Origin of the sequence: Enterococcus gallinarum NBRC 100675, from assembly GCF_001544275.1 — a bacterium.
Classification (GTDB): Bacteria; Bacillota; Bacilli; order Lactobacillales; family Enterococcaceae; genus Enterococcus_D; species Enterococcus_D gallinarum.
This window is the reverse complement of record NZ_BCQE01000019.1, coordinates 1-57671: the sequence shown is the minus strand read 5'-3', so window position 1 is coordinate 57671 and position 57671 is coordinate 1. Positions and strand designations below refer to the sequence as shown.

Annotated in this window: 57 protein-coding genes, 1 pseudogene and 1 riboswitch (1 of these 59 running past the window's edge); of the genes and pseudogenes, 32 read left to right on the top strand and 26 right to left on the bottom strand. The window is 40.0% G+C overall.

Features of this window, described 5'->3' with window-relative positions; genetic code table 11:
- Both nrdF and EG2_RS12000 read left to right on the top strand, forming a co-directional pair.
- A protein-coding gene (gene nrdF / locus EG2_RS12005) for a class 1b ribonucleoside-diphosphate reductase subunit beta (protein WP_060814931.1) crosses the window boundary here: on the top strand, positions 1–414 show its 3' portion. Its footprint begins 534 nt before the window's first position; only the last 414 of its 948 coding nucleotides appear in the window; the start codon falls outside the window, past its left edge; the stop codon is at positions 412–414.
- Between the two features lie 314 nt (positions 415–728).
- Entirely contained in the window at positions 729–1085 is a 357-nt protein-coding gene (locus EG2_RS12000) for an MmcQ/YjbR family DNA-binding protein (protein ID WP_060814930.1), read from the top strand.
- A gap of 177 nt (positions 1086–1262) precedes the next feature.
- On the opposite strand, the gene EG2_RS11995 is transcribed toward EG2_RS12000, so the two are convergent.
- On the bottom strand, positions 1263–2774 hold the full coding sequence (locus tag EG2_RS11995) for a helix-turn-helix domain-containing protein (protein WP_060814929.1): 1512 nt from the start codon (positions 2772–2774) through the stop codon (positions 1263–1265).
- A gap of 227 nt (positions 2775–3001) precedes the next feature.
- Between EG2_RS11995 and EG2_RS11985 the strand changes: the two genes are divergently transcribed.
- Positions 3002–4129, top strand: coding sequence for a hypothetical protein (locus tag EG2_RS11985; protein ID WP_060814927.1), 1128 nt, complete (start codon positions 3002–3004; stop codon positions 4127–4129).
- A gap of 106 nt (positions 4130–4235) precedes the next feature.
- Here the strand turns inward: EG2_RS11985 and EG2_RS11980 are convergent, their stop codons facing one another.
- Complete coding sequence (locus EG2_RS11980; protein WP_060814926.1) at positions 4236–4775, bottom strand: hypothetical protein; 540 nt, start codon at positions 4773–4775, stop codon at positions 4236–4238.
- A gap of 236 nt (positions 4776–5011) precedes the next feature.
- Here EG2_RS11980 and EG2_RS11975 point away from each other — a divergent pair, with 236 nt between their 5' ends.
- On the top strand, positions 5012–5323 hold the full coding sequence (locus EG2_RS11975; protein ID WP_060814925.1) for a hypothetical protein: 312 nt from the start codon (positions 5012–5014) through the stop codon (positions 5321–5323).
- Between the two features lie 123 nt (positions 5324–5446).
- On the opposite strand, the gene EG2_RS11970 is transcribed toward EG2_RS11975, so the two are convergent.
- Positions 5447–6301, bottom strand: a complete 855-nt coding sequence (locus tag EG2_RS11970) for a LysR family transcriptional regulator (RefSeq protein ID WP_060814924.1) — start codon at positions 6299–6301, stop codon at positions 5447–5449.
- A gap of 116 nt (positions 6302–6417) precedes the next feature.
- On the opposite strand from EG2_RS11970, the gene EG2_RS11965 reads away from it, so the two are divergent.
- The 12 genes from EG2_RS11965 (at position 6418) to EG2_RS11910 (ending at position 18500) form a co-directional block, all read left to right on the top strand.
- A complete protein-coding gene (locus EG2_RS11965) occupies positions 6418–7329 on the top strand; it encodes an ACP S-malonyltransferase (protein WP_060814923.1) in 912 nt (303 codons plus the stop codon).
- 5 nt (positions 7330–7334) lie between these two features.
- Positions 7335–8981: a malonate decarboxylase subunit alpha gene (gene mdcA / locus EG2_RS11960; RefSeq protein ID WP_060814922.1), complete on the top strand. Its 1647-nt coding sequence runs from the start codon at positions 7335–7337 to the stop codon at positions 8979–8981.
- 16 nt (positions 8982–8997) lie between these two features.
- On the top strand, positions 8998–9297 hold the full coding sequence (locus tag EG2_RS11955) for a malonate decarboxylase subunit delta (protein ID WP_060814921.1): 300 nt from the start codon (positions 8998–9000) through the stop codon (positions 9295–9297).
- On the top strand, positions 9287–10963 hold the full coding sequence (gene mdcD, locus EG2_RS11950) for a biotin-independent malonate decarboxylase subunit beta (RefSeq protein ID WP_060814920.1): 1677 nt from the start codon (positions 9287–9289) through the stop codon (positions 10961–10963). The genes EG2_RS11955 and mdcD overlap by 11 nt, the downstream gene beginning before the upstream one ends.
- A 3-nt stretch (positions 10964–10966) precedes the next feature.
- Positions 10967–11560: a malonate decarboxylase holo-ACP synthase gene (locus tag EG2_RS11945; protein ID WP_060814919.1), complete on the top strand. Its 594-nt coding sequence runs from the start codon at positions 10967–10969 to the stop codon at positions 11558–11560.
- Between the two features lie 24 nt (positions 11561–11584).
- Positions 11585–12670 carry an acyltransferase family protein gene (locus EG2_RS11940; protein ID WP_060814918.1) on the top strand — a complete coding sequence of 362 codons (1086 nt, stop codon included), beginning with the start codon at positions 11585–11587 and terminating at the stop codon, positions 12668–12670.
- A 22-nt stretch (positions 12671–12692) separates the two neighbouring features.
- On the top strand, positions 12693–13553 hold the full coding sequence (locus EG2_RS11935) for a triphosphoribosyl-dephospho-CoA synthase MdcB (RefSeq protein WP_060814917.1): 861 nt from the start codon (positions 12693–12695) through the stop codon (positions 13551–13553).
- 306 nt (positions 13554–13859) lie between these two features.
- Positions 13860–13994: riboswitch (FMN riboswitch) on the top strand.
- Positions 13995–14115: 121 nt separating this feature from the next.
- Complete coding sequence (ribD, locus tag EG2_RS11930) at positions 14116–15216, top strand: bifunctional diaminohydroxyphosphoribosylaminopyrimidine deaminase/5-amino-6-(5-phosphoribosylamino)uracil reductase RibD (protein ID WP_060814916.1); 1101 nt, start codon at positions 14116–14118, stop codon at positions 15214–15216.
- Positions 15164–15784, top strand: a complete 621-nt coding sequence (locus tag EG2_RS11925) for a riboflavin synthase (RefSeq protein WP_060814915.1) — start codon at positions 15164–15166, stop codon at positions 15782–15784. The genes ribD and EG2_RS11925 overlap by 53 nt, the downstream gene beginning before the upstream one ends.
- Entirely contained in the window at positions 15777–16955 is a 1179-nt protein-coding gene (locus EG2_RS11920) for a bifunctional 3,4-dihydroxy-2-butanone-4-phosphate synthase/GTP cyclohydrolase II (protein WP_060814914.1), read from the top strand. Before EG2_RS11925 ends, EG2_RS11920 begins: the two co-directional genes overlap by 8 nt.
- Positions 16956–16974: 19 nt before the next feature.
- Positions 16975–17436, top strand: coding sequence for a 6,7-dimethyl-8-ribityllumazine synthase (gene ribH, locus EG2_RS11915; protein ID WP_060814913.1), 462 nt, complete (start codon positions 16975–16977; stop codon positions 17434–17436).
- Between the two features lie 113 nt (positions 17437–17549).
- A complete protein-coding gene (locus tag EG2_RS11910) occupies positions 17550–18500 on the top strand; it encodes an FAD:protein FMN transferase (RefSeq protein WP_060814912.1) in 951 nt (316 codons plus the stop codon).
- A gap of 247 nt (positions 18501–18747) precedes the next feature.
- Here EG2_RS11910 and EG2_RS11905 read toward each other — a convergent pair whose 3' ends face one another.
- The gene (locus tag EG2_RS11905) at positions 18748–19662 is read right to left on the bottom strand and encodes a LysR family transcriptional regulator (protein ID WP_041120131.1); all 915 of its coding nucleotides are present in this window, start codon (positions 19660–19662) and stop codon (positions 18748–18750) included.
- A gap of 299 nt (positions 19663–19961) precedes the next feature.
- Between EG2_RS11905 and EG2_RS11900 the strand changes: the two genes are divergently transcribed.
- The 3 genes from EG2_RS11900 (at position 19962) to EG2_RS11890 (ending at position 24359) form a co-directional block, all read left to right on the top strand.
- The gene (locus tag EG2_RS11900) at positions 19962–20567 is read left to right on the top strand and encodes an NADPH-dependent FMN reductase (RefSeq protein WP_060814911.1); all 606 of its coding nucleotides are present in this window, start codon (positions 19962–19964) and stop codon (positions 20565–20567) included.
- An 18-nt stretch (positions 20568–20585) separates the two neighbouring features.
- On the top strand, positions 20586–23009 hold the full coding sequence (locus EG2_RS11895) for a flavocytochrome c (protein WP_060814910.1): 2424 nt from the start codon (positions 20586–20588) through the stop codon (positions 23007–23009).
- A gap of 123 nt (positions 23010–23132) precedes the next feature.
- Positions 23133–24359 (top strand): L-lactate MFS transporter, encoded by a 1227-nt coding sequence (locus tag EG2_RS11890; RefSeq protein WP_060814909.1) that lies wholly within the window; start codon positions 23133–23135, stop codon positions 24357–24359.
- A 563-nt stretch (positions 24360–24922) separates the two neighbouring features.
- Here the strand turns inward: EG2_RS11890 and EG2_RS11885 are convergent.
- Complete coding sequence (locus EG2_RS11885) at positions 24923–25504, bottom strand: hypothetical protein (protein WP_060814908.1); 582 nt, start codon at positions 25502–25504, stop codon at positions 24923–24925.
- 170 nt (positions 25505–25674) lie between these two features.
- Between EG2_RS11885 and EG2_RS11880 the strand changes: the two genes are divergently transcribed.
- From EG2_RS11880 to EG2_RS11840, 9 genes are all read left to right on the top strand, one after another.
- Positions 25675–27210, top strand: a complete 1536-nt coding sequence (locus tag EG2_RS11880) for an ABC transporter permease/substrate-binding protein (RefSeq protein ID WP_060814907.1) — start codon at positions 25675–25677, stop codon at positions 27208–27210.
- Complete coding sequence (locus tag EG2_RS11875; protein ID WP_060814906.1) at positions 27211–28173, top strand: ABC transporter ATP-binding protein; 963 nt, start codon at positions 27211–27213, stop codon at positions 28171–28173.
- A complete protein-coding gene (locus tag EG2_RS11870; protein WP_060814905.1) occupies positions 28160–29488 on the top strand; it encodes a dihydrolipoyl dehydrogenase family protein in 1329 nt (442 codons plus the stop codon). The genes EG2_RS11875 and EG2_RS11870 overlap by 14 nt, the downstream gene beginning before the upstream one ends.
- A 222-nt stretch (positions 29489–29710) precedes the next feature.
- Positions 29711–31465, top strand: a complete 1755-nt coding sequence (locus EG2_RS11865; RefSeq protein WP_060814904.1) for a 1-deoxy-D-xylulose-5-phosphate synthase — start codon at positions 29711–29713, stop codon at positions 31463–31465.
- Between the two features lie 468 nt (positions 31466–31933).
- Positions 31934–32983, top strand: coding sequence for an AI-2E family transporter (locus EG2_RS11860; RefSeq protein WP_060814903.1), 1050 nt, complete (start codon positions 31934–31936; stop codon positions 32981–32983).
- A gap of 133 nt (positions 32984–33116) precedes the next feature.
- Positions 33117–33809 (top strand): response regulator transcription factor, encoded by a 693-nt coding sequence (locus EG2_RS11855; RefSeq protein WP_060814902.1) that lies wholly within the window; start codon positions 33117–33119, stop codon positions 33807–33809.
- Positions 33802–34785 (top strand): sensor histidine kinase, encoded by a 984-nt coding sequence (locus EG2_RS11850; RefSeq protein WP_060814901.1) that lies wholly within the window; start codon positions 33802–33804, stop codon positions 34783–34785. Before EG2_RS11855 ends, EG2_RS11850 begins: the two co-directional genes overlap by 8 nt.
- Before the next feature lie 94 nt (positions 34786–34879).
- Positions 34880–35638: an ABC transporter ATP-binding protein gene (locus EG2_RS11845; RefSeq protein ID WP_060814900.1), complete on the top strand. Its 759-nt coding sequence runs from the start codon at positions 34880–34882 to the stop codon at positions 35636–35638.
- Between the two features lie 3 nt (positions 35639–35641).
- The gene (locus tag EG2_RS11840) at positions 35642–37615 is read left to right on the top strand and encodes an ABC transporter permease (protein ID WP_060814899.1); all 1974 of its coding nucleotides are present in this window, start codon (positions 35642–35644) and stop codon (positions 37613–37615) included.
- A gap of 210 nt (positions 37616–37825) precedes the next feature.
- Here EG2_RS11840 and EG2_RS11835 read toward each other — a convergent pair whose 3' ends face one another.
- From EG2_RS11835 to EG2_RS11795, 9 genes and pseudogenes are all read right to left on the bottom strand, one after another.
- The gene (locus EG2_RS11835; RefSeq protein ID WP_060814898.1) at positions 37826–38068 is read right to left on the bottom strand and encodes a hypothetical protein; all 243 of its coding nucleotides are present in this window, start codon (positions 38066–38068) and stop codon (positions 37826–37828) included.
- A 34-nt stretch (positions 38069–38102) separates the two neighbouring features.
- Positions 38103–38285 carry a hypothetical protein gene (locus tag EG2_RS11830; RefSeq protein ID WP_003126552.1) on the bottom strand — a complete coding sequence of 61 codons (183 nt, stop codon included), beginning with the start codon at positions 38283–38285 and terminating at the stop codon, positions 38103–38105.
- Positions 38286–38369: 84 nt separating this feature from the next.
- Complete coding sequence (locus EG2_RS11825) at positions 38370–39020, bottom strand: hypothetical protein (RefSeq protein WP_060814897.1); 651 nt, start codon at positions 39018–39020, stop codon at positions 38370–38372.
- Between the two features lie 47 nt (positions 39021–39067).
- Entirely contained in the window at positions 39068–39850 is a 783-nt protein-coding gene (locus EG2_RS11820) for a PH domain-containing protein (RefSeq protein ID WP_060814896.1), read from the bottom strand.
- Positions 39840–40382, bottom strand: a complete 543-nt coding sequence (locus EG2_RS11815; RefSeq protein WP_060814895.1) for a sigma-70 family RNA polymerase sigma factor — start codon at positions 40380–40382, stop codon at positions 39840–39842. The genes EG2_RS11820 and EG2_RS11815 overlap by 11 nt, the downstream gene beginning before the upstream one ends.
- Before the next feature lie 99 nt (positions 40383–40481).
- A pseudogene (locus EG2_RS11810) lies at positions 40482–40944 on the bottom strand (HIT family protein).
- Positions 40945–40958: 14 nt separating this feature from the next.
- Positions 40959–41255: a hypothetical protein gene (locus tag EG2_RS11805; protein WP_231598686.1), complete on the bottom strand. Its 297-nt coding sequence runs from the start codon at positions 41253–41255 to the stop codon at positions 40959–40961.
- Between the two features lie 422 nt (positions 41256–41677).
- On the bottom strand, positions 41678–42157 hold the full coding sequence (locus EG2_RS11800) for a GNAT family N-acetyltransferase (protein ID WP_060814893.1): 480 nt from the start codon (positions 42155–42157) through the stop codon (positions 41678–41680).
- 49 nt (positions 42158–42206) lie between these two features.
- Positions 42207–42572, bottom strand: coding sequence for an HIT family protein (locus EG2_RS11795; RefSeq protein ID WP_060814892.1), 366 nt, complete (start codon positions 42570–42572; stop codon positions 42207–42209).
- A 172-nt stretch (positions 42573–42744) separates the two neighbouring features.
- Between EG2_RS11795 and EG2_RS11790 the strand changes: the two genes are divergently transcribed.
- Positions 42745–43767, top strand: a complete 1023-nt coding sequence (locus tag EG2_RS11790) for a Gfo/Idh/MocA family oxidoreductase (RefSeq protein ID WP_060814891.1) — start codon at positions 42745–42747, stop codon at positions 43765–43767.
- An 83-nt stretch (positions 43768–43850) separates the two neighbouring features.
- Here the strand turns inward: EG2_RS11790 and EG2_RS11785 are convergent, their stop codons facing one another.
- Positions 43851–44183, bottom strand: coding sequence for a helix-turn-helix domain-containing protein (locus EG2_RS11785; protein ID WP_060814890.1), 333 nt, complete (start codon positions 44181–44183; stop codon positions 43851–43853).
- Between the two features lie 194 nt (positions 44184–44377).
- On the opposite strand from EG2_RS11785, the gene EG2_RS11780 reads away from it, so the two are divergent.
- The gene (locus EG2_RS11780; RefSeq protein WP_060814889.1) at positions 44378–44635 is read left to right on the top strand and encodes a LexA family protein; all 258 of its coding nucleotides are present in this window, start codon (positions 44378–44380) and stop codon (positions 44633–44635) included.
- 52 nt (positions 44636–44687) lie between these two features.
- Here the strand turns inward: EG2_RS11780 and EG2_RS11775 are convergent, their stop codons facing one another.
- Positions 44688–45680 carry a DNA/RNA non-specific endonuclease gene (locus tag EG2_RS11775; RefSeq protein WP_060814888.1) on the bottom strand — a complete coding sequence of 331 codons (993 nt, stop codon included), beginning with the start codon at positions 45678–45680 and terminating at the stop codon, positions 44688–44690.
- 700 nt (positions 45681–46380) lie between these two features.
- Here EG2_RS11775 and rsgA point away from each other — a divergent pair.
- A complete protein-coding gene (gene rsgA / locus EG2_RS11770; RefSeq protein ID WP_060814887.1) occupies positions 46381–47334 on the top strand; it encodes a ribosome small subunit-dependent GTPase A in 954 nt (317 codons plus the stop codon).
- 258 nt (positions 47335–47592) lie between these two features.
- Here rsgA and EG2_RS11765 read toward each other — a convergent pair whose 3' ends face one another.
- The 4 genes from EG2_RS11765 to EG2_RS11750 all read right to left on the bottom strand — a co-directional run bounded on the left by EG2_RS11765 (position 47593) and on the right by EG2_RS11750 (position 49039).
- Positions 47593–47943: a DUF2200 domain-containing protein gene (locus EG2_RS11765; protein WP_060814886.1), complete on the bottom strand. Its 351-nt coding sequence runs from the start codon at positions 47941–47943 to the stop codon at positions 47593–47595.
- 89 nt (positions 47944–48032) lie between these two features.
- Entirely contained in the window at positions 48033–48317 is a 285-nt protein-coding gene (locus tag EG2_RS11760) for a hypothetical protein (protein ID WP_005473131.1), read from the bottom strand.
- Positions 48314–48592: a hypothetical protein gene (locus EG2_RS11755; protein ID WP_060814885.1), complete on the bottom strand. Its 279-nt coding sequence runs from the start codon at positions 48590–48592 to the stop codon at positions 48314–48316. Before EG2_RS11755 ends, EG2_RS11760 begins: the two co-directional genes overlap by 4 nt.
- Before the next feature lie 84 nt (positions 48593–48676).
- Positions 48677–49039, bottom strand: coding sequence for a hypothetical protein (locus EG2_RS11750; protein ID WP_060814884.1), 363 nt, complete (start codon positions 49037–49039; stop codon positions 48677–48679).
- Positions 49040–49412: 373 nt separating this feature from the next.
- Between EG2_RS11750 and EG2_RS11745 the strand changes: the two genes are divergently transcribed.
- Positions 49413–49649 carry a glutaredoxin domain-containing protein gene (locus tag EG2_RS11745; protein ID WP_060814883.1) on the top strand — a complete coding sequence of 79 codons (237 nt, stop codon included), beginning with the start codon at positions 49413–49415 and terminating at the stop codon, positions 49647–49649.
- Positions 49650–50457: 808 nt separating this feature from the next.
- Here the strand turns inward: EG2_RS11745 and EG2_RS11740 are convergent.
- From EG2_RS11740 to EG2_RS11715, 6 genes are all read right to left on the bottom strand, one after another.
- Positions 50458–51312 carry a sce7725 family protein gene (locus EG2_RS11740; RefSeq protein WP_060814882.1) on the bottom strand — a complete coding sequence of 285 codons (855 nt, stop codon included), beginning with the start codon at positions 51310–51312 and terminating at the stop codon, positions 50458–50460.
- Positions 51313–51316: 4 nt separating this feature from the next.
- The gene (locus EG2_RS11735) at positions 51317–51991 is read right to left on the bottom strand and encodes a hypothetical protein (RefSeq protein ID WP_060814881.1); all 675 of its coding nucleotides are present in this window, start codon (positions 51989–51991) and stop codon (positions 51317–51319) included.
- Between the two features lie 92 nt (positions 51992–52083).
- Complete coding sequence (locus EG2_RS11730; RefSeq protein ID WP_060814880.1) at positions 52084–53718, bottom strand: hypothetical protein; 1635 nt, start codon at positions 53716–53718, stop codon at positions 52084–52086.
- On the bottom strand, positions 53702–54421 hold the full coding sequence (locus EG2_RS11725; RefSeq protein WP_060814879.1) for an ABC transporter ATP-binding protein: 720 nt from the start codon (positions 54419–54421) through the stop codon (positions 53702–53704). The genes EG2_RS11730 and EG2_RS11725 overlap by 17 nt, the downstream gene beginning before the upstream one ends.
- 176 nt (positions 54422–54597) lie before the next feature.
- A complete protein-coding gene (locus EG2_RS11720) occupies positions 54598–55230 on the bottom strand; it encodes a hypothetical protein (protein ID WP_060814878.1) in 633 nt (210 codons plus the stop codon).
- A gap of 160 nt (positions 55231–55390) precedes the next feature.
- Positions 55391–57661 (bottom strand): AAA family ATPase, encoded by a 2271-nt coding sequence (locus EG2_RS11715; RefSeq protein ID WP_060814948.1) that lies wholly within the window; start codon positions 57659–57661, stop codon positions 55391–55393.
- Positions 57662–57671: the final 10 nt, after the last annotated feature.

Below are 57671 nucleotides of genomic sequence, written 5' to 3'. Positions count from 1 at the left end.
GAAATCATCAAATTAGTCATCCGGGATGAGTCTGTTCACGGCACGTATCTCGGCTACAAATTTCAGTTGAGTTTTGCTAAACTTTCATCTGAGGAGCAAGCATCTTTCAAAATCTGGATGGATGAACTACTAGACGATCTTTTGGAAAATGAGTTCCGTTTTACAGAAGAGATATATGCACCAATTGGCTTGGCGGATGAGGTCAAACAGTTTGTTCGCTACAATGCCAATAAGTCATTGCAAAACATGGGCTTTCAGGCACGCTTTGATCATGCGACGATCGAAGATATCAATCCGATCGTGATGAACGGCATCTCAACAGAAACGGCCAATCATGATTTCTTCTCACAAGTCGGTGCGGGGTACTTGATGGGCAGTGTAGAAGCCATGGAAGAAGACGATTACGACTTTTAAACCTTTGATAGAAAGAAGGCCCCGTTTTTGGGGTCTTCTTTTTTTGCTAAGAGCAAGACGTAGGAGAGGCAACAGCTGAATTTTTTTAGAAATTTTCAGTGCAATTTTTTTATAGTTTTTTTGAGAAGGAACTCTTGTCAATTTGTTCGTTTGAAAGTGAAAAAATGTGGCAAATAAAATAAGTTTTTTAAAAGTTTTTTGTTCCTGTTCACTTACGTTGGCTGTCAGACAACCGAGAAAAGAGAGGAGATAACCTTATTCTCGCTATTGTAGTCTTTATGGTATGATAGCCTTGATTGAAAAGGAGGAAGAAAATGGACCTTAAAACAAAAATAAGGGATTACGCCAGCACATTGGAGAATGTTCAAAAAGACCATCCTTTCCAAAAATTCCCCGAATATGAAGTCTTTCGCCATACAAAAACCGGCAAGTGGTTTGCACTGATCATGACCATCGATCGCAATAAATTAGGTATTTCTGGTGATGGACAGGTGACTGTCATTGATGTGAAAGCAGAGCCTGAAGAGATCTCTATCTTAATCAATGCGCCGGGATATTTTCCTGGCTACCACATGAACAAAAACCATTGGCTCACGATTCTTTTAGACGGAACAGTCAGCGAAGAGCAGATCAAACAAATGATCAAAAACAGTTATTTGCGAACGAGCTAAACGATAACTCTTCTGTTCATTTTTTTAGACCCTTTTGAATTTATTGCTATTTAATGTAGATCTGTTGTCAAAGTAAAGGTTAACAGAAGCCGAATGGACAATAGTTGTTGCAAATTAAAGAAACTGCTTGCGAGAAAATCGTAAGCAGTTTTTTTAACTGAGCATGATTTGAAATAATTAGCCACCAGATTCCTTGGAGCTGCGGTCACTTAAGTGGTATTGATAGGTGATCTTTGGGTTGATTCTATCAAACAATTGGTTCCAGTCTCCTGCCGAAGGAATCGTTCGAAATAAAAGGCAGTCTGTGATTTCTCTGAATTCGGATACATATTCTGCATAATTGGTCACTAAAAAATCAATCCTATTTTCTACCAGATATGCTCGATTGACTTCACCAGCGTCTGGGTAAAATAGATGATGGAACTGTCCAAAGTATTTTTGGGACCATGCTTCAACAAAACGACAAATACTGTGATTGCCTTCAAATAGAAAAGCAATTCTTTTTTGAGTTCCCCAACAGCATTCCCGGATTGTTTCCATATGCATGACAAGATTGACAGTGAAATCAGCTAAGTTTCCGACGGAATAAAGTTCGTTGTATGCCGGATGAGACCTCAAAAAAGCAAGATAAGATTGATATTCTTCTGGAAAGGTCTCTTGGACAAAAAGATTGATGTCTTCAATGTTACGATGCATAGATGAGGAGAGAGATTCTTTCAGTTTTGCCGTAATGAAATAAGATTCAATGAAAAGCAAGTCGATCGCTCTCTGCTCAAAACGAAATTTTGATGCTAGAAATGTATAGAAGTCCTTTGATAGTGTTGTGATCTCAGACCAGTGGTTATAGGTTTGACAAAAAGTTTGTTCTTCTTGGGGGCTCGCTATCTTTCTCTTTGTGAGCATACATAGATACAAATGCAGAAGTTCATCTTTGGAAAGCTCGCAATCAAAGTAGTGACTGACGATCTCATTTATTTGTAAAAAATGTTGAAATGATTGGCTATTTTTTACTAAACGATGGGTGTCTTTAGAAAGCAGGACTGGACGTCCACTTTTAAAACGCTCCACAGTAATAAAAAGCAAGTATGAAGAAAGAGCAAAAGAGGCCGTATCTTTTCTACCTAGGAGTTGGCCCATTTCATTGACAGCTTGATGAATTGCGGCAGTAGGGAAAATCGTGTGAGGGGTAATGTCAGATTCATAAAAGAAGGCACAAAAAAAGGTACGGATGTCGATTTCATTACCTATTATCGCAATCGGATTGAAGGTCAACGTTAGATCGAAACGCGTCAATTGCCCTTCAATGATGGTCAAATATTTCTGCAAGGTGTGGTTCGAAAGATGAAAGTAATCCGCCCATTCATCCAAAGAATAGACTTTATTGTAAAATAATTTCTCAAGTAAGACAAAAAGCGGTTCATTTGATAAAAGAGATGTTTTCAATTCTAGATAGGCCTTATCATTGCAAATGCGAAATGCATAACCGCGAGGAGTCGTTTTTAAAATGATCGAATCTTTAAAAAATTCACGAATTCCACGTATGTCACTTCCTACGGTGCGTCTCGTACTGTTAGTGACTGCAGATAATGCGTTGGAATTACACTGAGTTTTCTTTTCGAACTCTTTTAAGATGATTAGCCATCTGACTAAAGTTTTGTTTGTAATAAAATGAAGTTGGAATTTTTTCATATGACCTCCTATTTGATCGAACCTATGGTAAAACATCTGTTTTGTTTTGTTAATATTATCACAAAATCAGTTAATCTAGTTGCTTTCTTTTATAATTTTGACGAAAAAAGAGTGGGTCTAAGTTTTATTATTAATGATATTTTTCCGATCCCTCAGAAAAAGTTGATTTGTTTTCTTGAAAAAACTGACTTAAACTTAGATTTAGATCAATCGAGGAGGTAGAGAATATGAACGATAACTCATTTATGCGCCCCGAATTTTATAAGAAATTTCAATGTGAGAGTAGAAACAAGTATTGCCAGGAACGGCCGAATCCAAAAGAAAACCAAGAAAAGCTGATTATCAAATCCTTGAATCACCAAGCAATATCTCCTCAACATGATTTTTTGAGACAACCAATGAATCTAGATCATAGAAATCTTTTAACTTTTTCGGAGGATACTCGTGGGACTGAGGTTGCATCCTGGAAACAATTCTCAATTGCTATTAATGATCCTCAAGTATCTTGGGTCAATATCACCGCCTCATTTACTTGTCGTAAAGAAAATTTGAAGCCCGTCACGCGCCCACTTCTTTTAAATTTTATGAATGATGCCACTATTTTCATTAATCAAGAACAATCGATTCGGATCGAAAGAGAAGGGGTGCTTCTCATGAGGTCCTACTCAGAGACTCCCGTTTTTAAGCGCTTAAACACTGTCAAGGAGCCATTTATCGTCGGAAAACCAAAATCAATCATCGAATTCCTTGGAAATGTGGTCATAGGAGATTCGACAACGACTTCGCATTCGGCTCCTTTTATTCAAACGAAAGGGGATGTCATCATCGGTGGGGAATGTTTGTTGCGTAAATACGAAGGAATCGAAGTTTCAAATCTGCTGATCATGCCTTATGGAAGTCTTGAGATTGAAACCAAGCTTCTCTCTCCATTGGTGATTGTTGAAGAAGGGCATTTATTTGTAGGGGATATCTCTTACCTTTATGTGACTCATAGTGGAGAACAACCTGCAATTCAAATTGAAGATGGAGGAGAATTGACATTCGACCAACCATACGATATACACATTCGCCAAACAGGGTTAGGTGCATGTATCAGTCCCTTAATTAGTTCTGTTGCTGCCAAGATGTCTATCGTAGCCGTTAATAGTGCATTATGGCTCAATAATAATTTAGAAATGCAGCCCACTCAAATGTGGAAGCAAGAATTAAGAGCAATGCTTGATGGTATCAACGGCAAGAGAATCGCCGAAACAAATTCCTCTGATTTTCAGCAATCCTTTTATGGGTTTGGCGCTTATCGCGAATTTTCTGCTGGTAGCAGGGCGCCTGAATTTATCCAAAATGTTCCCCAATAACCTAAAAGACTTGAAATAAGTACTCGCAATCAGTGCTAGTAAATGGGAAAGAAGCCGAACAACAACCGATGTTGATTCATCGATTGTTGTTCGGCTTCTTTTATTATTAAGCAGTTTGATATTCTTGATACAGTTTGGCAATTCTTACTTTCTGTTTTTCTGTCAGGCGCGACTGTTTTTCCAAATGCAAGAATAAGGCAGGCAATTCCTCAAGTGGGGTAATTTGATCCACACGAATCGCATTTTGAAGCATACGCAATAAGTTGCTGATTTTTTCTGTTTCAATCATCCCTAGATAGTCGTCCTTGATACCTAAAAACTTATTCTCAACATCACATACAACTAAATTACTTATCATGTCATGGGCGATTCGTCGATGATAGGAGTTTTGATGATGATGCAGTTGCCAAAAATCCTCCCAGAAAGGATAAAAAAGCGTTGGTTCAATAATAGAAGCTCTTTCAATAATCAAGTAACTATTGAAATAATAATTAATGTGATTCTTTCCCTCAAGGACATTTGCGATTAATTTTTCTCGTAATGACTGGTCCAACAAAGTGCTTTTAATATAAGGGGTGGGATCAAAACTTGTCGTATCAAATTTTTGTTCAATTTCTTCGTAGGTAAATTGTTCCACATAAGTCATAGCAACGCTCCTTTAAGAATAGTTGAGAGAAGTGGTTTGCTATTATAGTAACAAAGAACGAGAAAAATTACTTAAAAAGAATCGATTTTCTTCCAGCTACAAATTTTTATCATGAAATGCTTGATGATTTTAAGATAAGGGAAGTGATTGATCGGAGATGACAAAAATGATAGTTACAGACTGGCACTTTTCGTGCTATATTGTGTAAACCATATTAGTGAAAGAAGGAATTCTCGATGCCAGTCATCGCTATTTTAATTGATTTGATTACTTGTGCTAGCTACTTTTTTCAATTGCATTCCGCACCGTCACAATCCTTGTACTTGCTGGGAATGATCTTACAAGCATTCTTTACCCTCATTTTATTGATTATCGCTTTCAGCTATAGCGGGAAAAAGTTTGCTCGTATCCAGACCCATCTTTTTTACCGGGTCGTTTCTATTAGGTATGGGATTATTTTGGTCTCTACATTCATCAACGGAGCAGTCCTGTTTTTGTATGTCCTGAATTACTTAGGCATCAATGATGTGGTCTTTTCCAACTTCTGATCCAGCAAAACAGTAAAGATCAAAAAAAATCCACTCGCATAAAGTGGATTTTTTTGTGTGATTTTCATTTAAATTAGGTGGCAGACGAAGAGGCAATTAGCACTTCGTCTTTTTATTTCGATCTTAGGAGAGATAAAACTCTTTCAACGTTTTCGCGATCATTTTTGCGATGGGATGGCCCTCGGTAAAGCTGGAAGACAGATAAATTGTACGAGAGAGCGGGAAATCATCCAAGGTGCGCAGTACGAATGGAGCACTTTCTTTGTAGCCCCAGGTCACTTTAGGAAAGAAGGTGATCCCTAAGCCCTGATTGATCAATGAACGTAATGTTGCCGGATCATCCGTGGTGGCACCAATACTCAAAGCAATTTTTCTTGATTCAAATGCTTCATCGATGGTACGTCGTAATGGTGTATTCGACACGAGCATGATTAGTGGCAAATCAACGATATCAGCGGTCAATAGCGCTGCTTTTTTCGCTAATGGGTGATTTTTAGGAATCGCCAACAAAATCGGTTCGGTAAAGATTGGTAAATTCGTCATTCCGGTTTTCGGTTCAGAAGTAATGTAAAAGACGCGACCTTTTTCCTTTTCAGCTTTTCCGTGTTGTTTGATTGAAAGTTGAATATCTGGGTGCTTCTCAACAAATGTTTTGACCAAATTGGGAATCGATACCGAGGCAACTTCAGAATAGATCGTGATGGAAGGAATGATTTCTTCATTAAGAGATCGAATCGCTTCTAACCCCTGGTCATATTGTTCCAGTGTTTTAGTGACATAAGGGTAAAATTCTTCCGCATACATCGTCAGTTCAATGTGACGGCCTGTATGATAGAACAATGGCACGCCTAATTCACTTTCTAAATGTTTCATGGCCCGGCTCAATGCCGGCTGTGAGATATATAGTTCTTGTGCAGACTGAGTAATGTTTTTAGATTCTGCGACTTTTTGGAAATAACGCAAATGTTCGAGGTTCATAGGACACTCCTTATTCCATACCTTTTTGTTATGGATACTCATCAAATTGGTATTTTTTATTATAACAAACTTTGACTAGAATAACAGTGTAAGAGAAATTGTTAAGGAGGTTCTTCATGAGTACAGGTTTCTTATTCCCAGGTCAAGGCAGTCAAACAAGCGACATGTTGCATGATGTACCAGATGATTATTTCATCCGCTTGGAAGAAGCTACTGGCTTTCAATTGAAAAAGGCAACGAACATTGAAAATGACACTGTCTATATTCAATTAGCTATGCTTGTCAAAGCTGCTTATTATACCGACCAGATCAAGAAAGCAGGCATTTATCCTGATTTAGTCGCGGGTCATTCAATCGGCGCTTTTTGCGCAGCATTGGCTAGTGAATGTCTGAGCTTTGAAAATTCTGCCAGTCTGGTCTATCATCGAGCGACACTGATGAAAGAAGCATATCCTGCTGATTATGCAATGGGTGTAATCGTTGGATTGACAAGAGCAGAAGCTGAGAAGGTGGTCAAAGAAAGTTTTGATCCAGAATTCCCAGTGTATCTGTCCAATGAAAATTGCCCAATGCAACACACTTTATCCGGACATATCCAGGGTTTGCAGCAAGCATTAGACCATGCGAAAACGTATCATGCACAAACCGCAAAGCTATTAGCAGTTCCTGTTCCATCTCATTGTGAATTGATGGACGAAACCGTCAAAAAGTTTGAGCCTTTCTTGCAGACTGTCACGATCAATTCGCCAGTTTGTCCTTATGTCAAAAATATTGATGGACGATTGACAACTGATCCAGCAGAGATCCGCAAAGATCTATTGCAAAATATTGCTCATCCAGTGCAATGGAACAAAATGATGGATGTCATAAAAGAAATGGGAACCGATATCGCTCTTGAATTTCCTCCCGGCAATACCTTAACAAAGCTGATTCATGCGAAATTTGGTGAAAACAAGGTGATCCGAACCATCAACTTGGACCAACACGGTATTGATGATGCCATATTCCTATATCAAAAATGGAGATGAACACAATGGAAAAACCAGCAAGAAACTGGGCCAGCAAACGCGAGCAAAAAGCCCAAACAATGAAAAAAATCGAACATTTGCTTGATGGAAAATATGTACCAACTGAAGCCATTATCGAAGTGTTAGAAACGGTTATTCAACCAGGTGACAAAGTCGTTCTAGAAGGAGATAACCAAAAACAAGCAAGCTTCCTTTCAAAAAGTTTGGAACAAGTCAATACAGATAAAGTCAATCAATTGCATATGATTATGTCGAGTATTTCTCGTCCAGAACATTTAACTATTTTTGAAAAAGGCATCGCAGCAAAAATCGATTTTTCATACGCTGGTGCGCAAAGCACACGTGTCGCTCAAATGATCGAAGACGGTACGATGAAATTAGGCGATATTCATACTTATTTAGAATTATACGGACGTTTGTTCGTTGATTTGATTCCTAATGTCGTTCTTGTCGCTGCAGACAAAGCCGATAAACAAGGGAATCTTTATACAGGCTACAATACAGAAGAAACACCAACTATCGTTGAAGCTGCTGCTTTTAAAGATGGCATCGTCATCGTGCAAGTCAATGAAGTGGTAGACGAATTGCCACGGGTCGACATTCCAAGTGACTGGATCGATATCGTTGTCTTGGCGGATCAACCTTATCAATTAGAAGCATTATTTACTCGGGACCCTCAAAACATCACCGAATTACAAATCTTGATGGCAATGATGGCATTAAAAGGAATTTATGCCGAACATGAAGTTCAATCATTGAATCATGGGATTGGGTTCAACACTGCCGCTATCGAGCTACTTTTACCAACCTATGGCGAAACTTTAGGAATCAAAGGGAAAGTTGCTAAAAACTGGGTCTTAAATCCACATCCAACAATGATTCCTGCTATTGAATCTGGTTGGGTCGAAAGCATTCACAGTTTTGGCGGCGAAGTAGGGATGGAAAAATATATTGCTGCTCGTCCAGATGTTTTCTTTGTTGGGAAAGATGGTACGATGCGTAGTAACCGTGCTTTGTCACAAACAGCTGGTCAATATGCGGTTGATATGTTCATTGGTTCCACTCTGCAATTGGATTATGAAGGAAACTCTTCAACCGTAACCAAAGGACGTTTATCTGGTTTTGGCGGTGCGCCAAACATGGGTCATAACCCTGGTGGTCGTCGTCACTCAACACCGGCATGGCAATCATTGCGTGACGAAAAGGATCCGTTAGGCAAGGGTCAAAAATTAGTTGTTCAAATGGTTGAAACTTACAGCTCAAACAAAAAACCTGTCTTTGTTGAAACACTAGATGCACTGGACGTTCAAAAACAAGCTGGTTTAGCCAACGCCCCTGTAATGATCTACAGTGATGACACAACTCATATTGTGACAGAAGAAGGAATTGCTTACCTTTATAAAGCCACTTCTAAAGAACAAAAACAAGCAGCAATCGCAGCAATCGGCGGTGTAACACCATTAGGTATGACGAGTACCAAAGAATCATTGGATGAATTGCGTGCTGCTGGCATTGTAAAATTACCAGAAGATCTTGGCATCAAACGCAGCGATGCGAAACGTTCATTACTAGCTGCGCAAACAGTGGATGATTTGATCGAATGGTCTGATGGCTTGTATCAACCACCTATGAAATTTAGAACTTGGTCATAAAGGAGAGAAGAACAAAATGGAACAATTAGCATATACCTATAAAACAACCAAACCCATCAAAGAAAAAATCCATGTTGGTGTGGTGGGTTCAGGCGATTTAGAAATTTTACTTTTCCCAACAGATAAAGCAGAAACTTCAGTGAAGATTTGTACCGGAAGTGACGGCTTTGGCGATGTTTGGCAAAATGTTTTGACACGCTTCTTTGAACGTTACCCAATCACCGCAGACATGGTTATCAATGACTTTGGTGCTACTCCTGGAGTTGTCTATCTTCGATTAACACAAGCAATGGAGGAACTTTCAGATGAAAAATAGTTTTGTTGAATTAAATGCTCGCGAACGTGTCAATGCGTTAGTTGATAATGGTCGTGAATTGATTGATCCCTTTGATCAAATGATCGCGCCTAATTTGGTCGCACAAGATATTGTTCCACAAAGTGATGACGGGATCGTGGTTAGCCGCGGTAAAATTGCTGACAAAGAAGTAGTCGTTATTGCTATGGAAGGTAAATTCCAAGGCGGCGGTATCGGTGAAGTTTCCGGTGCGAAAATCATTGCCGCTTTGACCCATGTACTGGAAGAAAACCAAAACGGCCACGAAATCTATCCAATCATCGTATTGGATACTGGTGGTGTCCGTTTGCAAGAAGCCAATTACGGGTTGCTCTCTATTTCCGAAATTGGTAATTTGATTGTCGCTTTGAAAAAATATGTTCCAGTCATCGGCTTAGTTCCTGGTCGTGTCGGTTCATTTGGTGGGATGTCTATCACTTCAGCCTTAATGAGCTATTTGATCGCTACCAAAAAAGCCCGGATCGGTTTAAATGGACCAGAAGTGATTGAACAAGAAGCGGGCGTTCGTGAATTTGATTCCAGTGATAAAGATTTGATTTGGAACACGATCGGTGCCCGCCAACGGTTGAATGCGCAAATCGTTGATGAATTAGTAACGGATAGTGTAGAGGCAATCAAAGCAGCTGTGATTGCAGCAATCAACGAAAAGAAAGACAGCCATCGCAGCGAAAATGCCGACTTTTATCTTTCATTGTTGGCAAAACTAGATTTATCCAAACCAATGGCGATTGACGCGTACAATCAAGCATTAGCCACTCACAAATCAGCAGCTGTGAAGGAAATCAACGTAACAGAAGGGACAGAAGATGCTGCTACAAGTGTTGGTTACGACTGGTTTGCGGCATTGACAGGGTTGAAACACCCAACTTCTACAAGTGCCACGGTTTATGCTGCAGCTTCAAACTTATTCAACGAAGATGCGGTGGTCACAGCCATTGTACCAAATGCACAAAACCCAATGTACCGTGTTCGTAATGGGGAAGTTGGCTTGATCGAAGGCTTCGAAATGGCTCATGTCTTAGAAACTGTTTATCAAGAAGATAAAGAAAAAGCCGTGAAACGTCCGGTTGTTGTCGTGATCGACGTACCAAGTCAAGCTTACGGTTATAACGAAGAATTGATTGGAATCCACGTAGCCTTAGCAAATAGTGCTGCAGCTTATGCAAAATTGCGTCAAGCAGGACATCCAGTGATTGGCTTCATCGCTGGGAATGCGATCTCTGGTGCGTTCTTAGCCCATGGCTTACAATCTAGTCGCTTGATCGCTTTGAATAGTACCAATATCACTGTTCAAGCAATGTCTAAAGAAAGCGCCAGCCGTGTGACGAAACGGTCAATCGCAGCGATCGAAGCAGCAGCAGTAAAAGTACCAAGTATTGCCTACGACATCAAAAATTATACGAAGCTTGGTGCGATTTTCACTTTCTTAGAATCAATTACGGATCAAGAAACCAGCGCTGACCATGTCAATGCAGTGATCGACGCCATCAATGCAGCGATTCTTGATGTTCGCCAAGCAAACGACACTATGTTGACCAACCGATACACCAACGAGATTGCTGTTAAAGGCGGTCGTTTAGAAACAAATAAAGTCTTTGCCCGTATGAATGAAGAATGGACTGATTAAACAATGAACTTTGCCCACGATATTGTATTGATCGATAACCAAGCGCTTGCTGATCTCGTTTTACCAGATTGGCTGCACCAAGGAGAAAAAATGTATGCGACTGTCCGTAGAGGCATTCCTCAAAGCCCACAACATCTCCTTGTCGGCTTTCGAGGAACAAAACGGGAACAGCGCTTCGGCACCGAGATACTTTCTAAGTATGTGATGGCGACCATTCATCCATGGCAGCTGATTGCCAAAGAAAGTTTTCGCCAAAACGACATTTCAGATTATCCTGTTTTTCGCCAATATCGTGAGGCACAACGATTGTTGTGTGATTGTAAGTGGGGTGTGGGTGGCAGCTTGGGGTTTGAGTTGGCTTCAGACCAAGCCGCGATCAAAGTAACCAGTGACTTGGATCTCTTGCTTTATGCTGATTCTGCCACTCAACTTCCTTTACAACTCATTCAGGACAATAAAGATTTTTTCAATGATTTAGATATTCAAGTAATAACTAAAAAAGGCGGTTTTTCCTTAAAAGAATATTTGAGGAATCCCCAAAAGAAACTATTACTTAAGACAGACGAGGGGCCAAAACTCACAAACAAGATTTGGTAAATATAAGAAAAGTGAGCGAAAACAATGTTCGAGAATAAAGAAATCAAAATCAATATCAGCGACTTCCTAAAAGTCTTTGCTGTGACCGCCGTTATGATGCAGACTGTTTTGAGTTTTGCTTTAGCAAATGTCCAAAACGAAAAAACCGCCGCCTTTATTGGTATATTTTATGTCATCGTGAAATACACCGCACCAATGTTTATTTTTGCAATTGTTTATAATATGGTAAAAACAAGCCAACATCTTTCTTATTGGGAATTTCTGAAAGAAAAATTCTTTGAATTAGTGGTTCCTTACCTGTTGTGGACGACTGCATACTTATGGCTCTTTCCAGCCGTTCAACAAGGTCAACCCTACACAGATACTGCTTCATTCTTATTGAAATATATTACCGGTGACGGCGCACCCCATCTATGGTATACCGTGATGATGCTTCAAATTCAATTGTTGATGCCGTTTTTCGTATGGTTAGGCTACAAAGTCTTTTCAAACAAGAAAAATGTTTGGCCTGTCCTAATCGTTGCGACAGTTTTATATGTAGCTTGGTATTTATTCTATGATGCGCAAGTTTTTGCCGGACCTCATCATGACAACTGGTACTTATTGGATCGTTTCGTTGCTAGCTTTGTGATTTATGGTATTTATGGCGAAGCGGCATTGATGTATCATGAAGCCATTTACCGCTTTTTATATAAAGTGCGCTATGCACTATTGCCAGTTGGCTTAGTATTAGCTTTATTTTCAGCTGATCATTTATTACACTTCGGCGGAGATCTTTCTTTCGCTCATGCACCTTATTTAAATACATTACAAAGTCTTTATAGCTTAGTGGTGATCTTCGGCGTCTTTATGTTAGGCTCAACTATGATCAAGAACAACGCACCACAACTTCGTGCATTCAAATGGTTATCTGTTTATGCGTACCGTACCTATTTAGCTAATGTATTTGTATTTCAAGTTATTCTAGTTTGTTTCAAAGATACACTATTGCAATTGCCAATGGGAATCATGATTCTTGTTGCCTACTTAGCTACTGCCAGCTGCAGCTTTTTGTTAAGCTATCTTCTGCATGTGATTTGGGCAGGGATCAAAGGACCATTTAGTAAATAATTCATAAAAAGAGGGGAATCTTATGGAAGAACAATCTGCCTTCGCTACTTGTTATCAACTGGCAAAATTAGTTGAAAAAGCGCTGATCGATGAAGTAGAACTCTCACCCAAGCCAGGCTTAGTCGATCGTTTAACAACTGGTTCACATAGCGATATGAATCACGAACTATTTGTCTTATCGGCACGAACGCTGACACCATTTTTTGAAGAAATGGCGCTGGCTTCTTGGCAAAAAAGACCGAGCCAAGCCGTCAGAGAAGCGATTGCGGAGATTGGCCGTCGTGCTGAAACAGCCATGTTAGCAGCTACTGGTGGAGTCAATACCCATAAAGGGGCCATTTGGGCAATGGGATTGTTTATCAGTGTGATCAGTAGCCAATACAGCTGTGATCGTCAGTTGTTCTTACCAAAGATTTTTACAGATATTCAACAGCTGGTCGCTTATCCAGATCGTCGGCTACAAGTTGCGGCTACTGGAAGTCACGGAAACAAAGTCAAACAAAAATATGGTTATACGGGCGCTTTTGGGGAAGCAGCCGCAGGTTTTCCTCATGTTCAAGTGGCATTATCTGATTTTTTGTCACGACAAATAAAAGATTCACCAGAAAAAAGACTCCATATGCTCCTAGCGATCATGGCCACACTTGATGATACGTGTATTTTGTATCGCAGCGATCAACAAGTGCTGAACCATGTTCAACAGTTGGCAAAGCAAGCCAATAAACAGCCCATTCCTAGTGCCGCTTTTGAAGCATTGAACAACTATTGTCAACAGCAGAATGTTTCGCCCGGCGGAAGTGCTGATTTATTAGCTGCCAGTTTCTTTCTGCTTTCTTTGGAAAACTTAACGAGTCAGAAACTTTATTTCGCTACAGCAAAATAACAAACTTATTCCGTTCGCAGGACTTTTAAAGAGATTGGTTCTTAAACTCTTTAAAAGTCTTTTTTTGTTTGTTCGAAAATTGTGTTATTTAAACAAAAAAATTAATTAAAAAAGAAAAATTATTTAGCTGGAAAACCACTCTTAATTACTTTTTGATGAACGCTAAATTTCAAAAGTCTTTTTAAAATCTTTCCAGATAACGACGAATTTTGCACTTAAATGTTTGCTTTAATCGTTATTTAAAAGGGATAGAAGAGGGGTTTGACACCTGAATTAAAAAATAGTAGTATCTATCGTGAATTGAATATGTTTCTTCGGGGCAGGGTGTAATTCCCGACCGACGGTGACAAGCAATGCTTGAAGTCCGTGACCCGCATTCGTGCGGTTGATCCAGTGAAACTCTGGAACCGACAGTTAAAGTCTGGATGGGAGAAGAAAAACTTACAAGAATATTGACGGGAGGAGTCTATCCTTTTTTGTCATCGTTTCTTTGAGTTTGTCTAATCATGGCCTCGTGTACTTATGCACGGGGTCTTTTTGTTTAAAGAAAGGAGGAATGCTTATGCATGAAACGTATATGAAGCGCGCCATATCCGAAGCATTAAAAGGCAAAGGACAAACCTTTACGAACCCTTTAGTCGGTGCTGTCATTGTGAAAGATGAGGAAATAGTTGCTGTAGGCAGCCACATGGCTTATGGAAAGCCACATGCGGAAAAGAACGCCATCGATTCATGTAGTTCCCCCGAAAAACTAATTGATTCAACCATTTATGTGACCCTTGAGCCTTGTCACCATTACGGAAAACAGCCACCTTGTACAACAGCCATTCTACAAAGCGGCATCAAAAAAGTGGTGATTGGTCAATTGGATCCCAATCCGTTGGTATCTGGCAAGGGTAAAGCGTTTTTAGAATCACAAGGAATAGCAGTGATCACCGGCGTTTTAGAAAAGGAGGTACGAGAAATCAATCGCCACTATAATACGTATCACGAAGAGCAACGTCCTTTTGTGGCTTTAAAGCAAGCAACCACACTTGATGGGAAAATCGCTTTGGCTGGTCAGCGAACAAGGATAACCGGTGAAGCTGCATTGCGTCGGGTTCGCCAGGAGCGTTCAGACTATCAGGCTATTTTGATAGGGAGTCGCACTGCCTTAATCGATAATCCTACTTTGCGGACAGAGGCTGCCTTTCCGCCTTATCGAGTGGTCCTGGATCGTAAAGGAGAAACCTTGAAACAGCAACTGACTCTTTTTAAGGATACCAGTAGTCCTGTACTGGTCTTTACTACGAAAAAAATCCAAACTGTTTTCTCAAATCACTTGAAAATCATTACCACGCCTTCACTGACTCTCTCGTTTGTCATGAAAGAATTGTATCGACGCAAGATTCAATCGGTTTACGTTGAAGGCGGAAGCAGCATTCATGATGCCTTTTTGGCGAGTGGTTATTGGGACCAAATCATTACCTATCTCTCGCCAAAACTTATCGGCGGCAATGGAACAGCGAGTTTTGCTAGTTCTCGTGAAGTGAATCAGATGTTTGCGCTAACGGAAGTCACTGTTGAACCGGTCGGAGAAGAGTTAAGGATCGTTGGAAGGAGGCAGGAAAATGTTTACCGGACTCATTCAAGAAAAGGGCAAGATCACACGGATCGTGCCTAGTGGCCGCACCATTGCATTGACTTGTCATGCTTCTGAAGCATTGTTAACGGATTATCGGATTGGCGATAGCATGGCGATCAATGGCGTATGTCTGACAGCGATCAAGACTGCCAAACAAGATTTCACTGTCGAGATCATGCCGGAAACTTATCAACGAACCACCTTTGCGACCGCAAAAATCAATGACGAAGTCAATTTGGAACGAGCGCTAGCTTTCAACGGCCGCTTGGAAGGGCACTTGGTGGCAGGCCATGTAGATACCACGACAACATTTCTAGAAAAGCGTGTGTTGGAGAATGCGCTGATTCTGACATTTGCTTATCCCGACGAACTGAGAAATGAGATCATTCCACAGGGCTCTATCGCATTGAATGGGGTTAGTTTGACGATTATCGAGACCACACTGCGCTATTTCTCCGTTGGACTGATTCCTCATTCCAAAAATCAAACCAATCTGGGGCGACTTAACCGCGGTGAAGCGGTGAATGTTGAAACAGATCTATTAGGAAAATATGTCAAAGCCAATCAACTGATCCGTGACGGAAGAAAGGAACTGTCCTATGAGTAAAAATAAAATCGAAACAGCATTAGACTATTTAAGAAATGGGCAATTAATCATTGTTGCTGATGATGACGACCGGGAAGCGGAAGGAGACCTTGTTGGGATCGCTAATCTAGCTACGATGGAAACCGTGAATTTTATGACGAAATTTGCTCGAGGGTTGATTTGCGCACCTATCTCAGCCCAACTAGCTGACCGCTTGCAGCTAACTGAAATGGTCGCGCAAAATACGGATACTTTCAAAACAGCCTTTACTATAAGTGTCGATCACCATTCAACGACAACAGGCATTTCTGCTGAAGAACGCGCGCGAACGATCCGAGCATTGGCTGATCCTCAAACTAAGGAAGAGGACTTTCAAAAACCAGGTCATATTTTCCCGTTGATCGGAAGAATAGGCGGGGTACTGGAAAGAAGGGGCCATACCGAGGCTGCATTGGATTTAGCAAAATTGACCAATCAAAGTGAAGCGGCCTATATTTGTGAGATTCTAAATGAGGATGGCACGATGGCTCGCCGCCCACAATTGGCTCAACTCGCGGAAAAATGGCAGCTGCCGATGATCACAATCGAAGAGTTAGCGTCTTATCTGGCAACAAGGCAGTTAACCGTTCAATTGCCAACCGCATTTGGGTCCTTCGATTTAACCTTATTTGAAGATCAGCATCATCTTGAGCACTTAGTATTAGCAAAAGGGGATTTGACTAATCCCGAAAAACCATTATTGGTTCGTCTTCACTCAGAATGCTTGACCGGAGATATTTTTGGGTCCCAGCGGTGCGATTGTGGGGAACAACTACATGAAGCCATGCGTCAAATCGAAAAAGAAGGTACCGGAGCCATCTTGTATTTGCGTCAGGAAGGCCGAGGAATCGGCTTGAAACATAAACTGCAGGCGTATCAATTACAGGAAAAAGGCTTGGATACGTATGAAGCCAATGTTGAATTAGGTTTTCGTCCAGATGAACGGGATTATGGTTTTGCGGCGATTATTCTGAAGTCTCTTGGCATCGATACGATTCGCTTGCTGACAAATAATCCAGAAAAAATCACCGAGTTAGAAGCTCATGACATTCATGTTGCTGAAAGAATTCCGTTGGAAATAACTCCAGTTGCAGAAAATAATCGTTATCTTCAAACAAAAAAAGAAAAATTCCATCATTTATTATCACTTTGAGAAAGAAGGAGAGCACAACATGACACAATTTGAAGGAACATTTGACGGACAAGGAATGAAAGTAGGGATCGTGGTTGCGCGTTTTAACGAGTTTATTACGGCGAAACTTTTGAGTGGCGCACAAGATAATTTGATGCGGCATGGAGTAAAAGAAGAAGACATTGATGTTTACTGGGTGCCTGGTGCCTTTGAAATTCCCTATGTAACAAAAAAATTGGCTAATGGGAACAAATACGATGGCTTGATTACACTGGGTGCCGTTATCCGCGGTGCAACCACCCATTATGAGCTTGTCAGCAATGAAGTCGCGAAAGGCGTGGCCCAAGTTGGATTAGCGACAGACATTCCAGTTATGTTTGGCGTTCTAACTACAGAAACTATCGAACAAGCCATCGAACGGGCCGGAACTAAAGCGGGCAATAAAGGTTCAGAAGCGGCGCAAGGATTGATCGAAATGATTTCATTGAACCGGGTGATTTAATGTTTTAATGACTGTCTGCAACTTTCTTATAGTTGCATTTATTTACTAGAGGCATTCAATTTTTTCTGAAAAACTGCTATGATGAACAAAAAAACTAGGGGCGAAACGAACGGATGCAAGAAGAAAAAAGACAAGTTAAAGCGATGGGAACGATCATTCAGCTTTGGATTCAACATGAAGATCCTACACCAATTTTGGAAGCAGCAGTCCAACAAATCAGAGCGTTTGAAAAACGGTTTAGTGCCAATGATCCTGCTTCAGATCTGATGAAAGTCAATCAAAACGCAGGAATTCAGCCGACCAAAGTAGCCAAAGACTTGTTTGCTTTGATTGCCTTAGCAAAAGAGCACAGCTTGCCAGAGGATAGTTTCTTGAACATCGCGATGGGACCCCTGGTTCAGGAGTGGCGTATTGGTTTTTCAGATGCCAAAGTGCCGACTGCCGAAAAAGTGACGGAATTACTACAGGTGACCGATCCTCAACAAATCGAATTAGATGACCAACAGCAGACCGTCGCCTTAGCTGCCGGTATGTCAATAGACCTAGGTGCTGTGGCCAAAGGCTATTTCGCAGATCAGCTGGCAGATTTTTTTAAGCAATCTGGTGTCAATGCCGCTTTGATTGATCTGGGCGGTAATGTCGTTACCTTTGGAGAAACACCAAATCATGCGGATCACTTATGGCGTATCGGGATTCAGAATCCTTTTTTGCCAAGAGGAAATTTCGTGGCAGCTTTAAAAATCCGCGATCGTTCTATCGTAACCTCAGGGATCTATGAACGTTCCCACACCGTCGACGGTAAGACCTATCATCATATTTTCGATCGCAAAACCGGTTATCCGATAGAATCAGCATTAGCAAGTATCACGATTATTTCCGATCGTTCAGTGGATGGCGAAATTTGGACCACACGTCTCTTTGGTAAAAAACCTGAAGAAATCATGAAACAACTCAGCCAACTCGATGGCATCACTGGGTTAATCGTAACCCGGCAAGGCCAATTGCTTTATCCCTCTACGCTGCAACCATTGATTGAGTTACCTGAAACGAATCAAAAATCCTAATTGAAACATACTCAAAGATAGAGACGAAACTGCCCTGACAAAGCAGCTTTCAGAGTCTGTGAATGAAGTAAAATGAAGTATTTAAACTGGTGAAACAAGATAGCAGAACGACTGCGCTTCTTGGCAATTGCACGATCTTAACGTGCCTGCTTAATCTGTTTAGCTCGTTTGACGTACCATTACTTCTGACTCTTTCTTCTTGGAGTATGTTTTTTTACTTTTGATGGCGTGATGGCGGTTTTAGCGATCATACTTTTTCTAGAAAATAGCGAATCAAATTTTGATCAGCTATCGATAACGGACGCTCTGCCTGATGTGCGATAAAGTAATTCAACGTTAGCATTTCTTCAGGTATCGGATAAAGGTTGAAAGGCGTCATTGTCGCTGCTTGCAAGACACTTTCAGGAACGATGGCCAACCCGAGATTGTTTTCAGCAAGCGCTGCTGCAGTATAAATATTGCTGCTTTCTACGAGAATGGTTGGTTCAACTTTGTACTTTTTCAATAATTGATCGATTTGCCGACGAATCGCGGAGCCGCTTGTCGTCAATATCAACGGGCTCTGTAACAGTTCTTTCATTGAAACACTGTCTTGAGAGAGAAATTTTTTGTTTGCTTGATACAAAGGCGAAATAGGGGGGATGATCGCAAAATAGTTTTCACTCTTTGTGGCGTAAGTCGTCAAATTGGGTGAAATAGTCTCCGGGTTCTGGCCAACAAAAAAATCCAACTGATTACTTAATAAACGTTTCTCATTGTGCTTCGGCAAATCTTCACGCAAAAAAACGGTCACATCCTGGTGTTCTGCCAGATAGTCAGGTAAAAAAAGTGGGAGCAAAAACGAGCCCAGACTGGGCAAGATACCCAATCGCAATGTTTTGGTTTCTGGTGATGTATAGCGCAGCAACCGATGACGAAATTTCGCAGAAGCAGTTTCCAGTGTTTCGAGGTATTGATAATAGATTTTACCGGCTTCAGTCAAATGCAAAACACCTGACTGTCGAATGATGATGGCCGTTCCCAACTCTTGTTCGACTTTTTTGATGGCTTGCGTAAGATAAGGCTGAGAAATAAATAGGTCTTTCGCTGCTTTGGTATAGTTATTGTACTTTAGTAATGTGTCGATGTACTGCAGCATCAAATGGGAATCTTTAAGAGACATAGAAGATGCTCCTTCCGTAGAAATATGTCCATTATAACAAAAAAGTTATCAGAATATAATTAAATAAATATTTCACAAATGTGAATGGTCAGACTAAACTGTAGAAGTACTTAATTGGAACAAATAAATTGTCCTTCAGATCCTTCTATCGGAATGAAATCAGAGAGATTTAAGCTGAGTTTGACCATTTTTATCTTTCTAAGACGACTATTTGTACGATTAACCTTTGAAACAATTGATTTAAAAGTGAGTTATAATCGAATCGATTGTTAAATTTATCACATTTAGGAGAGATGAGTATGAAACTGATCGGAATCGTTGGCACTAACTCTGCGCGCTCGACCAATCGCCAGTTATTGCAATTTATCCAAACCCATTTCAAAGATCAGGCAGAAATCGATCTTTGCGAAATCAAAGATCTGCCAGCATTTAATGAACCAGAAGACAGAACAGCACCTGAAGCAGTTCGAGAATTAGCAGAAAAAATCGAGGCTGCTGATGGCGTGATTATCAGTACACCTGAATACGATCATTCTATTCCAGCAGTACTAAAAAGCATGATTGAATGGCTTTCTTATACGACCCGTCCTTTGATCGACAAACCAGTGATGATCACTGGTGCCTCACTTGGTGCTTTAGGTTCTTCCCGAGCGCAAGCACATCTTCGCCAAATTCTTGATGCACCGGAAGTCAAAGCACGAATCATGCCTAGTGCCGAATTTTTACTCGGTCATTCGATGCAAGCCTTTGATGAAGAAGGATGTTTAAAAGATGAGGAAAAAGTCGCTGAATTAGAAGACTGCTTCAATGAATTCAAATTATTCGTGGAAATCACGAATCGTCTCGTCAGTGAATATTCGACTGCCAAAGAACGCTCAAAGAAATTTTCTTGGGAACAGGTATAAGAAAGAGAGGAAATGTCCATGAAATTTGTCGGTATGATCGGTACAAATGCAAAGAAATCGACTAATCGCCAACTGGTGACGTATATGCAACAAGCATTTGCCGATTTAGCAGAAATCGAAATTTTAGAAATTGATCAAGTTCCTATGTTCAATGAAACAGAGGATCAAACCAATAGTGAAGTCATTCAAACATTAAATCAAAAAATTTTGGCTGCCGATGGCGTAATCATCGCTACACCAGAACACAATCATTCCATTCCATCCGCACTAAAAAGTGTCTTAGAGTGGTTGTCCTTCAATGTACACCCGTTTGATGGCAAACCAGTGATGATCGTGGGCGCTTCTTATGATGTCCAAGGTTCTTCACGGGCCCAACTGCATTTGCGTCAAATTCTTGATGCACCTGGTGTCAACGCAACGGTTATGCCTGGTAATGAATTTCTTTTAGGTCGTGCGCATCAAGCATTTGATGAAAATGGGCAGCTGAAAGATCAACGGACTGTTGACTTTTTGGAAAGCTGTTTTAGAAAATTCATTCGCTTTACAGAAGTGGCCAATATCCTGAATGTTCCTGAAGAAGTAGTTTATCAGCCTGGGGATTATACTGTTACGGCACCAGGACACAATGGTGACTTACCGATGGTGGTTACATTAAGTGAAGAACGGATCGAAGCAATCAATATCGATACTTCCGGTGAATCGGAAGGAATCGCAGATGTCGTTTTTGCGCGAGTTCCACAAGAAATCATCGAAGGCCAAACATTAAATGTTGATGCTATTTCAGGTGCTTCTGTCACGAGTAATGGTGTGGTTGACGGAGTCGCTAAAGCAGTGAAAATGGCCGGTGCTAACCCAGATGTTTTAAGAAAACGTCCTAAGGCTGCCAGTGCACTAAAAACAGAAGATGAAACATACACCACGGATATCATCGTCGTCGGTGGTGGAGGCGCAGGATTGAGTGCTGCAGCAAGTATCCTCCAAGAAGGCAAAGAGGTGATTTTAGTTGAAAAATACCCAGCCATCGGAGGGAATACCGTTCGCACGGGTGGACCAATGAATGCCGCAGATCCTGATTGGCAAAAAACATTTGCTGCGCTTCCAGGTGAACGGGCTGCGCTAGAAGAAATCATTGCCGTAGATGAAGCAACCATCGATGCAGAATATTTGGCTGACTTTCGGTTACTGAAGGAACAGATCACAACGTATTTACAAGCAACGACTCCAGAAAAAGAATTCTTGTTTGACTCTTCGATCTGGCATCGTATCCAAACTTATTTAGGTGGCAAACGGACAGACTTAGAAGGAAATGTGATTTACGGTCAATATGACTTAGTAAAAATCCTAACTGATCGTGCACTAGAGTCTGTGAAATGGCTAGAAGAAATCGGCGTTGAATTTGATTACAAACATGTCGATATGCCAGTTGGAGCAAAATGGCGCCGAGGCCATAAACCATTGAAAAATGAAGGGTACGCTTTTGTTTCTGCTCTACACAATTTCGTCAATGAAAATGGTGGAAAAATTCTTACCGACACACCAGTCAAAGAATTGATCATCGAAGAGGGCCAAGTCGTAGGGATCATTGGTGAAGGTCGCAATGGACAAAAAGTAACGATCCATGCCAAAGCGGTTATCTTAGCTTCTGGTGGTTTCGGTGCAAATACACAAATGCTGAAGCAGTACAACACGTATTGGACTGAAATCGAAGATGACATCAAAACTTCCAATTCGCCGGCAATCACAGGGGATGGTATCAAACTAGGGGAAAGTGCCGGTGCGGATCTAGTTGGAATGGGCTTCTCACAAATGATGCCGGTATCTGATCCGAATACGGGGGCATTATTCAGCGGTCTGCAAGTACCTCCTGCAAACTTTGTGATGGTCAATCAAGAAGGCAAACGTTTCGTCAATGAATATGAAAGCCGTGATGTATTGACACAAGCTGCAATCGATAATGGTGGCCTATTCTATTTAATTGCTGATGAAGAAATCAAGAAAACAGCTTACAATACGTCCCAAGAAAAAATCGACAAACAAGTAGCTAACGGGACATTATTCCGTGCCGATACTCTTGAAGAATTAGCAGAACAAATTAATGTTGATCCAACCATCTTGAAAGAAACAATCACTGCTTACAACGCCTATGTCGATGCAGGAAAAGATCCTGAATTTGGCAAAGATGTGTTTGATCTTAAAGTAACGACTGCTCCATTTTATGCAACTCCAAGAAAACCGGCAGTACATCACACCATGGGGGGATTAAAGATCGATACACAAACCCATGTGTTATCAAAAGAAAACCAAGTGATCAAAGGTCTATATGCAGCTGGTGAAGTAGCAGGAGGAATCCATGCAGGAAATCGCCTTGGTGGTAACTCATTGACTGATATCTTTACCTTTGGACGGATCGCTGGCAAGACCGCAGTTGCAGAAAATCTTTAATAGGTTAAAAGAAATGTGCAGAGAATCGCACTGCACATTTTCTTTTAATACGTTATGTGAAATAGGTAACATGCGGTGTATTCATTCAATTCATTTAAATAAAACTATTTTGGGGGTTAAAACATGGAAACAAAACTCAATCGATGGCTAGTCTTGATTGCTTCAACTGCTGTTCTATTATGTACAGGTGCCGTTTATGCATTTAGCGTTTTCGCCGGACCGCTTAGTCAACTAAAAAATTGGACAATGGAAGAAATCATGCTGGCATTTACAATCAATGCTGCTGTCGGACCTATCACAATGATTTTAGGAGGATTCTTGACCGACCGTGGATTGGCAAAATGGACGATTACTTTTGGTGGTTTATTATTTGCGCTAGGTTTCTTCTTAACTGGATTTGTGGAATCACCTGGGATGCTCTATCTAACTTATGGTGTGCTTTCAGGTCTTGGTCAAGGATTTGCTTATTCTGCTTGCTTAAGTAATACGATTCGTTTATTCCCAGACAAACGTGGACTTGCTTCAGGATTGATCACTGCAGGTATGGGCGGTGCAGCCATTATCGCCGCACCGATCGCGAATGCAATTATTGAATCAAGAGATGTGTTGACCGCTTTTCGTTTTATCGGCATTGCTTATATGATCGTCGTTGTTATGGCAAGTTTCTTTATCAAAAAAGCCCCTGCAGATTATCGGCCAGCAGGATGGGTCCCACAAACTTCTGCGGCTAAAGGAACCGCAGTAAATTATTCCTGGCAAGAGATGATGAAAACACCTGCTTTTTATTTGATTATTTTGATGCTCGGTGTTGGTGCATTTTCTGGTTTGATGATTGCTTCCAATGCTGCTGTGATTGGGCAGGAAATGTTCGGATTAACAGCTACAACAGCCGCTTTTTATGTTAGTCTATATTCTTTAAGCAATTGCTTAGGTCGAGTGATTTGGGGAACAGTTTCTGATAAGATTGGGCGTTCCAATACATTGATGATCATTTACGGTGTCGTTGCGTTATCTTTACTCGTTTTAACACTTTCAAGTGCAGCGATGATCTTTGCAGCGGGAATCATTGGGTTAGGACTCTGCTTTGGCGGAGTGATGGGCGTTTTCCCATCGATCGTAATGGAAAATTACGGACCAGCTAATCAAGGAGTCAACTATGGGATCGTCTTTGTTGGTTATTCTACTGCTGCTTTCTTTGGACCACGAGTAGCAGCTGGAATGGCCGCTAGCAACAATGGAGATTTTACAAATGCATTCTATACAGCGATCGCTTTGGCAGTCGTCGGCTTTATTTTGAATATTGCTTATGTTCAACTAAAAAAATCACGTAACGTTTCAATCGCCAAATAAGCAGCGCAGCCTTGAAAAGGTTATAAGACTATAAGGGAGAAATAATCAATAGTACTAATATAGATATATGCAGATTGACCTGATTGTCCATGGTCAATGAACTTAGAAATGCTTGTACCAGTGACAGGAGTTAGTACGATCGATTGATCGGTTAGATCGAGTAGATTTTCAAGTACTGAGAATAAAATAAGTGATAAAGTCTTTAATTTCTTTTTTTTCATGTTCCAGTGCAAAAAGTGATTATGCTATTTTTTCCCAAAGTGATAGGATAGTAGGTAGAAAGATAGTTTTATAGAAGGAAACTCCAATCAACTGATTATTCATTTCTACACGATAGTCATAACATTCATGAGGGAATGAAAAAATAGATTTGGTAGTGTCAATACACGTCGCTTATCATAAAAAGGCAACGTGAATTTTAATAACTATCAGTAATAGAAGAGCTTGGGGAAGTCTTTTCTTTTGCTGATGGTTTTTTCACAGAGACATCGGATGTTTGACTAAAAATAAGAATAAAGAAGGACACTAATCTGCTTTCCTAAGATTAGTGTCCTTCTTGTCTTTCATTCAAGTTGGAAGTTCGCAATAATTTTCTGGCTGACCATTTCGGGTGACAACTCAGTATTGTCGATTTTCATCGTTTTTACTTTTGGAAAAAGGGCTGCCAATTCCGTCGAATGGCTTTCCAAACGGTATTTTTCATTAAAAGTAAGAAGTTCTTGGTGCGAAAAAGCAAGATCCCGTTTTGACGGCTTCGCTTTTAAACGTGCTTCCTGACGGTTACGGGCGATGCGCTCCTCTAATTGCGCAACAAGTTCAACAAAATAAACCGGTTGTCCAGCGCGTAGAAAGATCTCAGAAATTTTGTGTAAAAAAGCAATATCTTCTTTCTGATCAAATCCCACTAAAACAGTAAATATGATTGTCTTAACTGTATTGTGTTCACCAGCAACAAATGCTTTGAAAAGTTCGATCCTGGTGGAATCAGACAACTTAAATGCTGCAGGCGTATACCCAAGATAATTGGCAAATAAATCAATAGTTTGATGATTAAATAGTAATTTACCATCAATTCTTTTTTCAAGTTCGCGACCGACAGTCATTTTTCCAACAGCCTGAGCACCAATCAAAACCAGTAATGGCATAGGAGCACCTCATTCTTTTAGACTTATTGTAACAGAATGACAGGAAATAATGGATCCTATTTAGATGCGAAAGTCCAACTTTTATCCCAATCCTGCTGAGCGAATCTTTTTGTTGCGTTTGGGCATTCAGCTATACTTAAGGCATACTAGAAAAGTGGAGGATAGAATATATGAATGAAATCATTCAAACGTTTAGCGAGCGAAAGGAGGAGTTGCTGCAGGCAATCTTTCAACACTTGGCCATTTCGCTGAGTGCGTTGATTTTAGCCATTTTAATTGCTATTCCATTAGCAATCTTGTTGAGCCAAAAGAAACGAATGGCAGAATTTGTTTTACAGATCACAAGTATTCTACAAACAATTCCATCATTGGCATTATTGGGATTATTGATTCCTTTTGTTGGTATTGGCACCGTTCCAGCTCTAATAGCATTGGTAGTTTATGCGTTACTGCCAATTTTTCAAAACACGTATATTGGGCTTTCCGAAATCGATCCGTCGATTGAAGAAGCGGCGGATGCATTCGGTATGTCTCGCTTGCGAAAACTCTTCAAAGTTGAGTTACCTATTGCAATGCCTGTCATCATTTCTGGGGTACGTACAGCATTGGTGTTGATCATTGGAACGGCCACGTTGGCAGCATTGATTGGTGCTGGTGGCTTAGGAACCTTCATTTTGTTAGGGATCGACCGTAATGATCCGAGTTTGACACTCATAGGGGCGGTTAGTTCGGCTCTATTAGCAATCTTATTCAGTGGATTGATTCGTTTTTTACAAAACCGCAGTATGAAAACCACACTGATCTCTTTAGGTGTCATCTTTCTTGGCATCGGCGGAATTCTTTTCGCACAGTATAATCCTATTTCAAATAAAACGGTAACGATTGCTGGTAAACTCGGTTCAGAACCAGATATCCTTATCAATATGTATCAAGCAGTGATCGAAGAAGAAGATCCTAGTTTAACTGTCGAGATCAAACCAAACTTTGGTAAAACAAGTTTCTTATTTAGTGCCCTTGAAAATGACCAGATCGATATTTATCCCGAGTTTACGGGAACAGTATTAGAAAGTCTAGTCAAAGTCCCAGAAAATACCCAAATCGATGGTTCTCCAGAATCAACTTATCAAGAAGCAACAAAACTGCTTAGCGACCAGTTTAATATGCGCCTGTTAGAGCCGATGACCTACGAAAACACCTATGCTTTAGCCATGCGTCGTGAACAAGCAGAAGAGTTGGGTATAACAAAGATTTCTGAATTAGTTGCTCATGAATCAGAGCTTCGGGCTGGTTTTACTTTAGAGTTTATTGATCGGGAAGATGGCTATCGCGGGATCCAAAAACAGTACGGGCTGACTTTTGATTCTGTCCAAAGCATGGAACCGGCACTGCGCTATCAAGCGATCCAAAGCAAGGATGTCGATGTGATCGATGCTTATTCGACAGATAGTGAGATCAAACAATACGATCTCGTCGTTTTAGAAGATGATCGGCAGCTCTTTCCACCTTATCAAGGAGCCGCATTGATGAAAGATGAATTTGCTGCCGATCATCCGCAAGTCGTCAAAGCATTGGAAAAACTATCAGGAAAAATCACAGAGGACCAGATGATTGACATGAACTATCAAGTGAATGTGGAAGGAAAACAACCGGCAGATGTTGCTCGTGAATTTCTAAAAAAAGAAAAGATTATTGGGGAGGGAAACTAAATGGAACCAATTATCGAATTTAAACAAGTTGCCAAAGAATTCGAGGGGCAAGTCGTATTAAAAGAATTGGATCTCTCCATTCATCAAGGAGAAATCTTTGTCTTAGTAGGTCCCTCAGGAAGCGGAAAAACAACCTCCCTTAAAATGATCAATGGGCTGATCGAACCGACGGAAGGCAATGTTTACTTCAAACAAAAACGAGTGAAAGACTATCAACTCCAAAAGTTACGTTGGAAAATTGGTTACGTGTTGCAGCAAATCGCTTTGTTTCCAACGATGTCCGTCAAGGAGAATATTGAAATCATTCCAGAAATGCTCGGTTGGGATAAAAATCGTCGCAATCAACGTGTCGATGAACTTCTCACTGAGGTTGGACTTGAACCAGAGACGTTCAAAAAACGGATGCCGGCAGAACTTTCAGGTGGTCAAAGCCAGCGGATCGGGATCTTGCGAGCGTTGGCCGCAGAACCGGACATCATATTGATGGATGAACCTTTTAGTGCCCTTGATCCGATTTCTCGAACCAATCTTCAGGATCTCGTATTAGATTTGCATAAAAAATTAGGCAATACGATCGTCTTTGTTACCCATAACATGAATGAAGCCTTAAAATTGGGGGATCGAATCGGTGTGATGAATGAAGGCAGACTGGTACAATGTGATACGCCTGAAAAAATACGTACAGAGCCAAAAACGGATTTCGTTCGCGCCTTTTTTGATGAAACACAAGGAGCGCAGCAAGAACAACGTCTTCAAGCGATTATTGATGCTGGTTACTACCAACAACCAACTACACGAGAGGGAATGTCCCTCGATGTAAAGGTCCCTCTTTCACAAGTATATGAAATCTTGGCCAACCACGAACATCTGGTTGTTACAGAACAAGGACAAGCGATTGGTGAAGTGAGCCGTACAGATATCTTTCATTTTTTGAGTCAGGAGGAGCAAGATGCAAAACTATGATGTAATCGTTGTGGGTGGTGGACCAGCTGGAACTGCTGCGGCCTATTCTTTCAGTGAGCAAGGGAAAACTGTCGCAATCGTTGAAGCCGATCTCTGGGGAGGAACTTGCCCCAATCGCGGGTGCGACCCCAAGAAGATTTTAATGAGTGCCGTTGAAGCAAAAGCTAAGGCTGCTCACTTAGCAGGAAAAGGGATCACTGGAGAGCTTGGTATTGACTGGAAAACTTTGATGGCTTTTAAGCGCAGTTACACGGACACTGTTCCCACACAGACGAAGCAGGGCTTAGTGGATACTGGAATCACAACCTATGAAGGAGAAGCGGAATTTATCGATGAACAAACGCTACGGATTGGTTCAGAAATCGTTTCAGCTGATCAGTTCTTGATTGCTACAGGACAACGACCTGCGCTACTCCCGATTAAAGGACAAGAATATTTGCATACAAGCACCGATTTTCTTGCAATGGAAAAAATGCCCGCGAAAATCACTTTTTTAGGAGCGGGGTATGTTGCTTTTGAACTTGCGACAATCGCTCAAGCAGCAGGCGCAGAGGTACACATTATTCATCATAACGACAGACCACTGAAAGCATTTGATCAAGAATTGGTGAATGCCTTTGTTGAGCAATTACAAAAGCAAGGAATTTCCTTTCATTTCAATGTAGAGATTGAAAGCATTAGCCAAATCAATGAAGGATACACGCTGCAAGGTACAGGCTTTGAGCTGCACACCGATTACGTGGTAAGTGCTGCTGGACGCATCCCAAATGTTGAATCCTTGCACTTAGAAAATGCAGGAGTTGATTACTCCAAACGCGGGATCAAAGTCAATGACTATTTACAAACAACGAATCCACGAGTTTTTGCCTGTGGAGATGTATTGGATAAGGAACAACCTAAACTGACGCCTGTTTCAAGTTTTGAAGCAAAATATGCGGTTGCTTCAATGAGCCAAAAAGGTTCTCGTTCTGCAATCACGTATCCCCTGATTCCTACAATCGTCTTTGGTGGGTTGAAATTGGCTCGGATCGGTCAAAGTGAAAAACAGCTTGCTCAAAATCCGCAGATCCATAGTGAAACAATCAACCTTGCCGATTGGTTTACGTACCGTCGCATCAACGATCCTGTTGCAATGCTTAAACTTGTTTACAATCAAGAGGGACAAATCATTGCGATTACCTGTCTTTCAAGTATCGCAGATGAATTGATTAATTTGTGCTACTTGATTCTGGAAAAACAGCTCACTCACCAAGAAATCGAAGCGCTGATCTTTGCCTATCCAACTCCTGCAAGTGATTTGACTTACATCATTTAACGCTGGAAAACGATCGTGTCTCATAACGAATGATTTTGAAAGAGTCTCTCCTTCAACTTTTCTGCTGATAAAACAGAGCACCATAACAAGTTGAAGGGGGGCTTTTTTGTGTTCATGTGTTCTACCTGTCTGTTGTTTTCTTTCGTGAAAAAGTTTCAAAAACTTCTTGACTTAAAGTGAAGGTGAAGCAGTATACTATCAAACAGAGAAGGGAGTTTTTTGATGTTATTAAAATCAATTACAGATCCAGCAGATTTGAAGAAGCTATCCGCTGCAGAACTACAACAAGTTAGTGAGGAATCAAGAACCGTGTTATTGGAAAAAATCAGCCATCATGGAGGACATAACGGACCGAATTTGGGCGTTGTCGAAATGACGGTTGCTTTACACGCTGTCTTTGATTCTCCAAGAGATAAAATGATTTTTGATGTTTCTCATCAAACCTATATTCATAAAATGTTGACTGGGCGAGGTCAAGCCTTCTGGGATCCAGCGCATTATAGCGATGTCTCTGGTTATACTAATCCAAAAGAAAGTGACCATGACTTGTTTACAGTGGGGCATACATCCACGTCATTGTCTTTAGCAAACGGGGTTGCCAAAGCACGAGACTTAAAAAATGAAGAAGGGAACGTAATTGCGGTCATTGGTGACGGCTCATTATCTGGTGGTCTGGCTTATGAAGGATTGAACAATATCGTGGAGACTGGAACAAACACCATCGTGATCGTAAATGATAACGACCAGTCGATTGCGGAAAACCACGGAGGTCTCTACAATAACCTACGAGCATTGCGAGATACCAATGGTCAAGCGGAAAACAATTTCTTTAAGTCATTAGGGTTTGACTACTATTATCTTGCTGATGGCAATGATCTGACAGCCTTGATGCATCTATTCAAACAAGTGAAAGACAGCGATCATCCCGTTGTCCTTCATATTCAGACCGTTAAAGGAAAAGGCTTCAAATTTGCCGAAGAAAATCGCGAGAAATTCCATGCTGGTGGACCATTTAGTCTAAAAACAGGGGATTATCTTGCAAATTCTGGTGGAGAAACCTATTCAACGGTAACGACCGATTATCTTTTAGAAAAAATGGCACAGGATCCAACAGTCATTGCAGTAAATGCTGGCACACCGATGATCCTTTTTACCCCTGAACAACGAAAAATCGCCGGCAGTCAATTTGTTGACGTCGGGATCGCAGAGGAACATGCTACAACCATGACTGCCGGTCTGGCAAAAAATGGGGCAAAACCCGTTTGGGCAGTTTTTTCAACCTTTATGCAACGAAGTTTTGACCAAATCTCTCATGATTTGTCTTTGAACAATGTGGCGGGAACTATTTTAGTTTATGGCGCTTCGGCTTATGGTATGAATGATGAAAGTCATTTAGGGATCTTTGATATTCCATTTTTGAGTCATATTCCGAATCTTGTTTATCTTGCACCGACCAATAAGGAAGAATATTTAGCAATGCTGGATTGGTCCATTGACCAAACCCAACATCCGGTGGCAATTCGCGTTCCTGTTGGTCCGTTAGAATCAGGTCATGTCGATCAAACGGATTACAGTCAGCTAAACAAAAATCAACTCATTCAAGCGGGCAGCAAAGTTGCCTTACTTGGTGTAGGAAATGCTCTTGGACTGGCAAAAAAAGCAGCTGCCATGATAGAAACAGAGCTAGGCATCACACCTACGGTCATTAATCCTAGATTTATTTCTGGATTAGATACTGACACATTGTCTGGTTTAATCGCTACACATCAATTGTTGCTCACTCTTGAAGATGGCCTTCTTGAAGGAGGCTATGGACAAACTGTCGCTAGTTATTTAGGAAAAGCCCCGATCAAAATTGTCAATTTTGGTTTAGATAAAGCCTTTCATGACCGTTATCAAGCGAATGAGTTGCTACAAGAAAATGGGTTGACCGTTGATGCCATTCTTCGAGAAGTTCGTCAAGAATTGTCTCTTTAGTCATAGTGAGCTAGTCGCACAGTGAGCATCCTTTTAAGGAAAGCAGATAATTCGTCTAGGGGTAACTACTGATAAGAATAAATATAGCATCGTTTAAAATGCCCTTTGTTCGGTTTGTATCGAACAAAGGGCATTTTTTGATAAAAAAGGAGTCTGCCTTAGTTTCCGCTAAGACAGACTGTAAATTATTATGTCAAGGTCTATTGTGTCATAGTAATCTTAAAACAACCATAAACTTTTCAAAAAAATAGCCATTTATCTTTTGACAATAATCATCAGTTCGTCATTCACAATACTTGGTCCAGTTGCCGCTGACTGATAGCAGGCTGCTTTTGCTTTAGCAGATGACTCTAGCCACAATAGTCTTCTTAATTGATTAGAGTTGATAATTGCTTCAAAAAGTGGTTAGATTAATTGGGGAATGAAGTAACAGTCGTTGATTGACGACTTGAAAAAAGGAGCGTGTTCATGAATTACTACCATCGGTTTGTTGCCAATGTCCCATTAAGACGTTGGACAGTGCTGATCTTTCTTTGTGGGATCTTATTTCTGCTTCGCAGTATGATGACTATTATTTTATTAACCTTTATTTTTACTTATTTGATTTACAAACTGGTCCAGCTAATACGCAAGAAAGTGAATGTGTCAATCAAACTTCTTTCAATCGTGTTGTACTTGATCGTTGTCGCTTTGGTTTACTTAGTCATTACCAAGTATGCACCGATTCTTTTGAACCAATCCGCGCAACTGGTCAAGTCAGTGACCGATTTTTATCAAAAAGCAGACTCTAACAATGAGTTATTAGAGTATTTGCTACATTTGGTGCAAACAAGCGATTATGTCCAAAAAATCCAGAATGGAGTCGTCGTCGTCATCAATTATCTTTATAACTTCGGTGAATTGGCTTTGACTGTATTGATCTCTTTCTTATTGAGTTTCTTCTTTATGATTGACAACAAAAAAACAGTGGCATTTTCTCAGCTCTTTTTGCAAGGGAGTGCTTCCTGGTTTTTTGAGGATGTTTATTATCTCGCAAGGAAATTTACCCGCGCATTCGGAAGTGTGATCGAAACCCAGCTATTGATTGCTATCGTTAATACAGTGATCACAGTGCTTGCTTTAGCTGTCATGGGCTTTCCTCAACTGTTAAGTTTGGCCATGATGATTTTCTTCTTAAGCTTGATTCCAGTAGCAGGAGTCATCATTTCTTGTATTCCATTGACCTTTATTGCCTATACGATTGGCGGACTCAATGATGTTGTCTATGTTTTATTAATCATTATTTTTGTTCATGCTCTCGAGTCCTATGTTCTCAATCCGCGGCTGATGTCCCATAAAACAGAGATTCCCATGTTCTATACGTTCATTGTTTTATATCTGGGTGAGCATCTCTTTGGTATCTGGGGTCTGATCGTGGGGATCCCACTATTTACTTTCTTATTAGATCTAATGAAAATCAAGCAAGTCCCATCGATCCGCAATGCACTTAAAAAAAGTGAATCGAGTGAAAAAGTGTAAATAAATGCCAACCAGTCCTTAGATTGGATGACTGAAGAAACGTCTAGAATGATTTATCTCAACTAGACGTTTCTTTTTATTTTCTGGTACACTGTCTGTGATAGCTTCACCAATTTAGTGATAGGAGAGAATCATGCAAAAAATATACCTTGTAGAAGATGATGCTACGATCGTTTCAGTACTAGCTGATTATTTAAGACAATGGGGATATGAGTGTTATCCCGCCAAAAAATTTGCTGAAATTTTGCAGGAGTTTCGTGCGGTAAGTCCCGACTTGGTTCTTTTGGACATTTCTTTGCCTTATTACAACGGGTACCATTGGTGCCAAGAAATTCGTAACATTTCTGAAGTGCCAATCATTTTTCTTTCTTCAATGGATCAACAAATGAATCAAATCATGGCAATGAACATGGGAGCCGATGATTATCTAACAAAACCTTTTGATTTGGTGTTTGTTTTGGCTAAGATCCAAGCACTGTTGCGCCGCAGCTACCAATATACCCATCAACAAGTCCAGACGTTTTCATTAGGAGAAGTCACTTTTCATCCAATAGAAAATTTGCTGAAAAGTAAAACGGAATCTTTGCCGCTGTCGCCAAACGAATCTCGAATCCTTTCCTTACTTTTGCAACAGCAAGGGAAAATCGTTCCCAAAGAAACGATTATTGAAATGCTTTGGAATAGCGAAGAATTTATTGATAATAATACATTAGCCGTTAACATGACCCGCTTGCGAAAGAAATTGAGTCAAACTGGATTGTCTGATTTGATTCAAACAGTGAAAAACAAAGGCTATTTGATTGAAAAGGAACAAGCCTATGATTAACTTAAAAGAGTATTTTTTGCTTTACGGCAAGTTCTATTTGTTTTTGATCTTGTTTAGTAGCGGTCTTTTAGGCTTGTTCTTTCTCCATGAGCTTCCTTTAGAGCCCTTCATCGATTATGTGATTTTCACGGGAGTGATTTTAGGTATTTTCTCTGTCTGGCAATATATGCGTTATCTACAAAAAAGACGTCAGTTACAAAACTTATTAGCCAAGAAAATGATCACTGAAGCAGCTTTGACTTTCTTGCCGATTGCGCGAAACAGTATCGAAGAAGAATACCAGCAGCTAATCAAACGACAAGCTAAAGAAAAAACCGCCTCCGAGTATCAAGCGTCCTTGAAGAATGAAGAAATCTACGAAGACTTCGGATTATGGCTGCATCAGATCAAAACACCATTAGCAGCGATGGATTTGTTAGTGCAAAGTGATGGACTATCGCCTACTGAAGTCAAAGCAGAACTATTTAAAGTGAATGATTATTTGCAAATGATGCTGAATTATTTACGACAAAACTTGAAAAATGATGACTTTGTTTTTGAACCGATTGTATTAGCACCTCTCATTCACCAAGCAATCAAAAAATATGCCTTGTTTTTTTCAAAAAAAGACTTGCAACTAGATTTGGCTATCGACTTGACCGTTACTTCGGATCGAAAATGGCTGACTTTTATCTTTGAGCAGCTGCTTTTTAATAGCCTGAAGTATACAGAAAAAGGCGGAATCCGGATTTTTACCGAAAACAATTGTCTTTTGATTCAAGACACAGGGATCGGTATTCGTCGAGAAGATTTGCCGCGGGTTTTTGAAAAAGGTTATACAGGACAAAATGGACGCTTTCAGCAGCGTGCTAGCGGATTAGGATTATATTTGAGCCAGCAAGCAGCAGAAAAAATCGGATGTCAGCTAACGATTGACTCCGAAGTAGGGAAGGGGACTACGGTGACGATCCATTTTCCCACTAAAAATTTTATTTGACCGCAAACTTTCAACACTGTAAGTTTGCGTTTTTTATTGTAAGTCGCTTTTTTCTTCTAAACAGCTTATGCTAAAAAAGAAGGGGGAGAGAACAATGCCACTATTAAACATTCAACAAGTTAAAAAAGTTTATCAAAGTCAGTTGAACGGCCAGCCGGTCGAAGCATTGAAGAATATCACGTTTTCAGTAGAAGAAGGCGAATATGTCGCCATTATGGGGGAATCAGGATCTGGGAAAAGCACCCTGCTGAACTTGATGGCCACATTAGATCAACCGACAGCGGGAGAATTAGCGCTTAATGGTATCGATTTGACGACCATCAAAGAAAAAGACGCTGCAAGTTTTCGCCGAGATCATTTGGGCTTTGTTTTTCAAGATTTCAATTTATTGGATACTTTTTCTGTCAAAGACAATATCTTATTACCATTAGTCTTATCGAAAGTGCCGGTCAAACAAATGGACCAACGGCTGCAACCATTAGTGCAGATACTGGGGATTACTGACTTGTTACAACACTATCCATATGAATTATCCGGCGGCCAGAAACAGCGGGTAGCTGTCGCACGCGCGATTATCACAAAGCCGGATCTCTTACTAGCAGATGAACCAACTGGGGCGCTAGATTCAAAAACTTCCGATCAATTGCTGACGTTGTTTCAGCAAATCAATCAGAATGGACAAACGATCATCATGGTTACTCATAGTGCCATTGCCGCAAGCCGCGCGCAACGAGTATTATTCATCAAAGACGGTCACGTCTTCCATCAGCTTTATCGCGGGGAACGAACGAATAGCGCTTTTCTAGAAGCAATCTCGGAAACCATGACAGCTGTCTTTGCAAGGGAGGAGTAAGGAATGTTCTTTCAAAAAATCGCTTTTTCCAATTTGCGAAAAAACACCAAAGCTTATACTCCATTTTTACTGTCCATGAGTCTTCTAGTTGCAGTGATAATGATGACACAAATCATTGTAAATAATCCAGGGATGAATAAACTGCCAAGCAGTCAAAGTGCTATTTTTATGTTTCGACTAGGAAATATCATTTTAATGATTTTCGCCGCCATTTTTTCGTTTTACACCAATAACTTTTTGATCAAACAACGAAAAAAAGAATTTGGACTTTACAATGTTCTAGGATTAGGGAAACGAGAAATTGCGTTAGTGGTCTTTTGGGAACTTTTTTATAGCTGCCTCATCAGTCTGGCCGCAGGGCTAGTTGGAGGTCTTTTGTTTGCACGATTAGGGTTCTTGATTTTAAAAAGAATTCTAGAGGTGGGAGAATCCTTCGTCTTTGAACTTTCTGTAGAAAGTATCGGTCTTGTGATCCTTTACTTTTTGATGGTCTATGGCTGCCTTTTTCTATTCAATATGCTGCAAGTCCGGCGGACCAAGCCGATCGAACTGCTGCAAGGTAGTAAGCGCAATGAACAAGAGCCGCGCGCAAAAGGCTTTTTAGCCCTTCTAGGGTCCATCTGTCTAGTGGTGGGGTATACGATTTCTGTCACAATCAAGTCGCCCATCAGCGCGTTGGCCCTCTTTTTTGTTGCTGTAATTCTTGTGATCGTTGCAACGTATCTCCTGTTTATTTCCGGTAGTATTAAAGCATTGCAATTTTTAAGAAAGCGATCCACTTATTATTATCAGACGACCCATTTCATCAATGTATCAACGATGCTTTATCGAATGAAACAAAATGCAGCAGGTCTAGCAAGTATTTGTATTTTGTCGACAATGGTTTTAGTGACTGTTGCCACAACAGCTAGTCTTTATTTCGGACAGAAGAATGTGGTGGAAACACGATTTCCTTATGACTTTCAGATCGAGTCAGAGGCGAATCCGCAACAATTGAACCAAGCCATCGATAGTCTTGAAAATAAAGTAACGCTCAAAAACCGGAAACAAGTCACTGCTACTAGAGACTTACTTTTTACGGTTGAGGGAAACACACTTACTCCTTCAACGACTTTTGAAGATAACAGCGAGAATTTAGAAAAAGCGGTCTTTCTCACATTTGTTACTAGTACGGAGTACCAAAGAATCACAGGAAAAGAAGGACCAGAAAAAGATGAATTGTTGGTTTTTCCAGAAACTTGGACCCATCAAGCGTTGCCTAAAGAGCTGACGATCGATAATAGTCAGTTCACTCTTCGATCACTAACTGAGCTGCCACCTTTTACTCAAGTGGAAAATCCTGTTCAACAACTTGTGGTGGTAGTCGATGATACTTGGCTTTCTGAGAAATTAACTAGTTGGTATCAGGAAAAAGATTTCCTCATCTATCAACAACCAGTGATCACTACTGTTTTTGACTTCCAAGTGCCTGAAACCAGTGATCGAGAAACAAGGGGCAAAGAGATACGAAAGGACCTTCAAGCAGCTGATCCGAATGCACGCATTGAATCAAAAGATCTCTTCCAAGTACAGACCAAAACGTTTACGGGAGGATTCTTTTTCTTAGGGTTGATTTTTGGACTAATCTTTATTTTGGCAGCTACATTAATCATCTATTACAAGCAAGTCTCTGAAGGAATAGAAGACAAAGAACGTTTTGAGATCTTACAGAAAGTTGGCTTAAGTCATAAAGAAGTCAAGCAAGTGATCCAACAACAAGTATTGATGATTTTTTCTTTTCCATTGGTAGCTGCGATCATCCACCTTGCATTCGCGTTTCCTATGATTCGCAAGCTGCTTTTGCTTTTCGGGTTGACCGACCGCAATCTACTGATCAGTGTTACTGTTGTATCAGTTGCTCTTTTCGCAGTCATTTATCTGTTGGTATACCTTATCACAGCAAAAGTCTATTACCGACTTGTTGAACGAGAGCAATAATTGTTTGTCACTCACTAAGTTAAATTAGTTAAAATGAACAAAAAATACCCAAAGGAATAAAGCCCTCAGTATTTGCATTACTGCAAAGACCTATCGTCAATGACAACGTCATGACTTGCTCTTTCCTCTGGGTATTTTTTTAAGAAAATTTTCTATGCTAGCTTCTCCGATTCACTTTCGATACGAATAAATGAAAACTAATCACCGAAGCTAGAAAGGTAGGCTCCAGATGCCATAGAGCAGACAAGCAACCAGAACACTGCCTAAAAAAGAATTTTCTGAATGCCACATAAATGTAAGTTCGATTGCAAAAAGAACGAGAAGAATAGCGACAGCAGGTACCGCTGACTGATCAGTAAACAACAACCAGCCATAAATAAGTATCAGAAAGATAAGATAGAGAATGTACCATTTTCTTAACTTTCTTGGTAGATAACGAACATTGCCAATCATCTGATGCTCCTTTCAAAAAAATCCACTCTCGGAACTATTTGTTTTTCTTGATCGTCATGACTACTAATGGGATCGTTAATGTGATATACCCAATAATAGAGGCCACCAACAAATAAAATGGCATAGTTGAAATATTGAATAAGTTGGTCAGTAAAACAGCAACTACCATAGATACGAAATAGCAAATAAACAATTGTACAAAACGTTTGAGATTCATTGATTTTCCTCCACAACAAATTTTTGATTATTCCTGCAATATAGTCAAGCTAAGGTTCTGAAAGTTAGGTTCTTCTGAAGTGATTTAGGGAAGAACTTCCTGCATGACATCCATCTGATCTGCAGGTACGTTGCCAGCATAGTTCGGCGTTGCTAGGGAAAGCCCACCATCATGGTTGTAAAACAAATACATTGTACCATGGTGGTCTTTGCGATCTTGGGTTCCACCCAGTACTTTACCGATTGAGATTTGCGTGTTCACTTTGACTTCACGAATTTGATTCGTTCCTACACTAAAAACACGAATTGTTTTTGTGGGAACCGTTGCGATCGTTGCTCGGTAGCGGCTAGTCACGGAATCATCGGGTGTAGAACTTTCAAAAGTAACTTCCTCTTTGCTCTGATCAATAGTAACAGTGTCAGGAACGTTGAATCCTTCAAAAGAAAATGTTAGGACATTGGATTGTTGTGACATATCTACTTGATAGGGATATGCGCTTGCTGTTTCTGTAGTCTTTGGTGACTCCGTCTCTGATACCGATTCACTGGTAGACCCGCTAGCAGAAGCCCTCGTAACAGTTGTTGTATCTGAAAGAGAAGATTGCGATGATTCCACGGTTTCGCTAGTCATTTGTTTTTGGCTGCTCGAAGATGCGGTTGCTTCTTCTGGTACTTTTGTAGAACAGCCGCTTAATAGCAAGGATAGCAGCAATGGGACTAGTAACTTTCTTTTCATAAAACGGGTAGACCTTCTCTCATTAATTTTTGACTATTATAACATATTTATCGGACAAAAAATGACCTCTGATCAACAAACCCAATCAAATCACGATAGTACCAGTCTTTAAAAATCCCAATCCCAAAGACGATCCCCAAGACTAACCCAATAGCTAAAAGAATCAGTAAAAGATTGACGAATATCATCAATCGATAATTGAAATGCCAATTACTGATTACGTAATCTAAGGGATTTTTGCGGTGGATTTTTTCAGTGATTGGAATTTTTTTGAGTGCCGGAATCGTGTCATGAAAATGTTGAAACAATTGATAGTCTTTCTTTGTCAATACATCACTAAAAATATGGCTACCCGATTGAAAATCAAAGTAAGCCCAAAACATGATTTCCTCGTCTTCTGGTTTCTCAAAGCGATTCAATTTGCGCGTCTTCAAAGAAAATGCCGGAATCGAGGAGTAGGGGTAACTGAAATAGCTTTGATCATCTAAAAAGTCGATGATCACAAGAAAAAGGATCCGTTTTTCTGTAAAAACAAAGAGACGATTACTCCGAGTATCATTGAACTGTGCGACATATTGCTTTGCTCTTTCTGTACGTGCATAAGACAAACCAGCAATCCCTTGATTACTGATTGCAAGATTACCTGAGGTTGAGAGAGGGAGATAGCCTTGAACTGTTTCGTCTTTATCTAAGAGTGATTGAATTTCAGTCATCAATTCTTGAAAAAAGATATATGTTTTGCCATTAGCTAAAAGACGATTTTTTTCATCTTGCGTTACTTCGTTTCTGAGACGACGATTTTCTGAATCAACGATCTGTTTAAAATTCATCTCGATTCATCCTTTCTTTCCAAATCCTTTTCAACAATTTTCTGCCGCGAGATAAGTGATTATAAATAGCAGTTGTCTGCAAATCCAGTTGTTGCGCGATCTCTTCTGGACTTTCTTGATAAAAATAATATAAAAGAAAAATTTGTTGATCGACTTGGGATAACTCTTCGAGCCAAATCAGAAATTCTTCTTCACTTAACGGGGATTCCGTAATAGCTAGCTCTTGATATTCTTCAATACTTTCTTGTTGAAATGCTTTATTTAACTTACGCTTGCGATCGATTCCGCGGCTTCGAGTAATCAGCAAGATCCAAGTGATAAAACTGCTTTTCTCAGGATCATAGGTCTCAATTTTTTGCCAGATTTCATAAAATACTTCATTTGCTACATCTGACCATTCACTTTGTTCATGAGGGGCTTGTAAGATTCGATGGATGGTCATAAGAATACTTGAGCCGTAGCTATCAATTAGTTGTTCCAAGCCGGTATAATCTTTGTTCTTGATCAAATGAATCATTTGATGATCGTTCATTTTTTCACCTCTTTGTCTATTATACGGACGTCTCAACTGTTTTCTATCAGAGTTGTGAAAAATTCTTTTATCAACAAAAAAGCTCCTGGTCAAGAGCTCTCATTGATCACTGGGAACGGATTCAGTCAAAGAAGTCGTGATTCGCTGACGAATGAGGTGATGTTTCTCTTTATCATAGGTATTCTGCGGACATGTCCAATATGTTGCTGGATATAGCCAAACAGGTTTTGAACGACGCTCTTCGGTCTCCCAAGAATATCGTGGAAAAACGTGTGCATGAAGAAATTGATCCGTGTTGCCAAGAATATCGTAATTGACTCGCAGTGGCGAACAGGCGGCTAAAATGGCATCACCCAGAACACTCATCGAGACGAGAAATTCTTGTCTTTCTTCCAGTGATAAATCATTTAGGCTTCTGACTGATTTTTTTAGGTAACAACACACAGTAGCCTGGTAAAAATTGGGTATCGCCAAAAACCGCAAAACCACCCGATAATTCCTTCATTAACATGGGATTTGTGCCATTTTGACAAGCTTTGATCCGATCATTGCGCCAATCCATCGAAATTCGCTCCTTTAACGAATTATTTTATCAGTAAACCAACGAAGTCTAAATCGTTGACAAAAATGATCCCACAAAAATGTACCAAAAAACGCACCCACGAAGTAGAGTGTCCATGAAGCAAGTTCAAAGGGATTTCCAAATAAAAGAGACATGATTCCACCGATAATAAAAAGATAAGTACCAATCAGAATCTTTCGCAAGGTAGAAGGTAACTGGCGAATGAAAAAGGAGAGTAGAATAAATACTAGGAAATTCATTAATTGCAGCACGTCTAGCCAAGCGAAATGATGAACAATAACCTGTTTCATAAGATCTGCTCCCATAAAAATCAAAAAGAAAAAAAGCAGTTTTATCCAGGATGGTTGATGTTGTTCCATAAATCCACCTTCTCTTATAGTAATTATCTAGTTTTAAAATACATAATTAATTATAACATAAGATCAGCAACATTATAGGAGGATGATGAAAAGGGACTAGAGAAGAAATTGCATAAATAAGGAAAGAAACTGATAAAAGCTAGTTGAGAAAAACGAATGAATGCCTCTGAAAAACGCTTGTATGAGACCTTTTCGTCAAACTCATGTGAACTTTCTCTCGAAAAGTATCAATGAAACAAGAAGTGTTTTTTATTTACCAGTATAATATTATGTAAACAAAATTGCCGATGATAGTCGCTCTTTGAGAGGCTCTGTTATAGGTAATGGGGAGAAAAGACAATAAGTAATGAGTTTTAGTGGATGTGTTTGGTAAGAAATACACGATCCATACCAGACACAATCGGACTCGTACGATCTGATAGCTGATAACCGAGTGTTTGATAAAATGAAAGTAAGCGGGTTTCTTGCAAAATCGTACTTAACTGCCATGTCTTAATAGACGAGAATCTAGCTTCGACTAACTGCATGGCCATTTTACCAATCCCATGATTTTCATTAGCAGGCAAAATACAGATGGGGGCCACTCGAGCTATCAACGCCGGGGCTTCTGATAGAACGATTCGTACAAACCCTACTGCTGATCCGTCAGCTTGGATCAAATAGAAATAATTATTCTCTCGTTGGTACTTTTTAGAGAAATTCTCATACGTTTCCAGATAAGGGGAGGTTTCTCTATCCTGATAGTGTTCAAACAGCTGTTTAAAACTTTCTTTTTGTATCTGATACGCTATCGGTAATGTTTGGTAGGTAACTTTTTCTAGCTGGATATCCATTGTTCATTCTCACTTTCATTGTTCAATTGACGACTCATTAATAACCTTCTTACTTTTTACTGTCATGAAAATCGGGCCAAGTATTGATGCCGTCGCCTTCTTTTCGAGGAATCAAATGGATATGCAGATGATTGACGGATTGTTGGGCAGCAGCGCCATGGGCACTTAAGAAATTGATACCTTCAAAGTTACCAGATTTCACGCAATCTGTTGCCACTTTTTTTACTGTCTTGGTAACTTGCACCCACAAGTCTTCGTCACAAGCAAGAATAGAAGTCACATGTTGTTTCGGTATAACTAAGAGGTGACCGTCTACAGCAGGATTTTTAGGAAGAATCGCCATTGTCCATTGATTTTCATAAATGATTGTTGCAGGAAGCAGTCTGGCTGCGATCTGACAAAAAGGACATCTCATCGTTTTCTCCTTTTTAAATCAATCATAGCCTATTCGTTTCAAAATGATAAGCGCTTTGTTTCATTAGTTAATTAAGGAGACATACAAATAGGCGGCGAGAAGGATTCTTGCTTCCATCTGATCGTTTGTTTGACTATAATGGAACTATCATGAAAAATGGGGGCTTTAAACTATGCTAACAATTGCTTATATTGGCAATGGAAAAAGTACTAATCGCTATCACTTACCGTTTGCTACTAAATTATCCGATAAAATCCACGTGAAAACAATCTATTCCCGAGTGATTCGTGATACTTGGGCAAAACTTCCTGGAACGACCTACACAACAGATATCAACGATATCTATGATGATCCAGCGATTCAATTAGTCGTTGTGACTACTCCTAACCATCTGCATTTTGAAACTGCCAAGGATGCATTGCTTCACGGAAAGAATGTATTGCTAGAGAAACCTTTTACTGAAACATATGCACAAGCTCAAGAGCTTTTTGACTTGGCTGCAGAAAAAGGACTGTTGATTCAATGCTATCAAAATCGCCGCTACGATTCTGACTTTCTGACTGTCCAAAAAGTTATTGAAAGTGGCGTTCTAGGGGATTTACTTGAAGTAGAAATGCACTATGACTATTATCGCCCCGAAATTCCAGAAAATACACAAGAATTCTCATTAAATAGTAGTTATCTTTATGGACATGCTTGTCATACCATCGATCAAGTGCTGTCTTATTTCGGCGAACCAGAGACATACCATTCAGAAGTTCGCCAACTTTTAGGTCCGAATCGCATGAACGATTATTTCGATCTGGATTTCTTCTATGGTCCTTTAAAGGTATCGATCAAATCAAGCTATTTCCGAATCAAAGAACGACCAAGCTTTGTCGTTTATGGCAAGAAAGGCATGTTTGTCAAACAAACCAAAGATCGCCAAGAAGAGCATTTAAAAATGTTTTATATGCCTGATCATGCGGACTTTGGAATTGATCTTCCTGAACATTATGGCTGTCTGACGTATTATGATGATGAAGGAATCTATCATGAGGAAAAAGTAGTTTCTGAAGTGGGAGACTATAGCCGTGTTTATGCCGGACTGTATGAAGCGATTATTAATGGAAAACCTAAAACAGTCAAAGACGAAGAAACCCTAGTACAAATGAAGATTCTTGAAGACAGTATCCAAGCGATTTATCCACGGTAATTTCATTTCTGGTAATTTTCGTCAGAGAGTCGATCAAAAGCCATCTGATTCTAATTTTTTTAGAGTCAGATGGCTTTTTTCAATTAGCGTTTTCTATTTTTTTGCTTAACAAAAGCGATATATTCTAAGATATCCGTGATTTCTTCCTCGGTCATATCTTTGATTTGATTGGCCACTCGCCGTTGATTTTCGTCATAATCCCATTCATCATATGAAACGGATTCACCAATCAATAAAGGCAATGGGACTGAAAGTGCTTTTGCCAATTTTTTTGCAGTATCTACATGGGGTGTCTTACGCTTACCGTTTTCAAAGCGGGAAATTTGCGCTGCACTGACTCCAGATTTCAAAGCCAACTGATTGACGCCGAGCTGTTTTTCTTCTCGGAATTTTTTTAGATTTTCGCCAAAACTCATACCAACGCCTCACTTTTTTCTTCTACTCTTTTCATCATAAAGTCAAAAGAAAACAAATGCGATGAAAAGCCAGCGACTTCTTCAAAAACTGTTGTTCCAAGGGAATTTTTCATTTATAATATTACCTATAGGAAATAAATGCTTAGGTTTTTCAATTGTCCGTTGCTTTTGTCTTCTACCCCCTGGAGGAAAATATGATTAGAAGAGATCGGATCTTATTATTTATTGATGCTTATCAGCAAGAACAGAAACGAGCACCATCTATTCGGGAAATTTGTGCCCATGAAGGAATCAAATCAACTTCTCTCATTCACCGTCATCTACTTCGGATGGAAAATAGAGGCCTAATCACGAGAGAGAAATTTCCAAAATCACGCACATTGCGTTTAACAGAAGCAGGAAATAACTATTTGATAGAGTTACAAAAATCAAGTTACGAGCAAGCGCTATAAGGCTAACGTGACGAATAGGGATGCTCTCAAAATAAAAAAGCCTATGGCTTTTTTATTTTGGTGCTCGATAACCAGCAGCTTTGGCTTCCGCAATCGTTTTGAACCATTCTTTTGGATTTGTCGTCTGTTCATAGCCTCTCGTACCTGGCAGATGATAAATGCCATTTTTTGACCCTTTGATCAGACCATTTCCCTTCGCATCTACATATTCTTTTTCATCTTCAGCAACATTCGATGTAGTGTTTTTTGCCGAAGTGCTAGTCGTATCAGATGCTTCTTCAGAAAGTACACTTGTCCCATCGTGGTAATGGATCGTCACACCATCTTGAATATTGAATATATAAATATTGAAGCGGATCGTATCATCGCCAATCGATTGGGCTTGCATTTGAACGCCTCGTGCCACTAATTCATCACCGCGGTAAATAGGAGTCACCGAATAACGAACATAATGGCTGGGATCTTGTTCTAAATAGTATTTGATATCCATTTCATAGCGTAACATTTCGGGATTATTCAGCTGTTGCGTCCCTGTGATCAGATTTTTCCAGTTGGCATTTTCTCCCGCCAGAGCAAAGCCGATCAAATGAGTTCGATTATAAAGATAACCTTTTTTCAGCTTTTTATTGTGCCAGCCTGTAGGCGTGACACTAGAGATATCCCCGCGTTTTTCAGTAGGCATCAGAGATTGATTCAGCATAGCTTCCGCAGAAGTGGCTCGATTTAAGTGATCGAGATCACCATATTTTTCCCAGGCGCCATTTTTTGTAGAGAGGGTATCTTGTGAGAAGGAGGGGACATTGTTGTTGATAGTAATGGTTTGTGTCCCTTGATACGTCAATGCAGCTAAATCATTTGCTGACTGGGTTTCCTTTGTATGCGAATCTGATGCTTTAGAAGACTCCGACTGTTTCACCTGTATAGCAGATGAGTGTCCAGGTGATGAAGTGGGGTTCGGGTCTTTTTGGGTTTGCGTGTACAAGCTGATACCAAGTACAGCAGCAATCAAAAGACCACTGATTGTACCAAGAAGTTTCTTTGCCATGATTTTCTCCTAACATATGGTTTGCTCCTTTGTAAAATCGCGAGCGTAAGATGTGGATGCGAGTTTCAATAAAGGAGGAAAAAATAAATATTCTGCTGCTATCATACCATTTTTTAAATAACAGTTGAAAAGAAAAAAACTTTTTTTACCAATTATTTCTTATATGAATAAATAAAAAAGAGACTATTATATAACGAATCATTCACAAAAGAACTAAGATTATTCACTAATAGGTAAAAATAGGGTGCGTGGTTAAAAGTTAAGGAGTATAGGGGAGATAGGGCCAGAATGGGGATCTCAGAAGAAGATAGGAAGGAACAACGATAATAGTAGAACAGTGATATTAGGAGAGGCTTATTGCTTAATGAGCGAGGAACTATCTTGAAGGAATCGTAGAGGATGTAGGGAGTTTAAAGGGGACTGCCTATCGTGTGAATTTCAGCATTTTCGTTTTAGTAGTTTTGAAGCCATTGAAAGGGATTTTCAACGCTCCATAGCATTTCTTGCGGCTATCATTCATTATTCAGCTATAAAAGAAATGCTGGTCTGACAATCGCAAGAAATGCTATACTAGAGATACATCAATCGATGAATTTACTCACGAAAGGGGAAATGTCATATGAATACTTATAATGGACGTCAAGATCATGGAGGTTTCCCTTTATAGAGTGGCACCTCCAAACATAAATGGAGGGAATTCATGGAAAATCAAGGAATCGTTATCTTTCAAGCGAAAGATCTGGCAAAAGTAGTCTTGCCTTCAGGAGAAGAACGTTATGCCCGTGTCTCCGGAAAGTTTCGCCAGCAAGCAACAGCATTGAAAGACTATCCGATCGTAGGCGATCGGGTAATGGGGCATTGTTATGATCAAAATCAATTTTTGATTGATACTGTCTTGCCGCGAAAAAGTTTTTTACAGCGGAAAGTAGCTGGAAATCGACCAGACGAACAAGGAATCGCTGCTAATGTGACGACTGTCTTTCTTACAACAAGCGCCAATGAAGAGTTCAATCTCGCTCGCTTGGAGCGGTTCGTTACGATTGTTTGGAACAGTGGCGCCAATCCAGTCATTGTATTAACAAAAATCGATCAGATGGACACAACAGAAACAGAAGCAATCATCAACCAGCTCAAGCTGACATTTGCTTTGCCGGTTTTAGCTACCACCATCTACAAAGATGAGCGGACGCAATTCGAACCATTTTTGACGCCAGAAAGCGTGGTAGCCTTTATTGGTTCTTCAGGGGTTGGTAAATCTTCTTTACTCAATCAATTACTAGGAGACGAACGGCAGACAACCAAAGCCATTCGTGAAGAAGATGGGCGTGGTCGTCACACTACCACGAGTAGACAGCTGTTCCGCTTGCCAAATGGGGCAATGGTCATCGATACTCCTGGCATGAGAGAAATCAGTTTGGAGACGGTTGCTGCTTCTTCATTAGATCGGCATTACCAGATGATTGAACTTTTAGCAGAAAAATGCCGCTTCAAAAATTGTCGCCATGAATCAGAGCCAAATTGTGCAGTCAAAGAAGCGTTAGCTTCTGGAGAACTCTCGCAAGATCTATTTAACCGTTACCGTAAAATGGAGAAAGAATTGGCCTATTTGAGACACAAAGAACACCTGCAAGCACGTAAAAAAAGAGAAAGATAGCAATACTAAAAGCGTTGTGACCTGAATGCTGTATACATTTTGACTCGTTTTCCTAATCACATTAAGAAAGGGAGGTACCAAAATGGGATTCCTGCAAAAGAGCCACAGCGCTTTTTTTAGACTGAATTTAAATAAAAAAATCCGTCGGACATGAATGCCCAACGGATCGAAGCAAACGATTTGCCCCTGCCAAGGTAGTCTCATTATACGTAATGGACCAATGAAACGCAATAATTATAGAATAGGACCACTTAAAAACTAACCTCGCAAAATTTTTTCAACTGTTTTTCCTCTGGCTAATTCATCAATCAATTTATCTAAGTAACGAATTTCTTGCATTAAAGGTTCCTTGATCTCTTCTACACGAACGCCGCAGATAACTCCTTTGATCATTTTTCTTTTCGGATTCAAGTCAGGCGCCTCTGCAAAGAAACGTTCCATTGAAACTTCTTCTGCTAATTGTCGGGACAGACCTTCTTTCGAATAACCAGTTAACCAAAAAATAATCTGATCCACTTCATCTCGGGTACGATTTTTGCGTTCCGCCTTCTGTACATAGAGGGGATAGACACTTGCAAAAGACATTGCGTATATGCGCGGATTTCCCATTTTTTACCTCCGTTGAGAATGTTTTCTTGATCTATAGTATACCATGAATAAAAAGAAGAATGATTGGTTGGTATCTCACAGAAAAAAGATCAGAGAATGATCTGTCGATCTTCTTCACGAAACCCATAGACCTTTTGTCGTTCTTCACCGTCCCAATAGAGCAAAGGCAAGTTTTTGTGCAGCATTAAACTCGTGTAAAGTTCTTTGATGGATAGTGGGGGACGATTGGGTTCAAAGAATAAAATCAAGTTCCCAGAAGCATCTTGTGCAATCGTCGTGAAAGGGACCAAGGTTTCCTTACGGCTTAAGTAAATTCCCTGATACTCTTGTTGTGTCGTTGTCGTTAAAGCTGTCAGCAAATCCCGCGCTCTCATGAAAGAACCGCCTTTCCTCGTTGTTGAGACAATTGTTCGATGTCCATCATAATTTTCGTTTTCCCTCGAACAGCATATTTACGGACAATAAATTGTTTGCGCTCATTCCATTCACCAACTGCCACTAGGAACATGCCTTCTGTGACATCTGCTATAAAAGATAAGCTATGACGATTGATCAAACAATTCGTCGTTCCCACTGTAAAGCGGACAAGGGGAGAAGAAGTGAACGTCAGCAACCGAATCTTTGTCACTGTTCCTCTAATTGTTTGCATAAAGGGAAACCTCCTTTAAAAAAGTATATTCGCACATTTCGTAAACGATTTTCCGTCTATGTGCTTGCCAGCACTTATCCCAGTCTATTCATCCAGTGCGAACCATTTTGTCTCTTCGAAAAAGGAAATGTGGCGGATTTCATCGTAATGTACTTTGCGTTCAGCAATATAAATGCCTAAAGAATCGTAGCTTTGGATCATGCCGACCACGTCAGGAGGGTAGAGACCGTCTTCATTGACTTCTTCACATTGGATCGCTACTGCTCGACTTTTGATCCTAGCTAAAGTCAACACTTCATTGATTTCTTCGCTAGTCATGGCTGGCTTTGCAGGCCACACAAAGTGACGCTGGCGCTCATCCTGTCCAACTTCTGTTGTATGTTCCGATAGAAAGAATCCCTGCCATTTTAATTTTTTCCGATCTTCGTAGGGTTGGAGCATGCCCATAAGAATCACCTCTCACCACTATAATACAAACATTAGTTCGCATTTGTAAAGCGAACAGTTCTTTAAATTTTGCCGCAAAAATAGATAAGAATGAGGGCGATCCTAAACTCAAACAAGGCAGGGATGGATGGATACACTTTTTTAATGACTTTTATCAGCAAAATCTTTCTCCCGCAACTCATATCAGGTCAGTAGTAAATCAGCACGATAAAAAAACGAGTATCATAACAATATAAAAAAAATAAAACAAAACAATCTATTTTGTTTATATGCTGATATAAAGAAAGATTGTTGAATTAAATAAGAATTAAATTTATAATAAAAATAACGTACAATCCAATAAAAATAAAAAAGGATGGATAAATAATATTATATGATAACGCTTTATTGCAAAACTAATTGTATTCAATGCAAAAAGACAAAATTATTTTTAGACGATCATCGAATCCCATATATCGAAAAGAACATCGAAGAAAAAGAAGAATTTCGTGAAGAAGTGAAACTATACGGATTCCAGTCCGTACCAGTTTTAATCCCTAATGCCTCAACTGGTTTGAAGCCGTGGTTTGGCTTTCGCCCAGATGAATTAAGAAAACTCAAACAGAAATGATCGTCGCAGCCGCCAGACACAACCACAGGAATGCATTTTGTAAGCAATCGATCGCTATTTTTTGAAGAAAACCAAAGAATTGATTTTAAGGAAATTAACTCAGCTTAATCTGATACCTGATAAACCTATAAACGAAACATATACAGCAATAGCAATAATTTTATGAAATCAAACAAATGAGTCACTTAGTAACAAACGAAAGATCTTAATGACGAGACCCAATCAAATGAAATCGATGTATTAAACTAGTGATCAGTGACAATACACCAAGACAATACATCAATTAGCATCCAAATAAACACCAATAACAGGAAAAATGGCGAATCGTTGTTGATTTTAACATTCATAAGGGGAAAAAGACAGCGAGAGAGGGTCAAAATGCAAAAATCAAAAACATTTTAAGACGTCTTTTTCCAAATACAACTTTGTATAATATATATTATGTAAACTAAGATAAATAATTTTTAAAGCTCTGAAAAAATCTAGTCAATTTACCTCTCCTCTCTCTGATTTAGCTGTATTTTTCCTTAAAAACAGCGATTTTTCTTAAAGTGGACCATTTTGGGTAAAAAATGAGTCTTTGCCGCGCAGATTGATGCTTTTTATGTATTGAATGCCAGTATTGTACAGTTGGATTCCTAAAACAAATTTTAGCTTGCTTCAACTGTTCGTTAGGATTTTTGGTGCATGATTGATTGGTGATTTCAGTGATGAATGAACTGCAACCAAAATCTATGATTATAGCTGCAGTTAGATTTCAACTCCTGAGAGAAACTTTTGTTTAAATGACTGATGACATTACTAACAATCATGTAAAATGATAACGGCTGATTAATTCCAAGTGATTCATGACAGCAGCTTTTCGTAAAACACCCATACCTGGAAACTTATCCTTTTTGTATGCTTCAAGTAATAACTCTAAGCCTGATGTTTGAGTTGGATAGATTTCTTCATGTTGCAAAACTTGTGACATGAGCTGTAGAAACTTTTCTTTTTGAGTTTCTAATGATTCGTCCGAAACAAAATGAGTGATCCGCAAATTTTGCTGCCGGTCAGCAAAGACCCAGTGTAAAACGATTGTTTTAGAGGGATAACTATGTGCATAATAGATTTTGCTGTCGATAGAAAAATCACTATAGCCGGAAAATCCTTGCTGCTCGTAGTGCTGATAAACGGTTGGTAACACTTCTTCTGGTACTTCCTGATAGAAACTGTTTCTAGGCAGTCTAGTAAAAAAATCATGCATGAGAATCTTTGGTCCCTGGATTTTTTTTAATAAACGGAATTCTTGTCCAACTAAGATCGGTGTCTGATTTTTACTCCAGTCACTGGCCAACGCTGGAGCAGATTCATGAACAATCCAAAGGTCCGGCTGACAGTCAATGGTTTCAATTGGCTGATCGATGATATAGGCTTTAGCGTTAGGCAGTGTTTGTAATAAACGACTTCCTTCTTCCGTCAGAAAGTCCCCCGCCTGTGGATTGACGATAACAAAAAAAGGATGCGCTTTTTTCTGAAACAGCTCGACTGTATCCCAAAAAGTCTTGGATTGCCGGATAGGCTCAATGACGGGTTGAACTTCTAAAGACAGCTGTTCCATTTCTAATAGACTTTTTAATGCCAACAAGTCAAATTGTTTGCCGCGAAAATATGGATAATACATAGTGCTACTCCTTTTCTTGTGTCAAAAAACGCTGTTCCAATTCGAAATAAGCTTCTCGCGTTGCAGCCAGTTCTTCTTTTAGCGCTTCAATAGCTTGTAGCTGCGTATCTTCAATAAAACGGTCGTAGTAATTGACCCCGCCGCCAAATAAATCGTATTCTGGTTCCCTTTTCTTTAGTTCTTTGTACAATCGTTCCGTCGAGAAAACGCGTAAACCTCGTGCTGTCTGCTTGGCCTTCCCCACTTCTCGAGCTTGTGCAGAGATCAAACGATACAACAATGCGTTTTCGTTGACGAGTAAAGATTGCCGCTGCGGTTTTTTCTCGACACTAAAATAACCAGGACTCCCCTTTTCTTGATCAGCAAATGCATGGTAAACCAATACACCGATGGCAGCAGGAATCTCTTCCTTGACCTTTACATATAATGCATGCGGCAAAACAAAATAATTATAATGCCCAATAAATGACAGCTTCGCTTTTGAGCGAAAATCCGCCAGGCTGACTTTTAATTCATAACAGCGCCATTCAAACAAATTTTCTGATGTTAAGCGACAACTTAGAGTATCAACGATTCCTTGATCATCCGGCATGATTACCTCTTCGATGACGATATCACTGTTTTCGCGACAGTAATAATAAAGGGCTTCTTCCATTTCAAGAGTCAACGTAGTTTTCATCTGATTAGACCCTCCTATTCACAACTTTCTCTCATTATAAAACATATGTTCGTATTTGTGAATAGGTTTTATAATGCAGTCCTGATTCTCTCCTATTCTTTAATTTTAAAGGTCTTCGGCGCCAAGCGAATGATCAGTACATATCCGACAAAAACATAGAGTAATAAAACCATTGAGACAACGATCGAGTAAGCAAATCCAGAAACATGCAGGCGCAGGTTGATATAGCTGATCCAATACAATACTCCACTGACAAATTTGTAAACCGGATTGACCACTCTCATGTCTCCAGTAAAAGGTTGCAGCAAGTAATAGATAAATAATTCATGAAAGGAGAACAATGCTGTCAAACTCGTCAATAATAAAAATAAGACCCCAATAAAATACCAGCTAGCTTGCAATCCATTTAGCAAGTCCCATAATAAGAAGCCGCCAAAAATACTTCCCGCAAATACTCCGTTGTAAAACATTGATTTGATAAAACGGTAATTAAACCCACTGAGGATCGTTTCTTTCTCCCGATAAAAAGGATAGTAAAGCATGGAGATGTCACAGTTAACAAAAACCATTTGGACGATTGCTTTTCCCAATGAACCAAAATACATGACTAAAAATAGAGCTGGCAGTAGTGCTGTCAGATCCTCTTCATTAGGATATGGAACAATCTTCAAAAAGGATAATAAAATCAATCCTAGAAATAGAATAGACACAATACCGACACGGTTCAGCAATTTTTTGCGCAACAGTTTACGGTATCTTTGAAAGAGCAATCCGTTGAGGTACTCTGATCCTTGCAAATGAGTGAGTGTCTTCTCCTGGTCCAAAGAAAGTTTTTTCTGCATTTCAATTCCTTCATTGAGATATTGATTTGAATCTGCACTGATGGTTTCTAGCTCACTAAATTGCTGATAGCTTTTTTCAACAGAATAAAGGAAAAAGTCATTTTCTTGTGCAAAGTGTTTTAGGTAATAAAAACAGCCAGTGCCGGCAATCAGAAAGAAAGTACAAAGTCCTAGCCCGAATGTCGTCGTTGGAATAATCTGTTGAAGCAATAAGCTATAGAGAGACACTAAAGTCAGAATTGATACGGCTAATCGCCAACCGATGCGCCAGCCCCTGCCCCATTGCTTTTGGAATCCCCAGCGAATTAGACTGGCAGCTGCCACACAAGCAAAGCCAGCACCAAAGATACCAACGAGGGTCAGCCAACTATTGCCAGCAAAAAAGCTGTACAACAAAAATGCTGGTAGATAATAAATAATGGATTGGATCGTCTTAAAGAAAAGATTCATTCGCAAATACTGTCGTTTTGATACCATGAAGTAATCCGTGAATTCAATCGCTTTTTGATCTAATGTAAATGAAAACAAAGAAAAAAAGTTGCCTGCTATCGCAACGACGACTAGCCAAGTATAAAAGCCGGCGATCATTATTCCTTCTTCAAACTGACCAAAAGAGCTGAATAAAGCATCCCACCCATGATAAGCTAACAAGGTAACTGCATAATAAAAAAGCAGCCAAATCATTTTTGTAAAAAAAGGCAAAATCAAGCGAAAACTACCTATTAGGGCAAAAAGCATTTTTTTGAGACCGTATTGCCCATAAAGATCCTGGGGCAGATGTTTTCCAATCAAAGGAATTTTGGTCAAAAAATAGAGAAATCCATTCGCTTTCGTTGAAAAAATCGTCTCTTCATAAAGCCAATAAAGTTTAATCCATTGCAGCATCAGGCTCCCCCTCCGTCAACAAAGTAACGATTTCTTTCTCAAAATCTGGTTCATGAATGTGAGAAGGATCAATCCCGGTCAATTGATGATTATTTAATAGGACCACTTCATCACATAAATCTTGTGCAAGTTGTAAAATATGGGTGGAAAACAGTATGATCGAATCCTCTTTTGCTGATCGAATCATTTGTTTGATTTCATGGGCAGCTACAACATCGAAAGAGGTCAATGGTTCATCAAACAACATGATTGGTGGCTGCACCATCAAAGAAAGAAGCATTTGTACTTTGTTTTTCATGCCATGGGAATAATCTTTCATTAAACGATGCTGATCTTCTGGAGAAATTCCTACAGACATTAAAAATTCTTCCGGAGAAAGCGACTGTTTGATGCGCTCCCGATTGACATCCATAAAAAAGCGCAAAAACTCAATCGCCGTCATAAAACCTGGCAGATGCGGTTGCGTGAATGTAAATCCGACATCTGTATTTTCATAGGTTCGTTGATTGCCGTCTTCAACTAAATAAATACTCCCGCTATCAACGGTCATATTCCGAGCGATACATTGGAATAACGTCGTTTTTCCTGCCCCATTGCGCCCCAAAATACCATAGATTTTTCCGGTTTCAAATTGATAACTTGCCTGATCAAAAATTTGTTTCTTGTCAAAGCTTTTGGAAATAGCATTGATCTCTAAATACAAACAGCCCACCCCTTCTCATTAAAAACAAAGATTATTAACTACAGATCCAGCTTGCAAGATTTCTTAAGTGAAACGATTTACGTTGGTAGCCGTCATCATCTTAGCAAGCAAGTGCAAACGAAACTCGTTCATTTTTTTCTCATCGATAGGATATTATCCTTTCACATCAACTTACTTCATGACGATTGACGATTGACGATTTTAGGCAACCAGCTCCTGTAGCCAAGCCAACAGCCTAGGACCACTAGTAGACCAATCAGTAAATGCCATGCCCAAGGTGTCACTGAAGAACCGCTATTCAGTAATCCAGCAGGCAACTGATAAAACTGGCTAAAATCATGAAAGGCTCGTTCAAAAACAATCCCACCTAATGAACCGCCAATCAAAAAAGCCAAACCAATCCCGATCAAGGAAAAAAGAGTCTCCTCGATAACCATCAAATGAAGCGATTGTCCTACTAAAAATCGAATCGTCACGGATTTTTCCCCTTCAGAAAAAAGGAATTGTTTGTAACATGAACGACTATATAGGAAAAAGACAACTGCCATGCCAATCCATAGAATACCGACCACCCCTAGGAAAATAAGGAGTAAAAAGAGCCAGCTTTGAAAAGAACTGTCTTGTGAAGTCTGTTTTAAATGCCGTTCAAGAGCATACCAACGATAAAAAAAGAATGTCCACTTTTCACAAAAAAATAAGAGCGAACTCACAAATGTAAATAGTCCATAACTCATCCACAATGTTCTTCTTCTAATGAAATAAGCCCCTGCAGTAGAGAAAGGATAGATATAACGCCAATTCAAAGTCATTGTTGTTCCTCCTTTGTGATTAGTTTAGCATACGAAGTAGAAATTGAAAACGTTCGTTTAATTTAGTTTACATATTCTTTTTATAATAAACAAATAACATCCGCCTCACACTTCTATGCAAGGCGGATGTTATTAAAAAAGTAGCCGAATGAATCGTAGTTTAGAAATAACGACTGATCAGTGTTAGTAATTGTTTGGGAAACTCTTTAAGATTACTGATATCGATATATCTTTCTGCGCCATAGATTTCTTTGATGACGTCTTTGTCTTGTCCGATAGCAGCGGACAAAAAGATGATTTCCTGGCGTTCATACTCTTTGATGACTGCTTGAATATCCGCTTTCGCCTTATTGCCCGTATAATCTGGCATCGCCTTTGGCTGACCATCACTAATCGTCAATAGTAATTTTGTCGTAGCAGATTGTTGGGAAAGTTTTTCAGCTAGTACCCGCAGCACTGCCCCATCACGATTGTTTTGTCGAGGTTGAAGAGACATCAGCTTTGCCGGGACATAATCAAAAGGTTCAGCAAATTCCTTATAAGAATAGAGAGAAGTCTTCTCTCGTACAGACAAATCGGCTGTGTCGCCATAAATCATCAGCGGGAGATCTAGGCGCTGGGCAAACGCACTCACTGCGAGTGCAGCTTGTTGTGCAGCGGTGATCCGTCCCTCCCGTACCATGGACCCTGATTCATCGATTCGTAAAGCGATCGCTAATGAAGGTTGTTCATGCGGAGGATTTTTCTTATCAAATGTTCGAAAGTCGCCATAAGCAACACGACTTGCATCAAAGCGTGTCCCGCTATATTTTCCTTTGCCATAAGAAGAAGCTGCTTCATTTTCTAATAATTCAAGCAACTGTTTTGTTATTGTCTCAACCACCGGCAACAACGGTGCTAGGAGTTGCCGGGCTTTCTGAGAAGCATTTTCTTGGAGTTTTGGCCGATGCACAATCAATCCTTCTTTCGCATGGATAGATTGTTTTAGCGCTTGCCGCGCCTCTTGATTTGCTTGTTTTCTTACTTCTTTATCTAATTGCCTGAATTCCTCGATTGAAAGATGCTGATTGGAAGGTTCTTGAGCAGATTGTTCACTTCCTTCCTTTGTGTGTCCCTCATCAGACGAATGTTGGCTCTCTAAAGAGTCTCCATCTATAGTGTCTTGAGGCACTGCTTCCTGATCATCTTGGTTTGTTTCCTGTGTATCTAGTGCCTCAGGTGTCTCCATTGTCTCTGCTGTTTCTTCAGTACTAGCTACTGTCCCCATCTGTAAAGATGCTTCTTCAATATTTCGCGCATCCGCCTCTTCAGCAGATACGATGCGTCCTTGTATTGGTTGTCGATGACTCATTTTCTGTCCTTGATACAAACGTCTTAGCTCTAAGAGCAATTCTGATTGATCGAGGGCTTCTTGCAGCAGGCGCAATTCGTCTGGATCTGTCGTTAACTTGTATAAGACTTTGACCGCTAACGTATCTAAAGGTGATTGCCCATTTTTAACCGTATTCAGCCAATAAAAATAAGATCGCATACCAGCCACACCCTTGATGGCATTTGCTCGTGCAGAAGTATCAAGAAGTCGGATGATTTCTGCCATTTTGCTAGCGATCGCTTGATCTTGAAAGCCGGTTTTAGCAAGTCCCCGTGCGACCATCACAGATAATTCAGGAAGGTCCATTTTTTCTGCATGTTGCATCCGATCTCTAAGAGATTCATTCAATGGACGATTTCCCTGATAGTTCCGGTTTGTTGTAATAATGACGACACAATCCGGATGGCGCCTGACAACGCCAGTTGGCAGATTCAGCATCCCATTTTGCTCCAATGCAGAGTTGAGAGCGACGAGTACCGAGGCATCCCGGATGACAGTTGGTTCTTGAATTTCTAATAGATACCCTTTTTCCATCGCACGAACGATTTCCGAAGGATAAAATTTATAATGAACAACATCGGTCGTATCTGTTTCTTCAATTCGCCGAATCAAGTCTGCTAATTTTTCTCGGGCACCTTCAGTGGTGAGCGAATAGTGATCCGCAATCACTTGAATGACCTGATCTAAGCTATCACTCAAATAAATTGCTTCTAACAATTCGCTGTCTTCTTCTTGATCCGTTGCTACGATCGGCAACAATGCACCAAAAACATCTGATTTATCCATATCAGCAAAACAGGTGATTTTGGTATAAGGCAATTGAAGATCATAGGAGAGGGCTTTGGCTAATTGCGTTTTTCCAGATCCAGCATCTCCTTCCAATAAAACATTGAAGATCTTCATCTCTGGATCTTGCCAGTTTAGCTTGATTTCTTGAGCGATCCGCAGTTCTTCTTGACTTGTCTGATGACTCGCTGGTTTTTGCCAAATCATTTGCTGTTCTAGCTTGCTGAAATGTCGACCTTCTGTCAAAGTAAAAGGGGTACGATTGATCCCCATGTAGATTCCT

Coding starts and splice junctions, on each gene's coding strand:
- mdcD (WP_060814920.1), top strand. CDS start 9,287: ATGAAAAATAGTTTTGTTGAATTAAATGCTCGCGAACGTGTCAATGCG.
- EG2_RS11935 (WP_060814917.1), top strand. CDS start 12,693: ATGGAAGAACAATCTGCCTTCGCTACTTGTTATCAACTGGCAAAATTA.
- EG2_RS11955 (WP_060814921.1), top strand. CDS start 8,998: ATGGAACAATTAGCATATACCTATAAAACAACCAAACCCATCAAAGAA.
- EG2_RS11895 (WP_060814910.1), top strand. CDS start 20,586: ATGAAATTTGTCGGTATGATCGGTACAAATGCAAAGAAATCGACTAAT.
- EG2_RS11745 (WP_060814883.1), top strand. CDS start 49,413: ATGATAACGCTTTATTGCAAAACTAATTGTATTCAATGCAAAAAGACA.
- EG2_RS11780 (WP_060814889.1), top strand. CDS start 44,378: ATGATTAGAAGAGATCGGATCTTATTATTTATTGATGCTTATCAGCAA.
- EG2_RS11855 (WP_060814902.1), top strand. CDS start 33,117: ATGCAAAAAATATACCTTGTAGAAGATGATGCTACGATCGTTTCAGTA.
- EG2_RS11885 (WP_060814908.1), bottom strand. CDS start 25,504: ATGCCATTACTGGTTTTGATTGGTGCTCAGGCTGTTGGAAAAATGACT.
- EG2_RS11945 (WP_060814919.1), top strand. CDS start 10,967: ATGAACTTTGCCCACGATATTGTATTGATCGATAACCAAGCGCTTGCT.
- EG2_RS11790 (WP_060814891.1), top strand. CDS start 42,745: ATGCTAACAATTGCTTATATTGGCAATGGAAAAAGTACTAATCGCTAT.
- EG2_RS11800 (WP_060814893.1), bottom strand. CDS start 42,157: ATGGATATCCAGCTAGAAAAAGTTACCTACCAAACATTACCGATAGCG.
- ribH (WP_060814913.1), top strand. CDS start 16,975: ATGACACAATTTGAAGGAACATTTGACGGACAAGGAATGAAAGTAGGG.
- EG2_RS11920 (WP_060814914.1), top strand. CDS start 15,777: ATGAGTAAAAATAAAATCGAAACAGCATTAGACTATTTAAGAAATGGG.
- EG2_RS11735 (WP_060814881.1), bottom strand. CDS start 51,991: ATGAAAACTACGTTGACTCTTGAAATGGAAGAAGCCCTTTATTATTAC.
- EG2_RS11995 (WP_060814929.1), bottom strand. CDS start 2,774: ATGAAAAAATTCCAACTTCATTTTATTACAAACAAAACTTTAGTCAGA.
- EG2_RS11815 (WP_060814895.1), bottom strand. CDS start 40,382: ATGAACGATCATCAAATGATTCATTTGATCAAGAACAAAGATTATACC.
- EG2_RS11910 (WP_060814912.1), top strand. CDS start 17,550: ATGCAAGAAGAAAAAAGACAAGTTAAAGCGATGGGAACGATCATTCAG.
- rsgA (WP_060814887.1), top strand. CDS start 46,381: ATGGAAAATCAAGGAATCGTTATCTTTCAAGCGAAAGATCTGGCAAAA.
- EG2_RS11870 (WP_060814905.1), top strand. CDS start 28,160: ATGCAAAACTATGATGTAATCGTTGTGGGTGGTGGACCAGCTGGAACT.
- EG2_RS11835 (WP_060814898.1), bottom strand. CDS start 38,068: ATGATTGGCAATGTTCGTTATCTACCAAGAAAGTTAAGAAAATGGTAC.
- EG2_RS11840 (WP_060814899.1), top strand. CDS start 35,642: ATGTTCTTTCAAAAAATCGCTTTTTCCAATTTGCGAAAAAACACCAAA.
- EG2_RS11765 (WP_060814886.1), bottom strand. CDS start 47,943: ATGGGAAATCCGCGCATATACGCAATGTCTTTTGCAAGTGTCTATCCC.
- EG2_RS11720 (WP_060814878.1), bottom strand. CDS start 55,230: ATGACTTTGAATTGGCGTTATATCTATCCTTTCTCTACTGCAGGGGCT.
- EG2_RS11845 (WP_060814900.1), top strand. CDS start 34,880: ATGCCACTATTAAACATTCAACAAGTTAAAAAAGTTTATCAAAGTCAG.
- EG2_RS11900 (WP_060814911.1), top strand. CDS start 19,962: ATGAAACTGATCGGAATCGTTGGCACTAACTCTGCGCGCTCGACCAAT.
- EG2_RS11860 (WP_060814903.1), top strand. CDS start 31,934: ATGAATTACTACCATCGGTTTGTTGCCAATGTCCCATTAAGACGTTGG.
- EG2_RS11985 (WP_060814927.1), top strand. CDS start 3,002: ATGAACGATAACTCATTTATGCGCCCCGAATTTTATAAGAAATTTCAA.
- EG2_RS11775 (WP_060814888.1), bottom strand. CDS start 45,680: ATGGCAAAGAAACTTCTTGGTACAATCAGTGGTCTTTTGATTGCTGCT.
- ribD (WP_060814916.1), top strand. CDS start 14,116: ATGCATGAAACGTATATGAAGCGCGCCATATCCGAAGCATTAAAAGGC.
- EG2_RS11905 (WP_041120131.1), bottom strand. CDS start 19,662: ATGTCTCTTAAAGATTCCCATTTGATGCTGCAGTACATCGACACATTA.
- EG2_RS11865 (WP_060814904.1), top strand. CDS start 29,711: ATGTTATTAAAATCAATTACAGATCCAGCAGATTTGAAGAAGCTATCC.
- EG2_RS11760 (WP_005473131.1), bottom strand. CDS start 48,317: ATGAGAGCGCGGGATTTGCTGACAGCTTTAACGACAACGACACAACAA.
- EG2_RS11730 (WP_060814880.1), bottom strand. CDS start 53,718: ATGCTGCAATGGATTAAACTTTATTGGCTTTATGAAGAGACGATTTTT.
- EG2_RS11850 (WP_060814901.1), top strand. CDS start 33,802: ATGATTAACTTAAAAGAGTATTTTTTGCTTTACGGCAAGTTCTATTTG.
- EG2_RS11805 (WP_231598686.1), bottom strand. CDS start 41,255: ATGAAACAGGTTATTGTTCATCATTTCGCTTGGCTAGACGTGCTGCAA.
- EG2_RS11830 (WP_003126552.1), bottom strand. CDS start 38,285: ATGAATCTCAAACGTTTTGTACAATTGTTTATTTGCTATTTCGTATCT.
- EG2_RS11755 (WP_060814885.1), bottom strand. CDS start 48,592: ATGCAAACAATTAGAGGAACAGTGACAAAGATTCGGTTGCTGACGTTC.
- EG2_RS11715 (WP_060814948.1), bottom strand. CDS start 57,661: ATGGGGATCAATCGTACCCCTTTTACTTTGACAGAAGGTCGACATTTC.
- EG2_RS11890 (WP_060814909.1), top strand. CDS start 23,133: ATGGAAACAAAACTCAATCGATGGCTAGTCTTGATTGCTTCAACTGCT.
- EG2_RS11965 (WP_060814923.1), top strand. CDS start 6,418: ATGAGTACAGGTTTCTTATTCCCAGGTCAAGGCAGTCAAACAAGCGAC.
- EG2_RS11795 (WP_060814892.1), bottom strand. CDS start 42,572: ATGAGATGTCCTTTTTGTCAGATCGCAGCCAGACTGCTTCCTGCAACA.
- EG2_RS11975 (WP_060814925.1), top strand. CDS start 5,012: ATGCCAGTCATCGCTATTTTAATTGATTTGATTACTTGTGCTAGCTAC.
- EG2_RS11980 (WP_060814926.1), bottom strand. CDS start 4,775: ATGACTTATGTGGAACAATTTACCTACGAAGAAATTGAACAAAAATTT.
- EG2_RS11880 (WP_060814907.1), top strand. CDS start 25,675: ATGAATGAAATCATTCAAACGTTTAGCGAGCGAAAGGAGGAGTTGCTG.
- EG2_RS12000 (WP_060814930.1), top strand. CDS start 729: ATGGACCTTAAAACAAAAATAAGGGATTACGCCAGCACATTGGAGAAT.
- EG2_RS11750 (WP_060814884.1), bottom strand. CDS start 49,039: ATGGGCATGCTCCAACCCTACGAAGATCGGAAAAAATTAAAATGGCAG.
- EG2_RS11875 (WP_060814906.1), top strand. CDS start 27,211: ATGGAACCAATTATCGAATTTAAACAAGTTGCCAAAGAATTCGAGGGG.
- mdcA (WP_060814922.1), top strand. CDS start 7,335: ATGGAAAAACCAGCAAGAAACTGGGCCAGCAAACGCGAGCAAAAAGCC.
- EG2_RS11825 (WP_060814897.1), bottom strand. CDS start 39,020: ATGAAAAGAAAGTTACTAGTCCCATTGCTGCTATCCTTGCTATTAAGC.
- EG2_RS11940 (WP_060814918.1), top strand. CDS start 11,585: ATGTTCGAGAATAAAGAAATCAAAATCAATATCAGCGACTTCCTAAAA.
- EG2_RS11820 (WP_060814896.1), bottom strand. CDS start 39,850: ATGAATTTTAAACAGATCGTTGATTCAGAAAATCGTCGTCTCAGAAAC.
- EG2_RS11740 (WP_060814882.1), bottom strand. CDS start 51,312: ATGTATTATCCATATTTTCGCGGCAAACAATTTGACTTGTTGGCATTA.
- EG2_RS11785 (WP_060814890.1), bottom strand. CDS start 44,183: ATGAGTTTTGGCGAAAATCTAAAAAAATTCCGAGAAGAAAAACAGCTC.
- EG2_RS11970 (WP_060814924.1), bottom strand. CDS start 6,301: ATGAACCTCGAACATTTGCGTTATTTCCAAAAAGTCGCAGAATCTAAA.
- EG2_RS11925 (WP_060814915.1), top strand. CDS start 15,164: ATGTTTACCGGACTCATTCAAGAAAAGGGCAAGATCACACGGATCGTG.